A 53,415-nucleotide genomic window follows, 5' to 3' on the forward strand; every position below is an offset into this window, starting at 1 on the left:
CCGGGTTCCGCTGGAGGCCTCCAACGGCCTCTCCTTCGCCGCGCCGCTGCTCGGCGCGGTCGAGGGGGCGCTGGGCCACTGGACGGCGTACGCGGAGGTCAAGGCGCGGGCGGCGGTGCTGCGGCCGGAGGCGCCCGGGCCCAGCCGGGAGGCGCTGGCGGGGGTGCTCGCGCACGCCTCCGGGCAGACGGACGCCGCCCGGCTGCTGCTCGAACGGTGCGCGAGCACCGCGGACCTCGGGGCGGACATCACTCCGGAGCGGATACGGCGCACCCTGCGCGACACCGCGCTCTCCGTGCGGATGCTGGCGGAGGCGGTCAACCGGCTGACGGCGAACGGCGGGACGACCGGATTCGGCGAGAGCCAGCCGTTGCAGCGGCACTGGCGGGACGTCAACGCGTCGGCCACGCACATCGCGTTGCAGTTCGACGCGGCGGCGCTGTCCTACGCGGAGGGCCGGCTGTGGACCACGCAGACCAGCAGCCCGGAAGCGGCGCGGTAGCGGCCGTACAGCACGGGAGGAGCCGGCCGGGCCCCGCGAGCGGGTCCGGCCGGCCCGGCCGTCAGGGAGCCCGTGGTTCCGCCGTCCCCGTCCGGAGCGAGGACGACCCGCGCCGATCGGAACGTCAGCGGCACCCCGGCCCGGGGGAACCACGCCTTGTAGACCGCCTCCTTGACGCTGAACAGCAGCGTGTCCCAGGGCAGCCCCGCGACCGGTGGCAGCGCCGCCAGGTGCGCCGCCTCCTCGTCCGAGGCGATGGCCGCCGCCACGGCGGGCGACAGGGGGACGGCGCGTTCCGCGTCGATCCCGAGAGCGTCGTACCTGGGTGCGTCGTACGCGGGAGCGCCGTACATGGATGCGCCGTACCCGGGGGCGTCGTGGCTGGGCGCATCGATCCCGGGCGCGTCACGGCCCTCGCTTCCGGGTACGCCGAGTCCGCCGGACGGTGCGGCGACGGCCGCCCGGTAGCCGGCGCTGTGCGTGATGCTGCCCGTGAACCCGGCCGGCCACAGCGGCTCGCCCCGCCGCCCGCTCCGCAGAGGCGCGTCGGCGGTGGGCGCCCCCGCGGCGGCGAGCGCCCTGCGGGCACACCAGCGGGCGGTGGTGAACTCCCGGCGCCGCCGGTCCACCACCGCCTCGCCGAGCCGGTTCTCCTCCTCCGGGTACGGGCGCAGCCCAGCCGGGTCGCCGAAGCACTCGGCGGCGTGCGCCCCGTCCGGCAGCAGCCCGTCGAACAGTCCCGGTGACGGGACGCCCGCCGGTGCCACCGGCCCTTCCGGCAGGGGCCGTTCAGGCATGGGAGCGGGGCAGGACACCGCCGTTGTACGTGACCATCTCGCCGAAGACCGACACCACGTCCAGCTCGCGGCCGAGGGGTTCCCCGGCCAGTTCGGAGTAGGCACGGTGCAGGTTCGCGACCAGCCGCTCCGGGTCGCGCAGCCCGCCGAACTCTCCGGGACCGGCTTCACGGGCGAGCTGGAGCGGGGTGAGCCCGGCGGCCCTGCCGTCCGCCGCGATCTCCTGGAGGCGGAGGAAGTACGCCTCGGTGGCGTCGAGTTCCTCGGGTCCCGCCACCGGTCCGTGGCCGCCCACGACGGTCAGCGGCTCCAGCTCGCGCATGAGGCGCAGGGTGCCGAGGCTGCCCGCGACGGATCCCATCAGCACGAACGGGGTGCACCCGGGCAGGACGATGTCACCGGCGAACAGTACGCGCTCGTCCGGGAGCCAGACGAGCGTGTCGTTGGTGGTGTGCGCGGGACCGGGATGGATCAGCTCGATCCGGCGCTCTTGCTGATGCAACGTCAGTTCATGACGATACGTCAGCTCCGGTAGCAGCAGCTCGATATGACCCCAGTCGACATCGGGCCAGAGGCCCGTCAGCCCCAGCCCGGCGGCCTCCATCTCGCTCCGGGTGCGTTCGTGGGCGACGACGACGGTGTCCGGGCCCGCGAGTGCGGAGTTCCCGAAGGTGTGGTCCCCGTGGAAGTGGGTGTTGACGATCATCCGGGGGGACTCCGGGGTGAGTCCGCGCAGGGCCGCGCCCAGGGCCCGGGCCCGCGCCAGGGTGGCCGCGGTGTCGACGAGGACGGGGCGTCCGCCGCGTCCCGGCTCCAGCAGGATCCCGGCGTTGCTGACGCACCATCCGCCTTCGGGCTGGATGTAGGCGAAGGTACCGTCGGCCACCTCCTCCAGCCGGCCGTGGGTCCCGGGCGGCGCCCCGGTGACGGCGGCGGTCACCGGCCGTCCTCCGCGCCGCCGAGGAACTCGTCCAGACTGCGCAGGGTGCCCCTGCTGTTGGCTCCGATGATGTCGCGTGCGCGCTCCAGGGCCTGCGCGGTGGTGGTGCCCGCGCCGAATACGGCGTCGAGGGCCTCGGGGTCCACGGCCACGGAGTGCTGGGCGGTGACTCTGGTCCCTCCGGGCACCTCGGTGACGATCCAGGCGCCGGAGTGGGCCAGCAGCCCGCGCGGCGGGGTCGTCTGCTTGTAGACGATCCGCTCACCGGCGAAGCACAGCCGCACCGACTGGGTGCTGTGGGTGCTGCCGTCGGCCGCCGATGTCTGCATGTCCATCGTCTGCACATCGGCACCGGCCGCGGTGTCCTCGGCCGGGACGGTCTCCAGATCGAGCCCCGCGACGTGCGGCAGCCGGCCGGGCCACAGATCGGCCCGGTACAGGAAGTCGTAGACCTCGGCCGCCGGGGCGGTCACGATCGCCTTGTCGCTGAACGTCAGGATCAGCGAGTCCGGTGCCTCCTCGCGCTCCGCCCAGGTGCGGACCGCGCCGATCTCCGCGTCGCTGTTGGCGTCGAGCGCCGCCGCGATCCGGTCGGCCTCGCCCGGTCCGCCCGTGGTGTTCCAGCGGTGGCCGAGCACCAGCGTGCCGGGCGTGCCGTCCTCGAAGCGCCAGTGCCCCGCCATCTCGGTCAGCGGCGGCGCCGGACTCTCCTGGGCGAAGTCGATGCGCAGCCCCGCCGGGTCGAGCACCCGGCGCGAGGTCCAGCTGCGCACCTCGTGTCCGACCAGCGCCCAGAGCCGGATGCGCTGGACGCCGTCGGCCCGTTCCAGCTCCTGGGACCAGATGCAGGGGGCGAAGAGCAGCGGCCAGCGGCCCACGTCCTCGATGAGCGCGTAGGCGCGCCCGGCGGGTGCGGCCAGCTCCGTGATGTGCTCGGCGGAGCCGGCCGGGCTGTCCGTGAGCCTCTCGTGCGTCGTGGTGTCCACGCGTTGCCTCTCCAGATTCCGGGTGTGTGCCGGGATGTACGGGTGTGCGGGTGCGGGTGCGGGTGTGCGGGTGCGGGTGTGCGGGTGCGGGTGTGCGGGTGCGGGTGTGCGCCGGGGTCGCGGATGTGCGGGTGCGGGTGCCGGTGGGCCCGGGTGGTGTGGTGCCGGTGGGCCTCAGTAGTTGCCCAGTCCGCCGCAGACGTTGATGGCCTGCGCGGTGACCGCCGCGGCGGCGTCCGAAGCGAGGTAGGCGACCATGCCGGCGACCTCCTCGGGGTCGGTGTAGCGGCCGAGCGGGATCTTGGCGTTGAAGCGTTCGAGGACCGCTTCCTCGGTGGTGTCCCAGATACGGGCGTAGTGCGCGCGCACGTTGCCCGCCATGGGTGTCTCCACATAGCCGGGGCACACGGCGTTGACGGTGATGCCGCTCTTGGCGAGTTCCAGGCCGAGCGCCTTCGTGAACCCGACCACGCCGTGCTTCGACGCCGAGTAGGGGGCTCCGAAGACGACTCCCTGCTTGCCGCCGGTGGAGGCGATGCTGATGATCCGGGCGCGCGGCAGCTCCCGCATCCGTCCGGTCGTCAGGACCTGCTTGGTGACGAGGAAGACGCTGTTCAGATTGGTGTTGATCACGTCGAACCAGAGCTCTTCGGGGATCTCGGCCGTGACCCCTCCCCCGCTCCTCCCGGCGTTGTTGACCAGCACCTCCACCGGCCCGGACCGGTCGACGGCCGACTGCACGAACGCGCGCACGTCCTCGGCGGAGGTGACGTCGCACGCGTGCCCCTCCACCGTGAGTCCGCTCTCCCGGAGCTCCTTGACGGTCTGCGCGAGCGCTTCCCCGTCACGGGCGCAGAGATGGAGCGGGTGCCCCAGCGCGCCCAGGGTCTCGGCGACGGACCGTCCGATGCCCCGGGTCGCCCCGGTGACGATCGCGGTGCCGCGTGTGGTCCGCTGTTCCTGGTCCATGGTGGGGTTACGTCCTCTCACGCGGCCTGTGCGGCGGGCTGGTTGACGAGGTCGAGGAACTCCCGGGGGGTCTCGATCCCGGTGACCTCGTCGTCGGAGAGCGTGACGCCGTAGCGCTGCTGGACGGTCGCGGCCGTCTCCAGGAGCGCCAGGGAGTCGTAGCCGAGGTCGGTGAAGGCCACGTCCAGGCTCTCGGCGGTCAGGGTGGCGTCCTCGTCGGAGCCCGCGCACTCGGTGAGCACACCGGCCAGGTCGTGCAGGGTGATGACTGCCATGGGACAACTCCTCGTGTGGGGCGGGGTCTTCGGCCGGCCGGGAGGCCGGGCCGGGTGGGGTGGATGTCGTGGGGTGCCGCCGTGCGGCGGTCAGGAGACCCCGGGGGCACGTACGACCACGGCGGCGTTGAAGCCTCCCTGGCCGCGTGCCAGCACCAGGGCGGTGCGGGGCCGTGTCTCGCGGGGCGTGTCCCGGACCAGGTCGAGCCGGTGTTCCGCCACCGGACGGTCGACGCCCGCCGTGGGCGGGACGACGCCGTCGCGCAGGGCGAGCAGCGCCGCCGCCACGTCGAGCGGCGCGCCCCCGCCGTACAGCCGGCCCGTGAGGGTCTTGGGGGCGGTGACGGGAACGCCGTAGGGCCCGAACAGGGCGCCCAGGGCGGCGGCTTCCTCGTCGTCGCCCGCCCGGGTCCCGGCCGCGTCGGCGAAGACCACGTCCACGTCGTCGACGGTGTGCCCGCTGTCGGAGAGGGCGAGCCGCGCGGCGCGTTCGAGGCCGGGCGGTCGTCCGGAGCCGGGGCGCGGGGAGAAGGTGGCGGCGTATCCGGCGATCTCGCCGTACACCCGCGCGCCTCGCGCCTCTGCCGCCGTGGCGTCCTCCATCACGAGGATCGCCCCTCCCTCGCCGGGCACATGTCCGGCGGCGCGGGTGTCGAAGGGCAGATAGGCCGTGGCCGGGTCGGTGCCGCGGGAGAGCCGGCCGCTCGCCTGGTGGGACGTCAGGCCCCAGGGGTCGAGCGAGGAGTCCATGCCGCCGGTCAGGGAGAGCTTCACGCCCTGGCCCAGGGTGCGGCGGGAGTGGCCGATGGCGTCGAGGCCGCCCGCCTGTTCGGAGACGAGGACGCCGCTCGGTCCCCGCAGCTTGTGGCGGATGGAGAGCTGGCCGGTGTTGACCGCGTAGAACCAGGCGAACGACTCGTAGACGCTGACCTGTTGGGGCCCTTGGGTCCAGAGCTTGCGGATCTCCCGGTGGGTGAATCCGAAGCCGCCGGTGGCGTTGGAGGTCACCACTCCGAGGGAGTAGTCGCCGTAGGTGTCCTGCCCGGCGAGTTCGGCGGGGTCGGCTCCGGCGTCGGCCAGGGCCTCGGCGCCCGCGACCAGGGCGAGCCGGGTGACCCGGTCGGTCTGGGGGAGCAGCCGGCCCGGGATGTGCTCGGCCGCGTCGAAGCCGGCGATCCGGCCGACGAGCCGGGACGGGTAGCGGGAGGCGTCGTAGTCGGTGACCGGTCCGATGCCGCTCTCGCCCCGCAGTGTGGCCTGCCACCAGGGTTCGGTGCCGAGGCCGTTGGGGGCCGCGACGCCGATGCCGGTGACGACGGCGACGGGCCGTCCGGTGGTCCCGCCGGTCGCGGGGGCGGCCGAGGGCGCGGTGTGCGTGGTCACGCTGCCTCCCCCCGGGTGATCACCATGGCGGACTGGAAGCCGCCGAAGCCGCTGCCCACGCTCAGGACGCTGTCCACGGTGTGCTCGCGGGCCTCGTTGGGCACGTAGTCGAGATCGCACTCCGGGTCCGGTTCGTGCAGGTTGGCGGTCGGTGGTACGGCGCCGTTCTCCATCGCCAGCGCGCAGGCGGCTATCTCGATCGAGCCGATGGCGCCGAGCGAGTGCCCGACCATCGACTTGATGGAGCTGACCGGCACCCGGTAGGCGTGGTCCCCCAGCGTCTCCTTGAAGGCGGCGGTCTCGTGCCGGTCGTTCTGCTTGGTGCCCGAACCGTGCGCGTTGACGTAGTCGACCCGGTCGGGCGCCAGGCGTGCCTGGTCCAGCGAGTGCCGGATCGCGTCGGCCATCTCGGTGCCGTCCGGGCGCAGTCCGGTCATGTGGTACGCGTTGCAGCGGGTCGCGTAGCCGCCGATCACCCCGTAGACGTGGGCTCCCCGCGCCCTGGCGTGCTCCAGCTCCTCCAGGACGAACATCGCGGCCCCCTCCGCCAGCACGAATCCGTTGCGGGTGCGGTCGAAGGGGCGTGAGGCGTGCTCGGGGTCGTCGTTGCGCGGGGTGGTGGCCTTGATGGCGTCGAAGCAGGCGACGGCGATCGGCGAGATCGGTGTGTCCGCCCCACCCGCGATCATGACGTCGGCGGTGCCCTCGGCGATGAGGTCACGGGCGTAACCCACGGAGTCGAGCCCGGAGGTGCATCCGGTGGAGACGACCGTGGCGGGCCCCTCGGCGCCCACGGCCCAGGCCACCTCGGCGGCCAGGGAGCTGGGCACGAAGGCGTCGAAGAGGTGGGGCGAGACGTAGTCGCTGTCCACCTCCCACAGCCGGCCGCTGTCACTGAGGACGAGGTACTCGCGTTCCAGGCTGGTCGTGCCTCCCACCGCGCTGCCGATGCTGACACCGGTGCGGTGGGGGTCGAGCTTCACGAATTCCAGGCCGCTGTCGGCCAGGCACTCCCTGGCGCTGACGACGGCGAACTGCGCTGCCCGGTCCAGCCGCCGGGCCTCCCGCGGGCTGAGCCCGTACCGCTGTGGATCGAAGTCGACTTCGGCGGCGACCTGGGAGCGGAAGCGGGAGGGGTCGAAGAAGGAGATCGTACGGGTGGCGGTGCGGCCCGAGACCAGGAGGTCCCAGAACGCCTTCTTCCCCACCCCACCCGGCGCGATGACGCCGATTCCGGTGATTGCGACACTTCGGTTCACTGTCCTGCCCCTCGTTCGGCTGCTTCCGACTGTCGGTGCCGCTCCTCGACCACCGCTCGAATACGGCTGGCGCCCCCGGAACGGCCGGTCCACCGCCGTTCCAGGCCGTGTCGAGACGGCGGGGCGAGGCTCGGCCCGCCCGCCGGAACGGCCGGCGAACGGGCGAGGAGGAGCTGTGGAGTTACGTCGACGGGTACTGCTGCTGCCCGGTCAGGGCGCCCAGCGCGAACGCATGGCCGCGGGTCTTCACGGCGTGCGGGAGGAGTTCACCGAACCCATGGAGGCCTTCTTCGCGCGCATGGACGCCCTCTCCGGCTCGGACCCGTCGCGGCGCTCCGCCGGCGGGCGGGACGGGGCGCGGCTGCGTACGGCGTGGCTGCGTCCGGCGCCGAGCCCTGACATGGACGACTCCACCGTGACCCAGCCGCTGCTGCTGGCCGTCGGGCACGCGCTGGGGCGGGCCCTGGGCGCCGCGGGCGCCGGGCCCGACGTGCTGCTCGGGCACAGCGTGGGCGAGCTGGCGGCGGCCGTGCTCGCCGGGGTCTTCGACGCGGCGGACATCGCGGTGCTCGCGGGGGCCAGGTCCCGGCTGCTGACGGACACGGGACGGGGCGGGATGCTCGTGGTGGCCGGCGCGGCGGAGGACCTGCCCGCGTCCCTGGGCCCCGGTGTGGCGGTGGCCGCGCTGAACGGTCCGCGCCAGACCGTGCTGGCCGGCCCCGCACCGGCGCTGGCGGCCACGGCGGAGCTGCTGCGGGGGCGCGGCACGACGGTACGCGCCCTGCGTTCGGGCCACGCCTTCCACAGCCCGGCCATGGCGGGCCGCGCGCTGCGCTACGGGGAGGCACTGGCGGCGCTCGGCCCGCGGGCACCCCGGGCGGGGGTCACGGTGGTCTCGACCCGTACGGCGGCCCCGGTCACCGTGCGGCAGGCGCGGGACCCGCACTTCTGGGGTGGCCAGCTGGCCACCCCGGTGCGCTACTGGCCCGCGCTGCGGTGGCTGTTGGACACCTGGGGGCGCAGGCCGGGTCTGTTGCTGCTCGACGGCTCCGCCGACCGGAGCCTGAGCGCTCCCGCCCGGCACCATCCCGCGGTGCGGGACGGTGCCAGCGAGATCGTTCCCCTGCTGGCCCGGGGCCGGGACTGCGGTGGCCCGGAGGACGAGCGGGTCTTCACCGCGGCGCTGAACCGGCTCGCGGAGTCCGGAAGTCAGACCGTGGTCAGCTGACCACGGACGTACTGGATGAGGGCGGCGGGGGTCTTGAGCTCGTCGAGGTCGTCGTCGGGAATGGTGACCCCGTAGTCGTCCTGGATGCGCAGGACGATCTCGTACACGGTCAGCGAGTCGAAGCCCAGGTCGGTGAAGTCGGTGTCCAGCGTGGAGTCCTTGATCTCCTCGCTGGTTGCTCCGCCGAAGCAAGCGCTCACGACGTCGCGGAACTCGGTGCTGGTGAAGTCGGCCATGCGGTCACTGTGGGTGCCCGCACTCGACAGGGGGTGGAGACCCGCTCGACGGGGGCCTGACAGCGTGACTCCGCCGCCGCTCGATTCCGCCTCCAGCCGGGGCCTCCAGCATCGGTCCATGACCATCGACGAGACCTCAGGCCCCAAGCTTCCCTCGCCCGAACTCCATGTGGAGGTGACCCAGTTCTACGCCCGTCAGATGCACCGGATGGACGGCGGTGACTTCGGCGGATTCGCCGCCTCGTTCGTCCAGGACTCGGTGTTCCGGCCCGCCGGCGGCGGTGAACTGCGCGGCCCCGAGGCGATCGAGCGGGCCGCCCGGGGCGCGGCGGGCCGGTTCGGCGGGGCGCAGCCCCGGCACTGGTTCGACATGATGACCGTCGAGGAGGCGGACGACGGCACGGTGTCCACCAGCTACTACGCGACGGTGACGGTCGCCTCCGCCGACGGTTCCGTGCTGGTGGAGCCCACCTGCTTCGTCCGGGACACCCTCGTCCGGGTGGACGGTGCGCTGCGCAGCCGTTCCCGGGACATCGAGCGCGACGACCTGACGGTCCGTGCCCTGACGGAGGGCTGAGCACCGTGTGGTCGGTGGTGCTGCCGGTCAAGCCGTTCGCCTCGGGCAAGAGCCGGCTGGCGCCGGAACTCGGCCCGTGGCGGCGGGAACTGGCGCACGCCTTCTTCCTGGACACCCTGCGCGCGGTCCGGGCCGCTCCCGGCATCCGCTGGGTCGTGGTGGTGACGGCCGACCCGCTCGCCGCCTCGCAGGCCCGCACGATGGGCGCGTTCGTCCAGCAGGACACCCCCGGTGCCGGGCTGAACGGGGCGGTACGGGCGGGAGCCGCCCTGTCCTCGGTGCTCAACCCGGGCGGGCCGGTGGCGGCGCTCACCGCGGATCTGCCGGGGCTGCGTCCCCGGGAACTGGAGCGGACACTGGCACAGGCCCACCGTCACCGGCGGGCCTTCGTCCCGGACCACACCGGTGCGGGGACGACGGTCCTGACGGCTCGTGTCCCGGGCGCGCTCTCCCCCTGCTTCGGTTCCGGCTCCGCGGGGCTGCACGCGGCGAGCGGGGCGGTGTCCGTGGAGTCCGGCGCGGGTGAGGGCCTCCGGCTCGACGTGGACACCCCTGAGGACCTGGCTCTGGCGGTGCGGCACGGGGTGGGCCCGTTCACCACGGCGGTCCTGCGGATGCGGCGGGCGATGGCACCCGCTGCCGGCCGGGGTCAGGAAGTGCCCGCGAGCTCTTCCTCGTAGCCCTGGATGACGTGCACGAAGGTGGCGCGCTCCTCGGGGCTGAGCCCGTCGAGGACCTTGTGCCAGGCCTTGGCGCTGCTGGCCAGCCAGGCGTCGACCGCCTCGCGTGTGGCGGGGTCCTCGGAGAGGGAGACGATGCTCCGGCGGCCGTCGCCCGGGTCCTGCCTGCGCTGTACGACGCCTTCGCGCTGGAGGTCGCTGACCATCAGGCTGACGGTGGTCGGCGCCACCTCCAGGCGGGCGGCCAGGTCCTTGACCGGGGTGGGGCCGTCGAAGAGCAGGCAGGACAGCAGTGACAGATGCCGGGGCGCCAGCCGCAGCCGGCGGAGCTGTTCGGGCACCGGTGTCCGCTTGGCGCGTGAGACGAGCCGGGGCATGGTGAGCAGCATCGCGCGGACCGCGTCCTCGGTGGTCAGACGGCCGTCCTCGTCCGCCGGCCGCCCGTCCTGGCCCTTCGCCATCTTCCCGACCTCCGCCATGGTTACGTCCAGGTCGGCCACAGTATCCGACCGTGTGTGCCGCACAGCTTCCCAGGGCGGGTGCGGGCCCTGAGGGGTGGTGCGCGGGCGCGGTCACACGGCGGGGGGCACCGTCACGCCCAGGGCGGGGAGCAGATGGGTCTCCTCGTAGCGGAAGTGCTCCTCCAGGCTCGCGACGGTCCGCTCCAGTTCCGCCCTCAGCCAGGTCACGTCCTCGCCGTCGTCGGCCTCGACCAGCTTGCCGAGGCGTTCGAGCCCGGCGGCCACCTGCCGGTGTTCCTCGCGCAGCCGCTCGATGACGGGGGCGATCTCGGGGTAGCGCTGCTCGAAGACGGGGAAGGCGCCGTCCTCCATGGTGTGGTGGTGGTGCAGTCCCAGGCAGTACTCCAGGCAGCGCTCGCGCAGCTGCCGCACCAGCGAGGCGCTCTCCCCCGCGTCGCGCACGGCCGCGGGCCCGTCCGCCGCGTCGAGGGCCGCGCGCAGCGCCGTGAGCTGGGCGCGCAGTTCCCTGTGCCCGATGAGCAGCTGCCTGCCCGCGGCCTGACTGTCGATGTCCTGGGGAACGGGCATGAGGCCGCCTCCGGCGAGCGAAAGGTTTGTGTTCAAAGCAAACTCATTCTGAGCCTACCGAGGCCCCCGTCCTCCGTCAACGGCCTCCGCGCCGGGAAACCGCTGCCGCGCGCCCGGCGTGAACAGGAGGGTGCGGCAGCGGGTCCGGGGAGCCGGCCGTGGATCAGGCGGCCAGCCGCACCAGGGTCTCCTGGAAGGAGAGCGTGTTCCCGGAGGGCCGGTTGTGGGGCAGCCTGGCGAGGACGGCGGCCATGCCGCAGGTGTTGGTCACGCCTGAGAGGAGCAGACCCGCGCCGACGGCTCCGGACAGCCAGTGGGCGGGCTCCCAGGCGAAGCCCGCAAGGAAGCCGGTGACGACGAGGGAACCGGCGGCGAGGCGGACCTGCCGGTCCATGGGCCAGGTGGCGCGGGCTCCGGCCGGACGCTCGACGGCGTATCCGGCCGCCACCCAGGCGCCGGTGCCGCCGTCCAGCGTGGCCGCGTCGACACCCTGGGCCGCCAGCCGGGCGCAGCCCTTGGCCGAGCGGGCACCGGAGGCGCACACCACCAGCAGGGGCGTCCGGGCCGCGGCGGACTTCAGCGCGCCGACGGCCTCGTCCAGGCGGTCCAGAGGGACGTTGTGGGCGCCGGGCAGGTGACCGGCGGCGTACTCGCCGGGGCTGCGCACGTCGACGACGGTGAGCTCACCGAGGCGGGCGGCGGCCCGGGCGGGGGCCAGAATGGCAGGGGTGGTCACGGAACAATGCCTTTCGGTGGGTGGTTCCCTCCACGGTAAGATACCCATGGGGGTATATGGAGGAGGATGTGTGGAACTCGACATGAGCGCCGATGAGCTGAAGTCGGCGCTGAACCGGCTGCGGCGGGCCCAGGGTCAGCTCGCAGGGGTCATCAGGATGATCGAGGAGGGCCGGGACTGCGAGGACGTGGTCACGCAGCTGGCCGCCGTCTCCCGTGCCCTGGACCGGGCCGGGTTCTCGATCATCGCGACCGGGCTGCAGCAGTGCATGACCAGCGAGGACCCGCAGGTGCGGGACTCGGTGCAGATGCGGGCCCGGCTGGAGAAGCTCTTCCTGTCGCTGGCCTGAAGCCCCGCGGGGTCTGCTGCCGGCGTCCGTGACACGGGCGCCGGCAGCAGGCCCTTCGGCGTTTCACAGCAGGGCGCCGATCCCCATGGCCCCCGCGACGGTCAGCAGCAGGCCGCCGAAGACGCGTTGCAGCGTGGCCGGTGAGACCTTCGCGCTCAGCCGCTTCCCGTCCCAGGCGCCCAGGACGGCGGTCGCGATGAACGGCAGGATCATGGTCCAGTCCAGGGTGGTCGCGGTAGCGGCCCGGGCGGCGAGAGCCACCAGCGCGTTGGCGACGATGACCAGCAGGCTGGTGCCCACGGCCGCGCCCATCGGCACGGCGAGGACGGCCACCAGGGCCGGGACGGCCAGGAATCCTCCGCCGACACCGAGGAACCCGGTCACCGCGCCCAGGCCGGCCCCGGCACCCGCGGCGCGGGGCCCCGACACCGTCCCGTTCTCCGGCGGCGTACGGCGGCGCACCATGCGCACGCCCGCCAGGGCGGCGAGCGCCGCGAAGGCCAGGGTCAGCACGGCGGCGGGGATGTGCGCGGACAGGACCCCGGCACCGGCGGCGGGCAGGAGTCCGGCAGCGGCGAACAGCAGCCCGGCCCGCCATCGCACCTCCCCGGCGCGGGCGTACGCCAGCAGCGCGGTGACCGAGGTGACGATCACGATGACCAGGCTCGCGGTGGTCGCCTCGGCCGGGCTGAAGCCGAGCAGGTAGATCAGGGCGGGGACGGTGAGGATGCTGCCGCCCGCCCCCAGCGCGCCGAGCGCCAGGCCGACCAGCGCCCCGGCGAGCAGGGCGAGAATGAACGCGGTCATATGACGGCGCCCGCCCGCCCGTACGCGTCCGTGACGGGCAGGCCCTGGGCGGCCCACTCGTCCATGCCGCCGATGACGTCGACCGACGCCACGCTCCGCCCGGCCAGCAGGAGTGCGGCGTCCCGGGAGCGCCGGCCGGACCGGCAGATCAGCACCAGGCCGCGTCCGGCCGCGTCGCCGGGCGGCTCCGCGCCGGCCGCGAACCGCGACAGCGGCATGTGCAGCGCACCGGGCGCGTGGCCGGCCCGGTATTCGTCCGCCTCGCGGACGTCGAGCAGCACGGCCGTACCTTCCTGGATCATGTGGTGGGCCTGTACGGGGGAGATGCGGCCGGGGCCGCCTCGGGGCAAGAGCATCGCTGTTCCTCAGGGGCTTCCGGTCTGCCGGAGCCGTCGGCGGGCCGGTAGGGGCCGGGCAGGGCTGTTGGGCCCGGCGGGCCGGTAGGGGCCCGGCGGGCCGACGGGGGTCGGGCAGCCGTCGGGGGCCGGGCAGGCCGGCAGGGGCCGGGCGGGCCGACGGGGGCCGGACAGGCCGGCAGGGGTCGGGCAGGCCGGCAGGGGTCGGGCAGGCCGGCAGGGGGCCGGGCCGGCCGACGGGGGCCGGACAGGCCGGCAGGGGTCGGGCAGGCCGTCGGGGGCCGGGCGGGGGTCGGGTCAGTTCCGGACGGGCGTCACGAGCGTGAGGCCGGCCTCGGCGGCGGCCGTGTAGCCGTCGTCGACGGCGACCACGTCGCGGCCCGCGGCATCCAGCACCGACGCGGCGATCGCCGCGCGCATCCCTCCCGCGCAATGCACCCACACCGTCCCGGCGGGCACCTCGTCCAGGCGCTGGTGGACCTGGTGGACGGGGATGTGCGCACTGCCCTCGATCCAGCCACCCGCCCGCTCGGCGTCGCGGCGTACGTCCAGGACCACCGGGTCCTCGCCCCGCTCGCGCGCCGCGGCCAGGCCGGCGAACGTCGCCCGCGGGAAGGACGCCGGCCGCTCCTGCCCGGTGACCCAGTGGGCCGGGGAGCCGACGGCGGCTGCGGCCGGGCGGTCGATGCCCACCCGGGCCAGCTCACGCTGAGCGCGGGAGATCTCCTCGGCGCTCCCCGCGAGCAGTGTCACCGGCCTGCCCCACGGAATCATCCACGCCAGATAGGTCGCGAGCTGCCCCTCGACCTCGAAGTTGAGCGAACCGGCCACGTGCCCCTCGGCGAAGGCCACCCGGTTGCGCAGGTCGACGACCCATTCGCCCGCCGCCAGGCGCCGCGCGATCTCACCCGCGTCGGCTCGCCGGGGCGCGGTCAGGTCCACGGGCGCGGGACCCGCGGCGTTGGCCGGACCCATGTGCGCGTAGTAGGCGGGAACGTCGTCCAGGCCGGCCAGCAGTTCCTCGACGAAGGTGTCCACGTCCTGGGCCAGCGCCGGGTTGGACGCCTTCTCCGACCCGATGGTGCTGTGCTTCCCGCCCGCCCGGGCGGAGGAGCAGAAGCTGCCGAACCCGTGCGTGGGCATGACCGCCACGTCGTCGTCCAGCTCCTCGGCGAGACGGTGCGCGGAAGCATGCTGGGCCCGCGCCAGCCGCTCGGTCAGCCGCGGCTCCACCAGGTCGGGGCGGCCCACACCGCCGATCAGCAGTGACCCGCCGGTGAAGGCGGCCACCGCACGCCCGTCCTCCTCCAGGACGTAGGAGGTGTGGTGCGGGGTGTGTCCCGGAGTGGCCACGGCGCGCAGCGTCAGTCCCTCGTCGATGTTCTCCACATCCCCGTCGGCCACGGGAACCCGCTCGTACGCCACCGACGCCCCGGCGGGCACGAGGTAGCGGGCGCCGGTCAGCCGGGCCAGCTCCAGACCGCCGGTGACGTAGTCGTTGTGCACGTGCGTCTCGGCGACCGCCGCGATCCGCACCCCGCGCCGCGCGGCGGCGGCAATCACCCGGTCGATGTCCCGCGGCGGATCCACCACGACCGCGGCCCGGGCGCCCCCGGCCAGATAACTGCGGTTGCCCAGACCTTCGGTCTCCAGGATTTCGGCAAAGAACACTGCACTCGCTCCCTCGTCACATATTTACCCCCCGGGGTATCTGCGTCCCACCGTAACAGAGATACCCCAGGGGGTATCGACGGGAGTGTGCGACGCCCATCACGCGAGCGGTCCGGCCATGGAGGGTCAGGGCAGGAACGGACGGCGCCCGGCCCGGAAGCAGTGCTTCCGGGCCGGGCGACAGGCTGTTCCGCTCCTATCCGGCCGCTCGCAGCGCCTCGCCCAGGATCGCCGCTCCCTCCTCGGCCTCCTCGACGGTGAGCGAGAGCGGCGGCGCGATCCGCAGGACGCTGGTGTTGTGGCCGCCGCCCTTCCCGATGAGCAGCCCGCCCTCGCGGGCCGCTTCGAGTACGGCCGCCGCCGCGTCCGGGTCGGCCTCGTCGGTGCCGGGCCTCACCAGCTCGATGCCGATCATCAGCCCCCGGCCGCGCACCTCCCGTACGGCGGCCGAGGCCGCGCCGACCGCCCGGAGACGCTCGATGAGCAGCCCTCCGACGCGCCGGGCGTTGCCCTGGAGGTCGTGCTCCAGCAGATACGAGAGGTTGGCGAGCCCGGCGGCCATGGTGACCGGCGATCCGCCGAACGTCGAGATGGAGTTGGCGTCCAGGCAGTTCATGACCTCGGCGCGGGCGACGACGCCACCGATGGACATGCCGTTGCCGATGCCCTTGGCGAAGGTGAGGATGTCCGGCGGCCCGCTCGCGGCGTGCGCCTGCCAGCCCCAGAAGTGGTCGCCGGTGCGGCCCCAGCCGGTCTGCACCTCGTCCGAGATCCACAGGATGCCGTGCCGGTCCAGGACCTCGCGGAACGCCGCGTACAGCCCGTCGGGCGGCGCGGTGAACCCGCCGACGCCCTGCACCGGTTCGGCGATCAGCGCCGCGGCGCCCCTGGTGTGGCCGAGCAGGTCCTCCAGATCGGCCACGCACGCCTTGATGAACCGCTCGTCGCTCAGCTCCGCGTACGGACCCCGGCCGCGGACCCCGCCATGGACGTACAGCGTCTGGAGCGGCGACAGGCTCGTGGTCGACCAGCTCCTGTTGCCCGTGATCGACACCGCCGAGAACGACCGGCCGTGGTAGCTGTTGCGCATCGCCAGGATCTGGTTGGACCCCCGGTGGGCGGTGGCGAGCAGCAGGGCGGTGTCGTTGGCCTCGGTGCCCGACGTGGTGAAGAAGACCCGGGCGTCCGGGATACCGGAGAGGGAGGCGACCCGTTCGGCGAGTTCCACCATCGGGCGGTTGAGGTAGAGGGTCGAGGAGTGGATGAGCCGGCCCGCCTGCTCGGCCACGGCCTTGGTGACCTCGGGCAGGGCGTGGGCGGTCATCGTGGTGAGGATGCCGCCGAAGAAGTCGAGGTAGCGGTTGCCGTCCGCGTCCCAGACGTGGCGGCCCTCGCCGTGGGTCAGCTCCAGGGGCCGGCGGTAGTAGAGCGCCAGCCACTCGGGGCTGACGGCGAGGTGCCGTTCGTGCAGTCCGGTCACGGCTCCACCAGCCCGTCGTAGGCGTCCGGCCGCCGGTCCCGGTAGAACGCCCACTGCTTCCGGACTTCCTCGATCAGGCCGAAGTCGAGGTCGCGTACGAGGAGTTCCTCCTCCTTGTCGCTCGCGACCTCGCCCACGAACTGGCCGCGCGGGTCGACGAAGTAGCTCGTGCCGTAGAAGTCGTTGTCGCCGTACTCCTCCTGGCCGACACGGTTGATGGCGGCGACGAAGTACTCGTTGGCGACGGCGGAAGCGGGCTGTTCCAGCTGCCACAGATAGCTGGAGAGCCCCCGCGAGGTGGCCGACGGGTTGTACACCAACTGGGCTCCGTTGAGTCCGAGTTGGCGCCAGCCCTCGGGGAAGTGCCGGTCGTAGCAGATATAGACGCCGACCTTGCCGACCGCGGTGTCGAAGACGGGCCAGCCCGCGTTGCCCGGCTTGAAGTAGTACTTCTCCCAGAAGCCCTTGACCTGCGGGATGTGGTGCTTGCGGTACTTCCCGAGGTACGAGCCGTCGGCGTCGATCACGGCGGCGGTGTTGTAGTAGAAGCCGGACTGTTCGAGCTCGAAGACGGGCACCACGACGACCATGCCGGTCTCGCGGGCCAGGTCCCGCATGCGCCGGACCGTCGGCCCGTCCGGCACGGGTTCGGCCCATCGGTAGTGCTCGGGTTCCTGCACCTGGCAGAAGTAGGGGGCGTTGAACACCTCCTGGAACCCGATGATCTTCGCGCCCTGCCGGGCTGCCTCGCGAGCGTGTTCCTCATGCTTGGCGATCATGGATTCGGTGTCGCCGGTCCAGGTCGCCTGGACAAGTGCGGCGCGTACGACGTGGGACATGAGCTGCTCCTTCGACGCGACGTCAGAGAGCCTTCTACGCGTTCTCTACGCCCGTAGACACGGTGCATAGGAGGAGAACGTAAGCCCCGTCACACAACGGGGCAAGACCATCGCCGTGAACCGGCGGAGTCGATCATGTTTCGTACCCGAGCGGTCCATACCGTCATCGGGGCCCCTCCGACGGCCCCCGGACGGCGGTTACGGCGCCACGATGCCCGCCACCCGCAGAGCGTGGACGACGTCCCACTCCCGCGCCGCCGAGATCTCGCGCGCGGCGGCGAGCAGCTGCGGGACGAGGGTGCGCGGTCCGCCCTCGGCGACGCGTGCGGCGTCCTGCGGGGTCCGTGCGCGGACGAAGGCGCCCAGCAGCGCCCGCGCCTCGGGTTCCAGGCCCGCCCGGTCGAGCGCGGCCACGGCGTCGGCGATCTCGCCGGCGGGCCGGGCCGCCCCCTGCCTCAGCAGCAGCCCGCAGTCGCCGTCACGGCCCGCCGCCGCCAGCACACCGACCGCCGCGGCGAGTCCGGCGGGCGGCAGGGAGGACACCTCCCACAGCAGGGTGGTCCAGTCGGCGTCCAGGCCCGCTCGGTGGAGGGCCACGGCGAGCACCGGCAGATGCCCGGCGGGCCGGCCGGCCGCCTCGCAGAGCACGGCGTGCGCCTCACCGCTGCGACCCTCGGCGCGCAGGCGTACGAGCAGGGCCACGGCGTCATCGGCGGCCCGGAGCACGGCGGGGTCGGGTTCCGCGGCGCGCGGGGCCCGTGCGCCGCCCTCCTCGGAGGGCGCCCCGCTGAAGCGCGCTCCGCGCGGGGAGGCGGTGGCCGGCGAGGGGGCCGGGAGGACGGGCACGGCGGACGGGAGCGGGTTCGGCTCCGCCTCGTCCTCGATCTCCAGACCGGCGAAACGCGCCCCGCGCATCTTCCTGCGTTTGGGGGCGGGGGCAGGGGCTGCGTCCTCCGGGGCGCGGCGCGGGCCCGGGACCACGGCCGGCGCACCGGGCTCCCCCTCGGCACGGAACCAGTCGTCCGGCACCGTACGCTCGACCGCCGCCAGCCGGTTGCGGAGCTCGGCGCACCGCGCGGTGGCACGGGCGTGGTCATCGCGCGCCCAGGCCAGGGCGTCGGTCTCCTCGTCCGGGGCACCGGCCCCGTCCGCACCGGCGGCCCTCATCCGCCGGGCGGCGTACGCCTGCTCCTGGAGCATCACACCGAGCCGGTCGGCAAGGGCCTGCCGGCCGCCCGGGCGCCTGTCGTGCGCGGCGGCCGACGCGGCGCACAGCTCGGCCGCGCGCACGGACTCCCGCGCGGCGTACGCACCGCCGCGTGCGGCGGCGAGGTCCTGGAGCAGGGACTCCACCACGTCCCAGGGCGGCACCTCGGTGCCGTCGAAGCAGGCGCGCATGCCCTCGGGATCGCGCGCGCGGAAGACTCCGTACCAGCCCTGCCCGGGGTCGAGCAGGGCAGCCAGGTCTCGTAGGTACTGTGCGAACGCCCTTACTTCCACCGCATGCTGTTGCACTGTCACCGTCGCTCTCACCGGCCGCCCGACTGGTTCTTCCGGTCCGCAGGCATTCGACCGCAGGCGTGTTACGGGAGGGCTACGCACGCTTTTCCGGCTCGGTGCGTCCGGAGTGCGCCGCACGGGGCGCGCGCCGGTCAGAGAGTGACGGCGATTCCCGTGTGGGGCCGCTTGCCGAGCCGTACGACCATGGCGGGCCAGTCCACGAGCCAGAACTTCCACGTGTACTTGCGGGCCAGCACCTTGCGCACCGCCGAGGTCCCCGCCGCGTCGAGCAGCCGGGCCGTGCCCTCGGCGCTCGGCGCGCCCTCGGCGATCCTGCCGCGGACGTCGCAGACGGTCACGAGGACCCGGCTGTCGTTGCGCAGCCGCTTGACCTTCCACGAGTCGGATCGCGTCCAGACGTAGAGGACACCGTCGTCCGCCGCCGCCCAGACGGGCGTGGCGACGGGTGTGCCGTCCTTCCGGTACGTGGTCAGACTGACGTACTCACTGCGCGCGAAGTCCTGGAGAGTCACGGGCGCGACCCTACTCCGCCCTACGCGATTAGCGGCAGGGCCCCCGCCTCCGCCACGGGCAGCGGGACGCAGCGCGTGAGCAGTTCGTCCATCGACAGTCCGAGGGCTCCGGCGAGCGCCGCGACCGTGAAGAACGCGGGCGTGGGCGCCCGGCCCGTCTCGATCTTCCGGAGCGTCTCGGCCGAGATGCCCGCGCTCGCGGCGACCGCGACCATGCTGCGTCCGCCGCGCGCCTCGCGCAGCACTTCGCCGAGCCGCTCGCCGCGGCGGCGCTCTTCGGGGGTGAGGGGGTTACGAACCATGCCGTCATTCTAATACCGGTCGGACCGGTATAGTAATTGGCATGGTTCATCTCAAGACAGACTCATCCATCGAGGCGATGCGCGAGGCCGGCCGGGTCGTCGCGCAGGTGCTCACCGCGGCGCGGAAGGCCGCGACGGCCGGCGTGACCCTGCGCGAACTCGACGAGGCGGCGCGCGAGGTCCTGCGCGAGGCGGGCGCGACCTCGCCCTTCCTCAACTACAAGCCGCACTTCGCCCCCACCCCGTTCCCCGCGGTCATCTGCACCTCGGTCAACGACGCGATCGTGCACGGGATCCCGACCGGCTACCGGCTCCGTGAAGGGGACCTGGTGAGCATCGACGCGGGCGCGAAGCTGAACGGCTGGGTGGGTGACTCCGCGATCAGCTTCACCGTCGGCCCGGCCGCGCCCGAGGACACCCGGCTCGTCGACACGGCGTTCGCCGCGCTGGACGCGGGCATCGCGGCGGCGGTCGTGGGCAACCGGATCGGCGACATCTCCCATGCGATCGGCACGGTGTGCCGGGGCGCGGGCTTCGGGATCATGGAGGACTACGGCGGCCACGGCGTGGGCAGGTCGATGCACGAGGACCCGTCCGTGCCGAACGAGGGGAAGCGCGGCCGGGGCATGCCGCTGCGGCACGGCATGGTGCTGGCCATCGAGCCGATGCTGACCGGCGGCGGCCAGGACACCTACCGCCACGACCAGGACGGCTGGACCCTGCGTACGACCGACGGCAGCCGCGCGGCGCACGCGGAGCACACGGTGGCCATCACCGACGACGGGCCCCGCATCCTGACGGCACTCTGAGCGGCCCCGTCCGCTCACGGTCCGCCGTCCTCGGCGCCGCTGGTCCGCCGCTGGTCCGCCACTAGTCCGCCGCTAGTCCGCCGCGACGAACTTCCGGGCGAGGGCCTCGCCCTCCGTCACCGCCGCCGCGTGGTCCTCGATCGGCGAGACGGCGGAGTCGCGGAACAGGATGTACGTGACGCCGGACGCCGTGCCGCCGCTCTTCGGGTCGGGGTCGATCCCGAGGGCCTTCGCCGTGGCGTACGAGGCCTCCCCGATGATCCCGGTGGGGCCGGTGTCCCCGACGACGGCGTACTGGACCTTGCCCCCGTGGATCACGGCGGCCACGCCTCCGCCCCTGATCCCGGACGTGGTGTGGTTCCAGAGCGGGCCGGGACCCGGCACGACGACGTACGGCAACGTGCTGGAGTCCAGCGGCTTGCCGGCCGACGTCTGGAAGGCCGTGGAGGGCAGGAACGAGGGGTCCGTCTTCTTGTTGCAGACGGTGGTGGTCCTGCCGTCGCAGTCGATGTCCATGTCCGCCTCCCAGAACACGGCCCCCTTCGTGCCGCAGACCGGGATCTTCGCCGGGCGGCCCTGGTCCGTCCGGTACAGCCCCTTGGAGATCCGGTCGCAGGTCTTGACCTCGGCCAGCAGCTCGGCGGCGGTGACCGTCCCTTCCCCAGGGACTCCGCCTTCCGGGGTGTCCGCCGTGGCGGGAAGCGCCGCGGCGGCGAGCACTGCGGCGCCGGAGGCCGCGGAGAGGGCGAGCATTCGCGTACGCACCGTGGGAGTTGCCCTTTCACTCGACACGGAGAGCCCGTGCGGGCCCTCCCTGGCCGACGGGGCCCGGTCCGGCCCCGGCCGCCGAACGGCCCGGGGCCGGCAGGACGCGTCGCGCCGTACCGGCCCCGGGGCTTCCGCACGCGGCGAGCCGTCAGCGACGGCCGCTCGGATTCACCACCATGGCCGAGCCCCCGCCGCGCCGCACCTTTTCGGCGGCCGCCAGCCAGCGGCCGTCGGGCAGGCGCTGGATGCCGGTGGCCGCCCCGATCTCGGGGTTCGCCTTGAACACATGTCCGAGCGCCTCCAGCTCCGCGCGCACCGGGCTGTCCCAGAGCCCCGGCTCGATCTCGGTGGTGGCCGAGTTGCGCTGGCTGGCGCGTGGCGCGGCAATCGCCTCGACCAGCGGGAGCCCCCGGTCGAGGTGGCCGGTCAGGGTCTGCAGCACGGTGGTGATGATCGTGGCACCGCCCGGCGAGCCCAGGGCCAGGACGGGCTTTCCGTGGTCCAGCACGATGGTCGGCGAGATCGACGAGCGCGGGCGCTTCGCCGGTCCGGGCAGGTTCGGGTCGTGGACCGCCGGGTTCGCCGGGGCGAAGGAGAAGTCGGTGAGCTCGTTGTTGAGCAGGAAGCCCCGGCCGGGCACGGTGATGCCGCTGCCGCCGGTCGACTCGATCGTCAGGGTGTAGGCGACGACGTTGCCCCACTTGTCGGCGGTCGTCAGATGCGTCGTGTTCTCGCCCTCGAACGTCGTCGGGGCGGCCTTGCCCCCGGTGGCGCAGCGGGCGGGGTCGCGCGGGTCACCCGGTGCGAGCGGGCTCGTGAGAACGGCGTCGTCCTTGATGAGGCACTCGCGGGAGTCGGCGAAGCGCTGGCTGAGCAGCTCCTTCGCCGGTACGTCCTCGAAAGCGGGGTCGCCGACCCAGCGGCCCCGGTCGGCGAACGCGATCCTGCTCGCCTCGATGAGACGGTGCAGATACCCCGCCTCGCCCGCCTTCGAAAGGTCCGTGGACTCGAGGATGTTCAGGGCCTCGCCCACGCTCGTCCCACCGGACGAGGACGGCGCGATGCCGTAGACGCCGAGGCCACGGTAGTCGACCTTCGTCGGGGCCTGGCTCAGCGCGCGGTACGCCTTCAGGTCCTTCGCCGTCAGATCCCCGGGACGCACCACACGGGTGGCCGCCGGGTCCACGGGAGGCGTGCGCACGGTCTCCACGATGTCCCGGGCGAGTTCGCCCCAGTACAGCTCGTCGATGCCCTCGCGGCCGAGCGTCCGGTACGTACGGGCCAGGTCGGGGTTCTTGAAGACCGAACCCGTGACCGGCAACTCCCCGCCGGGCAGGAAGAGTTCGGCGCTGGCGGGGAAGTCCGCGAAGCGCGCCTGGTTGGCCGCGGTCTGGGAGCGGAAGGTCTCGTCCACGACGAATCCGTCACGCGCCAGCCGCTCGGCGGGGGCCAGCAGCCGGCCGAGCGGCTTGCTGCCCCAGGCGTCGAGCGCCTTCCGCCAGGTGGCGGGTGTGCCGGGTGTCCCGACCCCCAGGCCGCTGGTCACCGCGTCGTTGAAGGGGATCGGCTTGCCGTTCTCCAGGAAGAGCGAGGAGTCGGCGCTGCGCGGGGCGGTCTCGCGGCCGTCGATGGTCCGGACGGTGCGGGTCCTCGCGTCGTAGTGCACGAAGTACCCGCCACCGCCGATCCCGGCCGAATAGGGCTCGGTCACACCGAGTGCGGCGGCGGTGGCCACGGCCGCGTCCACGGCGTTGCCTCCCTGACGGAGCACCTCGATGCCGGCCGCCGACGCGTCCGCGTCGACGCTGGACACCGCTCCCCCGTAGCCCACCGCCACCGGGGATTTGGGGGTCTGCGCAGGTGGCGAGGGTGAGGCTGGGGCCGCTGCACCGAGCGAGCCGATGACGGCGATCACGCTCAGGAACGACACATTCCGGCCGACGGAACGACGCATCCGTACCTCCAGTGAAGGATCGTCCGCGCAGGGTAACGCCGCATCACACGGATCGTCAGGACCGCCTCGGCCGTGTGTCCGAACGGACCGCTGATATGCCCGCTCATGAAGCCCTGGCCAGCCCCTGGACCCGGAATATGGGCGCTTTCCATCCCTGACGGACATCGACGGCCCGTCACCTTCATGGTCTGTCCCTCAGGTGCGAGTCCAGCGCTGGTTGCTGCCGCCCGAGCAGGAGTAGAGCTGGATGAGCGTGCCATTGGCGGTGTCGCCGCCGACGGCGTCGAGGCACAGGCCGGACTGGACACCGACGATGGAACCGTCGGAGTTCAGGCGCCATTTCTGGTTGTCGCCGCCCCAGCAGCTGTAGATCTGGACTTTGGTGCCGTTGCCGGTGCCGGCGGCGTCCAGGCACTTGTTGCCGTAGACCTTGAGTTCACCGGTACTCGTAGGGGTCCACTGCTGGTTGGGGGCGCTGTGGCAGTCCCAGAGCTGGACCTGGGTGCCGTCCGTGGTGCTGCTGTCGGGTACGTCGAGACAGCGGCCGGAACCGGAGCCCTTGATCTGCCCGGAACCCTCAGGGGGTGTGGTCGAGCCGCCGCCGTTGAGTGCATTGAGGACGGCGGTGTAGGCGGCCTTCTTGCTGCCGTCACCGTTGAACAGCAGCGGCGTGTCCTGCGATCGCCAGGAGTCGGTGTCGCGCACACCCCAGACGGTGATGCCGAGGCAGCGCGGGACGGCGAGGCAGTCGTTGGTCACGCTGGTGTAGGTCGAGGCCGAGGCGCCCTGGATGTCGAGTTCCGTGACGGCTACATCGACGCCGAGTGCGGCGAAGTTCTGCAGCGTGGTTCGGAAGTTGCTGTTGTAGGGGCTGCCGCTGTTGAAGTGGGCCTGGAAGCCGACGCAGTCGATCGGCACGCCGCGCTGCTTGAAGTCCCGGACCATGGAGTACATGGCCTGCGTCTTGGCCCAGGTCCAGTTCTCCACGTTGTAGTCGTTGTAGCAGAGCTTGGCCGCAGGATCGGCGGCGCGCGCGGCACGGAAGGCGACCTCGATCCAGTCGTTGCCGCTCCGTTGCAGGTTGGAGTCTCGCCGGGCGCCCGAATCTCCGTCGGCGAAGGCCTCGTTGACGACATCCCACTGGACGATCTTGCCCTTGTAGTGGGCCATCACGCCGTTGATGTGGTCGGTCATCGCCTGGCGCAGATCGTTGCCGCTGAGGTTCTGCATCCAGCCGGGCTGCTGGGAGTGCCAGGCCAGGGTGTGGCCACGTACCTGCTTGCCGTTCTGCACCGCCCAGTTGTAGACGCGATCGGCGGAGCTGAAATTGAACTGGCCCCGCTGTGGTTCGGTGGCGTCGATCTTCATCTCGTTCTCGGCCGTCACCATGTTGAACTCGCGGTTCGCGATCGTGGTGTACGCGGAATCACCCAGCTTGCCGGAGGCTATTGCGGTGCCGAAGTAGCGGCCGCTCTGCGTCGCCGCGGCGCCGAGCGTGTTCTCGGCGGCCTGTGCGGTCGGCGGCACGACCAGTGCGGCAACCACACCGAGGCTGCCGACGACCAGCGCTGACACTAGATTGCGGATCTTTCGCCTGACAGCCGCTCCGGGGAGGGCGTATGAACTCATCTCTGTGCCTCCAAAGTTGAGATCGGGAGGGGGCCGAAGTGAGGGAATGCGTCCGCCCGTCCCATGGGACGGACGGACGGGACGAGCCACCTCGGACAATTGTGTTGTCCAGGTCACCCCAAGCGTCCGAAATTTCGAACTGCGGTCGGCTTCTCAGACGTAAGGATCCGCAGCTTGACAGTGGATCGTCAATACGCCTGCCTGAGTTTCTTTCACTGCTCCGAAATTTTCGGGATCGGGAAAGGATGCCTAGGGGGCGCCGGGTTCCGTAGGGGGTGGGCATTCCGGGGCCCCATCAGGGCATCCCGGGTCCGGCGGGTCGCTCGGGACGAGCGCGGCAGCTCGCCACAACGGAAGGGCGGGGACCTTTGTGAGCAGATCGGCGCGAGGTCTTGACCGAACGGCCTCGCATTCCTAACTTGTGACGTCACGACATCCGGAAACTTTCGGAAACTTTCGAAGGTTGCACTTCTGCGAGCGACCCCCAGCACATGGGGCCGCCCCGACCTCCCACTGCCAGAAGGAGCTCCCCTGTGTGGTTTTACCCCCCGTCCAGGCTTGGCCCGAAGCGGTTACTCGCCGTGCTTGCTCCTTTGCTCCTCGTGGCCACGTTCCTCGGAGCTCAGCCGGCCGGCGCGGCGACCGTGGACCCCGGCGCCTCGTACGTGCTGGTCAACCGCGGCAGCGGCAAAGCGCTGGACGTCTACAACATGGCGACCAATGATGGCGCCCGCATCACCCAGTGGACCAGGAACGATCAGAAGCAGCAGCAGTGGCAGTTCGTCGCATCCGGGGACGGCTACTACCGCATCAAGTCACAGCACTCCGGCAAGGTACTCGACGTCCACAATTGGTCCACCGCGAACGGCGGTGCGATCGTCCAGTGGACCGACCTGCTCAGCGCCAATCAGCAGTGGCGGCTCGCCGACAGCCCGGACGGCTACGTACGGTTCATTTCGCGCCACAGCAACAAGGCCCTTGAGGTACAAGGCGCGTCCACCGCGGACAACGCGAACATCGTCCAGTACGACGACTGGGGCGGCACGAACCAGCAGTGGCAGCTCGTCAAGGTAGGCACCGAGACCCCCGGCCCGTGCGATCTTCCGTCGACATACCGGTGGACCTCGACGGGCGCGCTGGCGCAGCCCAAGTCGGGATGGGTCTCGCTCAAGGACTTCACCGTCGCCCCCTACAACGGCAGGCAACTCGTCTACGCGACGACGCACGACACGGGGACGAGTTGGGGCTCGATGAACTTCGGGCTGTTCACCAACTGGTCGGAGATGGCCTCAGCCAGCCAGAACACGATGTCGGCCGCCACCGTCGCGCCCTCGCTCTTCTACTTCGCGCCCAAGAACATCTGGGTGCTCACCTACCAGTGGGGCGGATCCGCCTTCTCCTACCGGACGTCGAGCGATCCCACCAACCCGAACGGCTGGTCGTCCCCGCAGGTCCTGTTCTCCGGAAGCATCTCCGACTCCGGAACAGGGCCCATCGACCAGACGGTCATCGGCGACGGGACGAACATGTACCTGTTCTTCGCCGGTGACAACGGCAAGATCTACCGGGCAAGCATGCCGATCGGGAACTTTCCGGGCAGCTTCGGCGCGACCTCGACCGTCGTCATGAGCGATACGACGAACAACCTGTTCGAGGCCCCGCAGGTCTACAAACTGCAGGGCCAGAACCGCTACCTCATGATCGTCGAGGCGATCGGCTCGCAGGGCCGCTTCTTCCGCTCGTTCACAGCAACGAGCCTCAACGGCTCATGGACGCCCCAGGCCGCGACCGAGAGCAACCCCTTCGCAGGCAAGACCAACAGCGGCGCCACCTGGACCGACGACATCAGCCACGGCGAACTGCTCCGCACCGGCCCCGATCAGACGATGACCGTCGACCCCTGCAATCTGCAATTGCTCTACCAGGGACGCAGCCCCAGCTCCGGCGGTGATTACGGTCTTCTGCCCTACCGCCCAGGTCTGCTGACACTGCAGCGCTGACGGCACCGAGGTGCGCACGGACCTCTGGGCGAGGAAGGCAGGCGACGCTCAAGAGGGACCGGTGCGAAGAACATGTCCATAGCCGGGGCCCGCATCCCTCGGGGTGCGGGCCCCGGCTACCGGTGACGGCAGTGGCGCCGCACCCACGTGCCTGGCCGCCGAGGTCGGACCGCGGTGCGGGAGGCACCGCGCCACCGAAGCGCCGTGGTCGAGGTGCATCCGGCGGCTCCGCGGCGCTGTGGTGGCCCCTGCTGCCGGAGTGTCCGAGCGGGATATCCGGCAGCAGGAGCACTGGTGGTGAGCAGGCTCGGTCAGCCGATGGCGATCTCGTCGACCAGGAAGACGGTCGAGAGGTAGGTGTCTTCGCTGCCTGCGAACTCCAGCTTCACCGTCTGGCCCTTGTAGGCAGACAGGTCGACGGTTCTCTGGACGTATCCCGCGCTCGCGTTCGCGTTGGAGTAGGTAGCCAGGGTGCTGTTGTTGACCTTGACCTTGAGGGTGTCGTAGGCGGTGGAGCCGGACTCCTGGGTGGTGATCTTCAGCCAGAACGTGAGCTTCGGGGTGCCGGCGGAGGGCACCGTGATGTTCGACTGGGAGAGCGACTCGATGGCGTTGGTGCCGTAGCCCATCATCCAGGCGTACCAGGATCCGCTGCGGGCGGGCTGCCCTCCGCGCCCCGCACCTCGCACCGGGCCGCGAGCTGAACCGCGCAGGGGCCGCCACCTCCTGCTCGGGTGCGCTCTCGATGTGACCGGTCAGCCCACAGGGGCGGGGCCCCACGGTGACCGAGTGGCGCAGCAGGACCCACCGGGTGAGCGCGGAGCCCGGCCCATCGGCGTACAGCATGACAACTCCCCTGCGTGTCAGGACGTCAGCCGGTCGCGCGGGAGTAGTTCCCGGTCCGGCGGGCTCGCCGCACGGGGGCCGGCCAGGACGTCGTAGGTGTGGAGTCGCACGCCACCCCCACGGCGCCCGGGCCGGCCGTGTGTCGCCCCGGTGACCGGCGTCGCCGGCCCTCCTTCGGCCGCGAGACGCCCGGCGCGCAGCTGACCTTCTCCCCCACCGGGTACGGGACGGATCGCGTCCCGGTCCCACGGTGCGGCAAGTGATCACCGGCTGCTGCCGGACGGACCCGGCCGATGGCTAGCGCACGCCCGGCAGCAACGGTCCTGGTTCGGCGGTGGCGACGCCCGTCCCCTCCGTCTTCGGGTTGCGCCGCTGCCGTCTGGCCACCCAGGTGGCGAACCAGGAGAGCAGCATGCACATGCCGATGTAGATGGGCGAGATCACCATGACCACGGGGATGAACGGCAGGTCGTAGTCGAGGTTCGACGCGATCAGCTTGCCCGCGTGGAGGAACTCCTCGTAGGTGATCAGATATCCCAGCGAGGTGTCCTTGAGCGCCACCACCAGCTGGCTGATGATGGTGGGCAGCATCGCGCGCACCGCCTGAGGGGCCAGGACATGGGTGGTGACCTGCGTCTTGCGCATGCCCAGCGCGTACGCCGCCTCCCGCTGGCCCCGCTCCACGGAGTTGATTCCCGTACGGAAGACCTCGGCGAGCACGGAGCCGTTGTAGAGGGTCAGGCCGGCCACCAGCGCGGGCAGCGGCTGGACCTTGAGCGCGACGAAGATGAAGAAGATCATCACCAGCACGGGCATGGCCCGGAAGAACTCGACCAGCAGGGTCGAGACCCAGCGCACCGCCCTGTGGTCGGAGAGCCGCCCCACGGCGAGCACGGCCCCGAGCAGGAGGGAGAGCACCGCCGCGTAGGCGAAGGCTTTGAGAGTGTTGCCGAGTCCTCGCAGCAGCAGTTCCTGGATGCCCACGTAGGTGAAGGGCGTCCACTTGGCGCTGGTGAACTGGCCCGTGTCGAAGAGCAGATAGATGATCCAGCCGAGCAGCGCGAGGATAGCGACCGTCGAGACGACGCCGTAGGTGAAGTGCCGTTTGCGGGTGACCGGGCCGGGGATGTCGTAGAGCGCGGTCGCGGAGGTGGTGGAGTGGGTCATCGGGCGACTCCCCAGCGCTTCTCCATCACGTTGAAGAGGGCGCTGATGGCGAGGGTGATGATCAGGTATCCGACAGCGATCCAGACGAAGGACCAGATGATGCTGTAGCCGAGTTCGTTGAGCGTCTTGTAGGTGCCGAGCAGCTCCGTGACGCTGAAGGCTCCGGCGATCGCGGAGTTCTTCGCGAGCGCGATCAGGGTCGATCCCACGGGCGGGATCACCGACCGGAAGGCCTGTGGCAGCACCACGCTGCCGAGCGTCTGGTTGAAGGACATCCCCAGGCTGCGGGCCGCCTCGCCCTGCCCGGTGGGCACGGTGTTGATCCCGGACCGCAGGGCCTCGCAGATGAAGGCCGAGGTGTAGCAGCCGAGGGCGAGCACCGCGAAGACCTGGAAGGGAAGGACCAGGCCGAAGCGCGGCAGGCCGAGCAGCACGGCGAAGAAGAGCAGCGTCAGCGGGGTGTTGCGGAGCACCGCCACCCAGACGGTGCCGATCACCCGCAGCGATCCGACCGGCGCGACCCGGAAGGACGCCATGACGAACCCGAGCACCAGCGCCAGGATCGAGGCGTAGACGGTGAGTTCGACGGTGCCGAGGAAGCCCTCGCCGTAGAGCGACCAGTTCTCTGTCAGTACATCCATGATGGCCCTGCCCCTCAGGTCGCCGGGTAGCGGTCGATGGGCGGCGGTGTCGGCGCGGGCACCCCGGACAGCCCGAGGGTCGCCTCGAACGCCTTCTTCCAGTTGCCGTTCTTCTCGTTGGCCTCCAGCGCGTCGTTGAGCGCGAAGCGAAGCGCGTTGTCACTGCGCGGGACGCCGATGCCGTACGGCTCCTCGGAGAAGGGCTTGCCGACCACCTTCATCTCGTCCGGCGCCTTGGCCGCGAAGCCCAGCAGGATGGCGTCGTCGGTGGTGACGGCGTCGACCTGGAAGGTGAGCAGGTTGTCGACACAGATCGAGTACGTGTCGTAGGCGACGAGGTCCGCCTCGGGGAAGTCCGCGGCGATGCGCTGGTAGGGGGTGGATCCCGCGGCCGAGCAGACGGTCTTGCCGGCGAGGTCCTGCGGGCCCTTGATGTCGTTCTCGTCGGTGCGCACCAGCAGGCCCTGGCCGGCCATGTAGTAGGGCCCGGCGAAGCCGACGAGCTTCTTGCGCATGTCGTTGATCGTGTAGGTGCCGACGTAGTAGTCGATCTGCCCGTTCTGGAGCGCCGTCTCGCGGTTGGCGGAGGCGATGGTCCGGAAGCGGATCGTGTCCGGCTCGAAGCCGAGCGAGGCCGCCATCATGCGGGCGATCTCGATGTCGAAGCCCGAGTAGATCCCGGTGGCCGGGTCCTTCTCACCGAGGTAGGGCTGGTCCTCCTTGGCGCCGACGACGAGGTAGCCGCGCTTCTTGGCCTTCGTCCAGGTCCTGGACTCCGGCAGTTCGAAGCCGGTGTCGACGGTGTACTGGGGCAGCGCCCCGGCCTTCGGCCCCTTGACCGGCGGGCTGCCCTCCCTGCCGCAGCCGGCGGCGAGCGCCATGATCAGGAGGCAGGCCAGCACGGCCGCGATGTTTCTCGTACGCAACACGGTGCCCCCCGTCAGTGCTTGAGGATCTTGGACAGGAAGTCCTTGGCGCGGTCGCTCTCCGGGGCGGTGAAGAAGTCCTCCGGGGTGCGGTCCTCGACGATGCGGCCGTCGGCCATGAAGACCACGCGGTTGGCGGCGGACCGGGCGAATCCCATCTCGTGGGTGACGACGACCATGGTCATGCCCTCGCGTGCGAGCTGCTGCATGACCTCCAGGACCTCGTTGATCATCTCCGGGTCGAGCGCGGAGGTGGGCTCGTCGAACAGGAGCGCCTTGGGGTCCATGGCGAGGGCGCGGGCGATCGCGACGCGCTGCTGCTGACCGCCGGAGAGCTGGGCGGGCAGCTTGTCGGCCTGCGAGGCGAGCCCGACCCGTTCCAGCAGCTCCCGGGAGCGCCGGTCGGCCTCGTCCTTCTTGCGCTTGCGGACCTTGAGCTGGGCGAGCGAGACGTTCGCCAGGACGGTCTTGTGGGCGAAGAGGTTGAACGACTGGAAGACCATGCCCACTTCGGCCCGGAGCTCGGCAAGTCCCTTCCCCTCCTCGGGGAGGGGCTTCCCGTCGATGGCGATGTGACCGGACTCGATCGTCTCGAGTCTGTTGATGGTCCGGCAGAGCGTCGACTTACCCGATCCGGAGGGGCCGATGACCACGACCACCTCCCCGCGGCCGACGGTGAGATTGATGTTCTGCAGTACGTGCAACTTCCCGAAGTACTTGTTGACGTCCCGCAGCTCGATCAAAGGATCGACGGCCATACGCTGCCCTACCCACTTATCGCTTGTGTCGAGGTCAGCGCAAACTATCCAGGACGAACACGCACTTCGGAGCTGACACGCACCAACAGCGCATAAGGATGTTTATCGCGTTTTGGCCTCGGGCCCGCTCTCCGCCGACTCCGCGTACATCTCGGAGAGCTCGGGGCTCCCGGACATCGCCCAGTCCAGGCCCGCGGCGACCACGTCGATCTCTCGCCCGGACGCCAGCCGCACGACGGGCTGCCCGCTCGCCAGGATGTCCCAGACCGCGCCGGGGACCGTGCGCACGAGTACGGTGCCGAGGTAGAGGCCCGCGTCGTTGCCCACCCAGGGCAGTTCCTCGGGATCGTCGCGCCAGACCGGCGTCAGCTGGTCGAGGGCGGCCAACGAGGCTGGACTGTCGTCGAGTTCGAGACCACGCTGCCCTGCTCGGGCGCGCAGCAACTCGCATTCCGCGAACAGCTCGGCGACCCCCTCGGGGTCGGTCCGGACGGCGGCCGCGAGGGACCCCGGACGCGTACCGCCCTGTCGCTGCCGCCAGTTGTCCAGGAAGGGGATGTTCATGATCGATTCCCTTGGAAGGCCGAAGCGCCGGGCTTCGGGCCGGGCTGGACACCGGTGGAGCCGCTCCTGGTCGGCGAGTGAGCCACGTATGGCTCCGGTTGGCCTGCGTTCGCCATGTTCATCTCCCACTCGACTCCCATTCACACCACGGCACCACGGGGAACAACTCGTCCTGAAGCACCGCCATCAGGATCACCATGACACAAAACCGGCCCCGGTTCCCGGCACCTCCGGGGGCGCACACGACCTGCTCACACGACTACCGAACGGTAGCTCGGGTCGCCCGGCGGCCGGCGGCCGGCAGCCCGGACGGTACGGCGGACCGGGCCCAGGCCCAGCGGCGGGATCGGCGTGCCCATCTCCACCCTCGGTCTCAACTCCCCTGCGGCAACGGACCGGGGGGCACGGCGGAGTCCGCACGGGCGGGAACGCGGCCCGCGGCGCGCGACATCGCGCGGCACGTCCGGGACCTCGCCGGAGGCCGGAGCAGACCCGGTGTCTAGGGTACGGACATGACCTCGCAGAACTCGCAGAACTATCTCTCCGGACTCTTCTCACTGGAAGGCCGCGTCGCCGTGGTGACCGGCGGCAGCTCAGGCATCGGCCGGGCCATCACGGAGGCCCTCGCCCGCGCGGGCGCGAGCGTCGTGGTCGTGGCGCGCCGGGAGGCGGAGCTGAGGGAGACCGTCGACGAGCTCACCGCCGAAGGCTGCCGGGCGGCCTGGGTGAGCGCCGACCTCGGGACTGCCGAGGGCGTGCGGCTGGCGGGGGACGAGGCCGCGGCCGCGTTCGGCGAGCCGGACATCCTGGTCAACTCCGCGGGCATCAACCTGCGGCCGCCGATGAGCGAGCTGGACGAGGAGACCTGGGACACCACGATGGCGGTGAACCTCAAGGCGCCCCATCTGCTGGGCCGCCGGTTCGGCCCCGGCATGGCCGAGCGCGGCTTCGGCCGGATCATCCACATCACGTCCCAGCAGGCGCACCGGGCCTTCGTGCAGAGCGGGGCGTACGGAGTCTCCAAGGGCGCGCTGGAGTCGCTGGCGCGCTCGCAGGCCGAGGCCTGGTCCCCGTACGGCGTCACTTGCAACACCCTGGTGCCCGGCTTCGTGATGACGCCGCTGAACCAGCGGCTGTCGTCGGACCCCGAGCGGGTGGCGGCCCTGGCGGCCCGCACGATGGTGGGCCGCAACGGGCTGGCCGAGGACTTCGCGGGCGCCGCGGTGTTCCTGGCGAGCACGTCCTCGGCGTACGTCACCGGGCAGTCGGTCTTCGTCGACGGCGGGTTCTCGGTGCACTGACGCCCGCCGGGTGACGCCTGATGCCGCCCCGGCGAGGGGCGGCATCGGCGGTTCATGGACCCCGCCATGTCACCTTCCGGCGTCCGGGTCCGGTTCCTCCGCCTCGTCCGCCACCGCTGCCGCGACGGCTGACGACGCCGCGTCCTTGTCGATGCCCAGCCCCGCGAGGAGACCCGCGCCTCCCTCGAACTCCAGCACGGCCAGCAGGATGTGGCCGCTGCCGACGAAGTCATGACCGAGGCGCAGCGCCTCCCTGAAGGTGAGCTCCAGGACCTTGCGGGCCCCGGCGTCGTACGGGATGAGCTCGGGGACCTCGCCGGCCGGGGCCGGGAGCGCGAGAGACGCCGCCTCCCGTGCCGCGTCCAGCGAGACCCCCAGCCCCGCGACGGTCCGGGCGCCGAGCGAATCCGGCTCGGCGAGGAGGCCCAGGACGAGGTGTTCCACTCCCACCTCGTCGTTGCGGGCGGCATGGGCCTCGTTGCTCGCGCCCATGACGGCGTTCCTGGCCTCCGTGTCGAACTGACCGAACCCCTGACTCGGGTCCAGGTCCGACGCCTCGCCGGGCTTCTTGGGCACGAACCTCTTCTGGGCGGCCTGCCGGGTGACTCCCATGCTGCGGCCGATATCCGTCCAGGACGCGCCTGAGCGGCGCGCCTGGTCCACGAAGTGACCGATGAGATGGTCGGCGATCTCGCCCAGGTGATCCGCGGCGACCACCGCCCCGGAGAGCTGCTCCAGGGCGTCGGCGTGGGTCTTCTTGATCGCCTCGATGAGGTCGTCGAGGCGGATCGGAGGGTTGGGGCGCAACGGCTTCGTCATGAGGCAACCCTAGGTTGACACCCCCTGACCGTCAACCCGAAGTTGACACTTGAAGTGCCCTTGCCCTTGACGCCCGGGGGCTGTTGGCTGTGAGTGGCCGACCAGGAGACCGGGACGGCCTCGACGACACGGAAGAGCGACAGAGGGGTGTGCGATGGCCGGGGACCGCGACGGCATGGTCGTCTACTGGCGGCCCGGCTGCCCGTACTGCATGAAGCTCCGGCTGCGGCTCCGCTTCTCCGGGCTCACCTACAGCGAGGTGAACATCTGGCGCGACCAGGACGCCGCCGCCTACGTACGCTCGGTCGCCGACGGCAACGAGACCGTGCCGACGGTCTCCGTCGCGGGGCACGCCATGGTCAACCCCTCCAAGCGCGAGGTCGTGCGGGCCGTGACCGCACACGCCCCGCACCTGCTGCCCGCGAAGGACACGGCGAGGAGGAGCTGACCACGCGGCGGGCCGGAGAGGCTCCCCCGCGCCCCGGCTCCGCCCCGCCCGCGCGCCGCTCCCGTCAGACCTCCAGGTCCACGACCACGGGGGCGTGGTCCGACGCGCCCTTGCCCTTGCGCTCCTCGCGGTCGACGTAGCTGTCCTTGACCGCCGCCTGGAAGGGGGCGTTCCCGTAGACCAGGTCGATGCGCATGCCCTTGTTCTTCGGGAAGCGCAGCTGGCGGTAGTCCCAGTAGGTGTACGGGTGGGCGTACTTCAGGGGGCGGGGCACCACGTCGAGGAGCCCCTCCTCGCGCAGCGCGGCGAGGGCGGCCCGCTCGGCGGGAGTGACATGGGTGGAGTCCACGAACTCCGCGGGGTCCCAGACGTCCTCGTCGGTCGGCGCGATGTTGAAGTCGCCGAGGACCGCGAACGGCAGCGCCCCGGCCGCGTCCGCCGCCACGGACTTCCTCAGGGCCTCCAGCCAGCGCAGCTTGTAGCCGTAGTGGCCGTGGTCGACCTCGCGGCCGTTGGGGACGTAGACCGACCAGACCCGGGCGGGCCCGCAGGTGGCCGAGATCGCTCTCGGCTCCTGCACCCCCTCGTACTCCGGGCCGTCGGGCAGGCCCGTCACGACGTCCGTGAGGCCGACGCGGGAGAGCAGCGCGACGCCGTTCCACCGGCCCGTGGCGTTGACCGCGGACTCGTAGCCCAGCTCGCGCAGCGCCTCGGCGGGGAACTGCTCGAGCGTGCACTTGGTCTCCTGGATGCACAGCACGTCGGTGCCGCTGCTCTCCAGCCAGGCCAGCAGCCTCGGGAGCCGGGCCGTGATCGAATTGACGTTCCACGTGGCGATACGCATGCAGCAAACCTAACCGCTCCCACCGACAACGGGCTCAGAGACGGGTCGCGTCGCCCGGGGTCAGCCGGCTGTGGTCCGCTCCGCCGAGCGCGCCGATCTGCATGTCGTAGATCGGGCGGGCGAGGTCGGTGAGCAGGGCGTCGTGAATGTCGATCGCGCGGCGCGGCTTCACCTCGCGTACGTAGTCGATGACCTCGGAGATCTTGCTCCAGGGAGCCATCACGGGCAGCATCAGCGTGTCCACCGGGTGATCGGGCACCGTGAGCGCGTCGCCCGGGTGGAACACGGAACCGTCCACCAGGAAGCCGATGTTGGTGATCCGCGGGATGTCCGGGTGGATCACGGCGTGGAGTTCACCGTGCACCTGGACGTCGAACCCTGCGGCGGTGAACGTGTCGCCGTGGCCGACCGTGTGGACTCGCCCCGGGAACGCGGCGGACAGCTGCTCGGCCACGCTGCGCAGGGTCCACAACTGCGCGGCGGGGTTGGACTCCAGGCCCGCGCGCAGCCGCGCCTCGTCGAAGTGGTCCGGGTGCTCGTGCGTCACCAGGAACGCGTCAGCACCGGCGGTGGCGTCGTCCTCGGAGAACCCTCCGGGGTCGACGACGAGCGACCGCCCGTCCCGCTCCAGACGGACGCACGAGTGGGTCTTCTTGGTCAGCGTAAGAGAAGAAGCGTTCATGCTCCTATCCTGCTACGCGGGCGGAGTGGTTTCCTCCTGGATCACGGACCGCGCGATCTCGAACGCCGCGCCGGCCGCCGGCATGCCGCAGTAGACGGCGGTCTGGAGCAGCACCTCCTTGATCTCGACCGGCGTGAGTCCGTTGCGCAGGGCCGCCCTGATGTGCTGGGCGAGGCCCCCCAGGTGCCCGGAGGCGACGACCGCGGTGAGCGTGACGCAACTGCGCGACCTGCGGTCGAGTCCCTCGCGGGTCCAGATCTCGCCCCAGGCGTAACGGGTCAGGAGCTCCTGGTAGTCGTCGCTGAACCCGTCGGACGCGGCCGTCTCCGCGTCCACATGGGCATCGCCCAGCACCTCGCGCCGGACCTTCATCCCCCGCTCGTGGAGATCGCTGCGGGCCGGGGCGGAGGCATCGGGCGCCTCGATCGCGGGAGCGATCTCGGCCACGGGGACGACCGGGGCGAAGGGGGTGGCGAAACCCGGGGAGGGCGGTACGGGGATCGACGCCTGGGTGTCCTGCCAGGAGGTCGAGAAGTGCATGAGCAGCAGGTCGGTGACGGCGGCCGGCTGCTCGACCGGCGCCAGGTGGCTGGCGCCCGGCACGAGGGCGAGCCGGGCGTCCGGAATGCCCGCGACGAGGGTCCTGGCCTCGGCGGGCCCGGTGACCTTGTCCTCGGCACCGACCAGGACGAGGGTCGGCACGCCGATGCGGGGCAGTTCCGTACGGATGTCGAAGGCGGCCAGTGCCTCGCAGGCGGCGATGTAGCAGCCGGGGTCGGTGGTGCGGACCATCTGCACGGCCCACTCGACGATGGCGGGCTGGGCCGCGGCGAAGCCGGGGGTGAACCAGCGTTCCGGGGAGGTGCGCGCGATCGGCTCCAGCCCGTTGCTGCGGACGATCACCCCGCGCTGCCGGAACTCGTCGGCGCTCCCGAAGCGCGGCGAGGCGGCGACCAGGGCGAGGGCGGCGACCCGGTGCGGGTGGCGCAGCGCGAGATCGGCGCCGACGGCCCCGCCGACGGCGCAGCCCGCGTATCCGAAGCGCTGCACTCCGAGGCTGTCCAGCGTGGCGAGGACACGGTCGGCGATCTCGGTGACCGAGGCGGCGGGGTGCGCGGGAGCCCCGCCGTGCCCCGGCAGGTCGTACCGGAAGACCCTCCAGTGCTGGGAGAGCTCGGGTATCTGGCGGTCCCACATGTGCCATGTGGTACCCAGGGACGGCCCGATCACCAGGACCGGAGCGTCTTCTGGCCCGTCAAAGCGGTATTGCATGGTGTTCGGTGGTGTCTCACTCACGCCCCAGACCCTCTCACGTCTCACCTCCAGAGCTACCGCCAGGGCCAGAAAGTCTGGGGTGACGCCGGCATGGACGCCATGTGGAGCGCCTCGACGGTCAAGGTCATCGGTGCGGGTATCGATGACCCCGACTTCGCCGACAAACTCAGCCGTCTGATCGGCGACCACGACGTCGAGACCACCTCGACCTCGCACTCCGAGTCCGGCAAGTCGACCTCGGTGTCAATGCGGCAGGAACGGATCCTGCCCGCCGACGCGATCCGCGCCCTGCCCAAGGGCACCGCGCTCTGCTTCGCCACCGGCATGCGCGCCGCCATGCTCGACCTGCGCCCCTGGTACCGGGAGCCCGGAGCGGAAGAACTGTCCGCAGCCTCCGCCCGCGCGTCAAAGGCGATCACCGACCGCGCCGTCGCGAAACACGCGCCGACACAGTCCGGCTTCGGGCAAGCCGCCTGAGCCGTATCCGCTTGGCTCGGCGCCGGTCCGCTCCTGGGAGGAGGACTGCGCGCGCCTGGTAACTAAAAGCTGGCCGCCCGCCTCGGGCCAGATGGCACCCCCTCCCGGGCACGTCGCCCGCTTCCGGTAAGCCCCTGAGCAAACGCCTCGCCCTAACCGTCTGCGGGACGGGCTGGACGAGCGCGGATTCACACTCCTGGAGATGACCTGCACATTTACGAACCCACCGACCTCGATGACATGTCCCCGCGCCATGCAGTGGATGCCGTAGCTGCGGACATACGCGACCACCCCATCACCGTGGACGGCACCGGCCTGTTCAACGCCACGCGGCACATTGGCCTGCTGTGCCACCTCACCTCGCGCATGACCGCCGACGCCGAGTACCAGCTCGCCCCGAACATCGCCGGCCTCCCACCCGCCGAGATCCTCGGTAGGACCGCCGGCCACCTCGGACGGGCCATCGCCCACTACACGCAGGCCCTCACCCCACTCATCACCCTCACCACCACGGTGCAGCACAAGCTCGACTCGCTCGACCACCACAGCCGCCTGCTGGCCCACTTCGACGACGCCGGACGGGCCCTGACCGCGGCTCGCACCGCGCTGGAGGCACCGCAGCCTCCCGCTGCTCCCAGCGCACCCGCTCCGGCACCCTCCGCACCGCTCGCACGCGCTGCCCGGCGCCGCGCATGACAACACCGCCCGTCGAGGGCCTTCTGTTTGAGGTCCCCGCTCCGCCGACGTCGGTCGAACGGTTGCTGCTGCTCGCGGACCAGTACACCCGCCACAACGACATGCTCGACCTTCATCTCCATACCAGCACGTATTGCGAGCCTGACGCCCACATCGCCTCGACACGGCGACTCGCATCAGCAACCCGCACCGCCCTTCAGGCGCTCACCAACGAGCGGCTCTATGAGAGTCCCGAGGTGGCCGACGCGACGGTCCGCCTCCAACAGCTCGCCTTCCTGAGCACCGCCTGCACAGACCAGCCTCTGTCGATGGCTCGGGCGTTGACGGCACTGGCCCCAGAGGCTGCCGTGGAAAGCGCCGTACGCATAGCCGGAGAGATCCGACGCCGACGCGGAAGCGCCACCGACGTTCCAGACCTGCAACTGAACGCCACACAGGACCTCGCCCTGCGGGCGATCGCACGCGGACACGTCGTGGCCACCACATCCCAGGGCCGGCACTACGTCCATTCCCGGGACGCACGCGTGCTGATCGGCACGCTGCGGTCGCTGGAGGCCAACGACCTCGTCGAACGCGTCCCGCAGTCCGCATCCCCTGCCTTTGTCGGGGGGCCGCTGCAGGACCGAGTCCGTCTCACCTCAGCTGGAACCACCGCCCTGGCCTCCACCATCGGCCTGCCTCCAGTCGCCGCGAGCCCGTCGGCAACGGTTTCGCCGCCCGCCCCGGCCAGCGCGCGGACGGCGGCCCGAAGCCGCTGACCGACCCTCCAGCGCCGACCCTTTTCAAGGTCGCGCGGATCCGCAACTCACCGGAGCCCATCATCCCCCTGCGCCACATCGATCTGCCGCTCCAGATCGACCTTCTCCGCGAGCTCGGAGCCGACTTCACCGCCCTGCACACCAAAGTCACCGCGCTCGCCCCCGAGCCGGGCAGTGACCTGCTGCGGCAGGTCGGCCCGCAGATCCTCGCCATCCACGACCTCGTGAGCCGGTCCCTGGTCCGGCTGTCCGTCCTGGACGGCAGTCAGTACACCGCCGTGCCCGGCAGCCGGGTCTCATTGGAGACGCTCAGCGGCATCACCGCGTCCGCTTCGATCGCCGCCTCCCAGCTGGCACGAGCCATCGGCGACAACCCGCTCGACGGCGCACTCTTCGCCGACGGCCCGCCTGCCGACGAGGAGTTCGTGCGCCAGACGCGGCACACCGAGGCCGCACCGGTCCTGACCGCAAGCCTGGCCAGCGCCGCCCAGCACCTCGAACTGAGCGCAACTTGCTGCCAGTACACGGCATCAGCCATCATCCGCGACCTGACAGAGCACCCCGAGCACCGGCCCGACCTGCCGGAGCTGTCGCCCGCCCAGTACGCGGTGCTCGAACGAATCGCCCGAGGCGGCACCCGGCGATACGCACCGCTCAAGAGCCCCGTCCGCATCACCGACAGCGACGGCCGGCCCGTCCACCCCAAGCCCTTCGGCGTGCTGGAGAAGGAGCGCCTGATCCGTGTGGCGCGGACTTCCAGGTACATCAGCCAGGACGTCGTGGTCACGGCCGCCGGACAGCTCGCACTGGACTTCCAGAAGCCGCACCGCTCCCAGGCACCGTCACCGGTCAAACCGCCGCCGGCACCCCGCAACACGGGCGGCAGGAAGCCGTGAACACGTTCGCCCCGAACGATCTGGTCCTCGTCTCGCCGCGGTACCGGGCCGGCAGCGGAACGAACAAGATCAACGACGTCATCGGTCCCCTGGTCCACCTGTTCACGTGGCCCTACGAGCACAATCCGCAGACCGGCCGCATCGACATCGACAGCCCCTGCCGCAGCGTGTTCCTCGACTTCGACCCCAACCGTCAGGACGGCGTGTAGTGGACCATCGCCCACCACGAGCCCAACTGGCAGATCGAGTTCAGCCGGCAGACGCCGACCGAGGCCATCGCGTCCGTTACCCAGGCCCTGCCCCAGCTGCTCGGTGACCGCCGGCATGCCGCCCGCATCTCCCTCGCGGCCGAGTCCGTCTCCCACCTTGCCAAGACCAGCGGCTGGGAGGCGTCCTCCATTTCGTCGGGGGTGGCGTGGGCCTCTTCCGACGGCCACTGCACCGTCGAGCACCGCTCGGACCCCCTGCATCCCTGGCGGATCGAGCACTCCGTGTACGACGGCTTCGACACGCACTGGAGCGCCACCTTCACCCCGGAGGTGCCCGAGCCCCTGGTCGCCCAGTTCTTCACCCACCTCGCGACCACCACCCCGGTGGAACGTCTCTTCCGCGATGTCCCGTACTTCGTGCAGAAGCTGGACGAAGTGCTCATCACCCCGATCCATGGGGCTGCTGTGAATCCGCATGTCGCCCACGACGGTGCCCAGCTCGGCCATGCCGTACGCCATCGCTGATCTCTCGCCATGGACAAGAGGTCGCATCCGCGTGTCTGCCCGACCCCGCTGACGGGCCGGCCCGCACCGGCCCCTCCATCTTTCTCCCATTGCAGAAGGTTTGCCCATCAGTCCGCTTCCCTCCCCCACCAGCACGCGCCGTGTGTCTCTGCCCGACGGCGCTGAACTGACCGCCTACCTCGACGGGCCGGCCGACGCGCCCGTCACCCTCGTTCTGGTCCACGGGCTGTCCGTCACCGCGGACCTGTGGCGCCTGCACACCCCACCCCTTGCCGCCCACGGCGTCCGGGTCGTGCGCTACGACCAGCGCGCACACGGACAGTCCACCCGGGGAACAGCCCCGATCAGGCTCGAAAAACTCGCCGATGACCTTTCCTTCCTCATCGACAACTGCGCCCCGCACGGTCCGCTGGTCCTCGCCGGCCACTCCATGGGCGGAATGATCCTGCAGACCCTGACGACGATGCGTCCCGACCTGCTCCCCCGGATACAGGGCCTCCTGCTGATCTCCACGCCCGACGGACCGGTCACCACCCGCCCCGTGCCCGGGCTGCGGACCCGGCTCCTCAGCTGGGGCCGCGACCTCCTCGCACACACCTGCACCCACGCCCCCGCGGTGGTGGACGCGATACGGCGCCGCCTGCCACGCTCCAGCCCCTGGGCCCTGTCCACCACCGCACCCCCAAGCGGTGGCACCAGCATGCCAGTCGCCTGTCGGCGCGGCCTGCACCACACCGCCACCCGTGACATCGCCGCGTTCTGGCAAGCACTCGCCATCCGCGGATCCCGTCCCGTCGACGGGCTGCGCACCGTGGGTCCGCGCCTGACCCTCCTTGCAGGTTCCGCTGACGTCCACGTGCCCGCCGACCACACCCGGGCCCTCGCCCTCCGCCTGCCCCAGGCACGGTTCGTGCTGACCGACCAGGCCACCCACACGCTTCCCATCCGCCACCCCCACGCCGTCGTGGAAAGCCTGACCCACCTCCTGTTCACCGCCCGAAACCACTGACCCCCGTGGAAAGGAACATCCTGCTCGCCGCTCAGAAACTCGGCGCTCTCCTCGCCCAACCCGCATGCCGACTCGGTGTTTTCGTCCCCGCCGGCCTGCATCCGCAGACCGCTGAGCAGCTCCACCTCGACTGCCTCGCGGACGCCGGAGCCGACCTGTTGGAGATCGGCTTTCCTCATCACGCGCCCTTCCTCGACGGTCCCGTCATCCAGTCCGCCTACCGCCGCGCCCTTCGACACGGGCACGTGCTGGATCGCACCGTCCGTGCGGTTGAGCACGCCGCTCGCCTGCGGCCGACCGTCGTCATGGCCTACTGGGATTCCGTCAGTCGCCACGGCCCCGAGCACGTGGCCGACCTGTTCGCCGACGCTGGCGCCGCCGGGGTAATGGTCGTCGATCTGCCTGCGCACATGGCCGCACGCTGGCATCAGGCCGCGAGCCGCGCGGGCCTGGTCACGCCGAGCCTCGTCCCGCGCCGCACCCCCGGCTCAGGTCTGCCGGCGGCGGTAGCCGGGGCGTCGGGATGGCTCTACGCGCCCGCCAGTACCGCCCTCACCGGCCACCAGGGCGCGGTGGACCTCTGCGCGCTCGCCGACTTCATCCAGCGTCTTCGGCAGGCCGTTTCGGTCCCCGTCGTCTCGGGAGTGGGGATCTCCACCCCGGCTCTCGCGGCACGCATTGCTCCGCTGGTGAACGCGGTCATCATCGGCACTCCTGTCGTCCGCGCTCTGCTGACGAAGCCCGGCCAGGCCCCTGCCGTGGCCGCGTCGTTCGCTCAGGCGCTGCGCCCGACCTTCAGGGAGCACCGTGTCTGATTTCGATACGCCGGCCGAGCCCCTCTCGCGCCTGAGCGCAGAAGCCCTTGCGTTGCGCCACGCACTGGGCGCCGCTGGCAAGGACCGCGACGCCCGCGCCCTGGCCACCTGGATCACCGATGCGCAGACTCTCGCCCGCAGCGCGCTGGACATCCTTCTCGACCTCACGCCGGCCCGGTCGCACACCACGGCCGAAGGACTGCTGTTCCTCGACCGCCTCGCGCAGATCGCCAAGGCCGCCCAGGACGCCGGCGCCGAACTGACCGCGGCCCTGGCCCACGCCGTGGAGAACCAGCGCCGATGCGTCGCCGCCTCGTCGGGACGGGTTGTTGTCATCGGGCCTTCGCCCCAGCAGCTCATTGCCTCGGCCGCCAACCTGCTCGGCCGCATCCCCGCCCTCTGCCACGCGATACACCACGAGCGGCTGGTGCCGACTCACCACGCGCACCGGCCGCGTTGAGGGCGCGCCCTCCGTTTCCAACCCCCAGGACAGACCATTTCAGATCAACCCCGATTCCGCGCCCTTTCTCTCGGCGCAGGTCTGTACCGAGTTCAGCACGTTGCACGCGGCTTACTAAGCCTCCAGCAAACGCAACAACACAGCCTGGCCGCCGAAGCCATGCCCCCGGTCAGCGATCAGAGCGGCTTCGGACGTACGACCCAGCCACAGCCCGACCCCTGCCTGCCCTCCGCTCCACCACCACCGAGGAGAACGACCTGACATCCCCGCCCCAGCCCCTCCACGTCGAAGCCGACATTCGCCAGCAAGTGACCCTCCTCGCCCGCGCCCTGGGACTCACCCCCAGCGAGACCATCGCTCACCTGCTCCGCCTCTACGCCCAGCCCACGCCCGAGACACCAGCCCGCCCGGACATGCTCACCCCCGTCTACGCCATCTATCAGCGCAGACGCATCGAGGGGCACTTCGATCGTTCCACCGGCGCTCTGAGCATCCCTGCAGGCCCCGGGGCGGGGCAGTACAAGACTCCCAGCGGCGCTGCTCGCGCCGTCATCACGGCGCTACGCCCGCAGGTCTCGCCTATCCGTACCGGATGGACTTTCTGGCGCCTTGCCGAGACCGGCGCCCACCTCGAAGTCCTCCGCGGCTCCGCCACTCACACACGCACCACAACGAGCCCGCCCGCACCGCCGCCCGCCAGTAGAGCCACGCCGCGCACCCGCTGACCCCCCGCCGATCCACCCCGGGGAGCAGGTCCGCCGTCACCGGCGGCCCGTCCGGACTGGCCTCAGATGCCGCAGTCGCCGGCCCTCGCGCGAGCTGCCCCGGCACCCCAGCTGTCCCTTCGCCCCGCGGATCACTACGCCCTCACCCCTGGAATTCTATGAGCACCCCCACCCTGAGAATCCTTTCGCTCGGCGCCGGAGTCCAGTCCAGCACCTTGCTCGCCCTGTCCGCCGAGGGCGTCCTCCCCAAGGTCGATTACGCGATTTTCGCCGACACGGGATGGGAGCCGAAAGCCGTTTACGCCCATCTGGACCGCCTGGAAGAAGAGGTGGCAAAGCCCGCCAGTATTCCAGTCCTTCGCGTCGCATCCGGAAATATTCGAAGCGATGCGTTGAATCCCGATCACCGGTTCGCCTCGATGCCTCTCCATATCCTCAACAAAGACGGCCGGCCCGGGATGACCCGCAGGCAGTGCACCGGCGAATATAAGATAAAACCAATAAAGCAGAAGGTGCGTGAACTTCTCGGGCACCCCTACCCATCACGCATCCCCAGGGGGATGTTCGTCGAGCAGTGGGTCGGTATCTCGACCGATGAGTTCCACCGGGCCAAGGACGCCGATGTCCAGTACATGCGCAACCGCCACCCCCTTCTGGACCTCGGCTGGAGCAGAGCGGACTGCGTCCGTTACCTGAGCTCACTCGGGCTGGCCGAGACGCCGAAATCGAGTTGCCTCGGATTCCCTATTGAATCTTCGTGTTGCAGCGGTACGAGTTGCGAGCGAAGAGGGACGTGTGAGCAAGTTCTGGCAAGTGCACTGGGTGACGAGGCGGCACGCCGCCGAGGCGAGCGATCACCCTGTGTTGAAGGAGTGGGCCGACCTCGATGTACGGGAGGAGGCCGCCCGGATCGACCCCGGGGACGTGTTCTTCACGGACCCGAACTACCAGGTGGACCTGCGGCTGACGCTGTACACGACGCGTTCGGCGTTCGCGCATCTGGCCAGGGAGACGCGGCGGAACTACGCCGGGGACTGCTGTCTGTTCTTCAACTTCCTGTGGCAGCGGGGCAAGAACTGGTGCGATGCCGAGGTCGAGGACCTCCTCGATTTCGAGGACTGGCGGCGCTGGTCGCCGCGGAATCCCCGGCGGATCGGCGGCTCGAAGTGGGACCGCGAGCTGTCCGCGCTGGCCCGGCTCTACAAGTGGGCGGCGGCGAAGAGGTACGTGGCGGTCAACCCGGTTGTGATGCGGGAGGTGCTGGGCCGCCACGGCGAGATGGTCAGCGTTCCGGCCCAGCGGGCGAAGGACGCGAGGTCGAGCAACGTGAAGTGGCTGACTCCGCGGGCCTACCGGTTGTGGAGGGACGTGGGTCTGCGCGGCTACACCGCGGACGGGCGTCGGGATCCGTCGTTTCGGGGCCGGAACGACGACCGCAATGCCGCCTACTCCGACCTGCTGTTTTCCTCGGGGATGCGCTTGTCGGAGGGCGGTTCGCTGCTTACTTTCGAGGTGCCGGCCCTGGAGGAGAGCGTGAAGCGCTTCTTCGACGGGCGGCTGGCGAAGGCGGCCACGAAGAGCCGGCGCGAGCGGACGTTCTACGTCGCGGTCGAGGATCTGCGGTCGGTCGCCGCCTATGAGCGGACGACGCGGCGGGCGGTGATCCGGCGGGCTCAGGCCAGGGGCGTCTACGAGGCGAGGGACGACATCTGGGTCCTGGAGAAGCGGTCCGGTCGCCAGCGGTCGATCCTGCACTTGTGGGACGAGAACGGGCAGTCGGTCCAGCGGCCTCTGTCGTCGCTGGACGTCGAAGAGCGTCAGCGCCTGTTCGTCGAGGGGGACGGCGGTCTGGAGCCGTTGTGGCTGTGGTTGTCGCAGGACGGGCGCCCGTTTCAGCCGCATTCGTGGGAGGCGGTTTATCGGGCGGCTTCCGAGCGCTGCCACAAGGTGCTGGAGGGCAAGGTTGCCGAGCCGCCCTACTTCACACCCCATATGGCCAGGCATTCTTTCGCGTTGAAGATGCTGGTCGCGCTGATGCACGCGCTGGACAAACGGTTCGGCCTCACGCCGGAGGAGCGGCGGGACTTCCGCCTGCTTTACGGGGATGCCTGGCGGATGGTCAAGGACCTCCTCGATCACGCGAGCGAGGAGACCACCCGCAAGATCTACCTCGCCCCTGTCTCGGACCTGCAGATCAGGTCCCTGCTGCTGGACGAGGCCGACCCGGGCACCAACGAGCTCCTGGCCCGGATCGCGAAGATGTCGGAGCGCGTCATAGACAGCGAGGCAGTGGTATGAGCACGCGAGGACGACCCGCTGCTTTGCCCGGGGACGACGGGCACCGGCGCAAGCTGCCGCTGGAGCCGGGTGACCTGCTGGTCTGGCACGTGGCCGAGGACGGGGCGAACAAAGCCAGTTACGACTTCGGCCAGCTGGCAGTCGGTCCGCGGATGCAGCGCGAACTGGCGGAGGCATTCGCCCTTCAGTGCGGTCCCACCGGCACCTGGAAGACGCTGCCCTCCAGCCGGGAGCCCTGGCTGATCTTGCTCTACTTCAGCCGCTTCCTGGCCGAGCAGGCGCACGTTCCGCAATCTCTGGGCGAGTTGACCGCGGACATCTGGGCGGGCTGGCGGCTGAGCCGCACGCCGAACTCCACGGGCAGCCGGCAGGTCCGCAAGGTCGCCCGGCTGCTGAAGCAGCATCCGCTGGTGCCCGAGGAGACCCGGAAGCTGATGAGCAAGCGGATGCCGAAGGAGAAGGCGCCGAAGGAGACCGCCTACAGCGACGCCGAGTTCGACCGCATCAAGCTGCTGGCCACTCAGCGGTTCCGACCAGCTCTGCATCGCATCCGTGCCAACCGGCAGCACCTCCTTGACTGGCGGGCGGGCCAGTTCGAAAGAGGTACAGACGGCTGGCTCGTCGGTGAGGCACTGGACCATTTGGTCCGCACCGGCGAGACGCCGTTCTTCATCCGCCCGGACGGCCGCTACCGTCCCGACCCGCGTTACACCGAAGCCCTGGGCGGCAACCGGGCCGAGGACACGTGGATGCGGCTGTTTATGACCACCGATGAGGGTTGCGCACTGATGATCCTGATCATCGCGGCCTACGGGTGGAACGCGACACCGGTCGTCGAGATGAAGGTGCCCGATGCGAGCCCCGACGCGGGCAACGAGGGGCAGATCATCTACCGGGTCGAGTTGGAGAAGCGGCGCCGCCGGCCGGCGGACCGCTATGAGACGAGGAACCTGGCCGACTGGGGAGCGACCTCTCCCGGACGGCTGATCACGCACGCGATCGAGTCCACCGCCCCGGCACGGGAGATGCTGAAGAACGTGGGGGCACCCACCGACCGGCTGATCGTCTGGCGGCTCGCTCAGCGGCGGGCCGCCTACGGCGAGGGGACGGCCGGCCTGTTCGACGGCCACTTCCACGCCAACGTCTGGCGCAACTGGCGCCAGGAGCTGGGCGGCGAGGTCTCGTTGAACCTGCGGCGCCTGCGCAAGACCGTGGTGATCGCGCATCAGCGGCAGCCCACGCAGCACAGTCAGGACACCCACGACGGTGCTTATGTCCTGCCGGACCCGCGCACGCACGCGGCGGCCCAACCGGTGATCACCGACGGGATCGAGGAGGCGATCGAGGCGGCCAGGTCGTCGTTCAAGGCCCAGATCAGCCGGGCGGACACGAACGTGGACCAGGACACCCCGACCACCAGCTGCAGCGACTACACCCACAGCCCGTTCGGGGAACAGGGGGTGCCTTGCCGGGCGTCGTTCCTGCTCTGCACGGCCTGCCCTAACGCCGTGATCACACCGCGTCACCTGCCGCGGCTGGCCTATCTGCTGCACGTGCTGGAGGAGTTGAGGGCGGCGCTTTCGCCGGAGGTGTGGGACCAGGACTGGCGCGAGCCCTTCGCGCGGCTGCGGGACCTGCGCAAGGCCCCCGACTTCACCGACACGGAATGGAACGACGCCCTGGAGAAGGCAAGTGCCCACGAACGAAGGGTCATTGACCAGCTGATGATGAAGGGATTCGACGCATGACCCTGGCCTTGAACCCCCGCTTCGCGGCCCCGGCGGCCGACGCCTTCGTGTTCGATCCCGACCGGGCGGTCGAGGGCCGTCGCGACTTCGTGCCCCGCTACGGCGACGACGGCTGGTCGTTGCTTGCGCTGACCCAGAACCCCTCGCAGACGGATGACATCATCCGCTGGCGATGGTTCCCCGAGGTCTTCAAGGAGCCGTTCCGTTACGCATCCTGGACTTTGATCAACTACCCGCTGCCCGACAGGGACGTTGCCCTGCGCGGCGCCGCCATGCGCTCCAAGCTCAGCGTCGGCCGGATCACGAGGACGGTCAGCGACTGGTCGATGTTCGCCCAGTGGCTCGACGAGCGCGGGATCAAGCAGCTCTCGCTGGTGACGGCCGGGGATTTGTCGGATTACAGCCACCATCTCGACAAGGTGCGGGGGCTGGCTCGCAACACGGCCGCCAGTCATCTGATCGCGCTCTCCCGGCTGCACTACTACGGACGGTTGTATCTGCCCGACACCGACCGGCTCGTCACGCCGCCGTGGGTCACGGAGGGCATGGACGACTACTTGCCGGCGGCCTCGCCGCTGGGCGAGAACGTCACCGATCCGATCGCCCCGGCGACGATGGGGCCGTTGCTGGTCTGGGCCCTGCGGTTCGTCGAGGAGTACGCCGACGACATCCTGGCGGCCTTCGAGGAACACCGACGGCTGGTCGAGATCGCGGAAGGGCTGAAGGGCCCGTTCAAGAAGGGATCGGGCCTGCGGCTGGTCACCTACCTCGAACAGCTGGAGGCCGAGGGCAGACCCGTCCCGGCGTTGATCGGAGACACGAAGATCTCGACGCCGGGGGTGTTCCTGGCCGGGCTGACGGGGACTCCGGCCGTGAAGGTCCACCAGGTCATGAACTATCCGCGCTGGAAGGCATACAAGGTCCAAAACCCCGGCCGGTGCCTGCTGGATACCCCCATCACCGCGAAACTGGGCGGGGAGCCCTGGCACGGTCCGTTCGACTTCCACGACGTCCCCGGGATCCTGAAACACCTGGTCACCGCCTGTTTCATCGTCCTGGGCTATCTCACCGGGATGCGAACCGGGGAGATCCTGGCGCTGGAGAACGGGTGCTGCCCGGATCCACAGGGGCCGCCGGAGGCGGCCCGGCGGCACCTCATCTATGCCCGGCAGTTCAAGGTCGCCCGCGACGACGACGGCAATCACCAATCCGCCGGAGTCGTACGCGAAGCTCCCTGGGTGGCAGTCCCGCAGGTCGTCACGGCAGCGCGGGTGCTGGAACAACTCGGCGGGCACGAACTGCTGTTCGCAATTGAGGTCCACGAACCGCTCCAGCCCGAGCGCCGCAGCGGCAGGTCGCTGGCGATCGCCACGATGAGCAACCGCATCGAGTCGTTCATCGGGTGGGTCAACACCCATGCCCAGAGCCGGGGACGACAGGCTGAGGCAATCCCGGCCGACCCGCATGGACGGGTCGGCACGGGCCGCTTCCGCCGCACTCTGGCCTGGCACATCGCCCGCCGACCCGGCGGACTGGTGGCACTGGCAGTTCAGTACGGGCACATGCGCACGCTGATCAGCGAGGGCTACGGATCGCGCTCGCGCGGCGGCATCCACGACCTTCTCGACTTCGAAACCGCCCGCAACGTCGCCGAGCAACTCAGCGAGGTCCACGAGGCCATCCAGGACGGCGCAGGCGTCTCGGGCCCCGCCGCAAGGCGTCTGATCAACGCCGCCGCCCAGGAACACCACCGCTTCAGCGGTCTCATCACCTCCAATCGTCAGGCCAAAGACCTACTGGCCGACCCGACCCTGAACGTCTTCGAGAACAAGGAGGCATTCCTGTTCTGCAACTACGACCGGACCAAAGCGCTCTGCCATCCCGGCCGCAACGCGAAGAGCGAGGCCCCCAGCCTGGACCGCTGCAAGGTCAACTGCGCGAACATCGCCCGCACCGACACACACGCACATCAACTCCGAGAAGCAGCCGACGACTTGGGCCGCCAGGCCGCCTCTGGCCTGGTTCCCGAACCACTGGCCGACCGGCTGCTGGAACGGGCCCAGGTCCTGACCGAGCTCGCTAACCAGCACGACCACGACCGCGTCCTGGCGGCAGCGGGGGCCGAGTCGTGAGCAACGACAACGAGAGGAAGAACATCAGGGCCGCGATGGACCGGCTGCTGGCCGGCACCCCGCTGCGGTCCGACGGAGCGCTGACCGTCCTCGCGCTGGCCGCCGAGGCAGACGTGAAACGCCACGTCCTCACCCACCGGCATACCGACCTCAAGGACGAGTTCTACGCGAAGGTCCGAGCTCAGGGACGGGTCCCCGACAGCGAACGCAAGCTGCGGGCCGAACTGAAGAAGACCAAGGAGCGACTGGCCGAGCTGATCGAGGAGAACAAGCGACAGCAGGCCGAGATCGAGACATTCGCCCGCGTGGTGAACGTCCTCACCATTGAGAACCACCAGCTCCGCGACCAGTCGGGGCATAAACGAGCCTCAGTGGTGGCCTTGCGCCCGGCCCCCGAGCCCGGCTCGTAGTCGCACCGCCTCGTCTCGTCCTGACCGCTGCGCGGTCAGGACGAGACCACAGGACCTGTCGAGCACGAGCTCAATCAGAGGGCACCGCCGTCTGATCGACGAGCACTCCTCGTCCGAGGCGTTGCGTTGACCACGTGAACCCGCACCGATGGGAGGGCGCAAGCGTCCTGCGAGCAACCGCGCGGTCCGGCCAGGGACTGAGAGTCCGGTGTTTATACCTTGCTCGCGACCACCATGTAGTTCTCGGCCTCAAGATCGAACGTGCTCAGTTCCGTTTGGAGTCCGACCCGGTGCAGCTCGACTTCGAGTTCCTCGTACCGGTAGGGCCAGCAGGACAGCAGTTCCGAGCGGACAAGAACCGGCCCGGTCGCATCAACTTGGGCGATCGCAATCTCGATGTGGTGCTCGTCCTCCCAATGCGGCGCAATCTCCCAGCGGTAGACCACGACGGCATCGCGACCGTTCCGGCGGACGAGTCGGTCCCAGATGTCCAGCCGGGAACCTCTGGCCCTCACGAGTTCCCAAGTGCGGGATGTGAGTACCAAACGCCCGCCGGGGCGCAGAAGCCGTGACATCGACTCCAGAGCAGCACCCCTGCCTGTCGCGCCCGCGGCATGGTGAAGCGAGTTGCCAACGCAGAACACCATGTCGAACGTGTTGTCCTGGAAATGGTCGGGCAACTCTTCCCAGTTCGCCCGTACGGCCCGCACGGATGTCCCGAACTCCTCAGACAACTCTGCAGTCCGACGAACCATCGCCTCGCTGGCGTCAGTTGCGACAACCTGAATGCCACGACCGGCGAGGCCAACCGCCAACTGTCCGGTTCCGCACGAACAGTCGAGGACGTGAGCGTTTGACGGCAGGAGACGGAGGACGTCATCGAACGACGCAGCGAACTCGGCTGGAGGCAACTTTGCATCCGAGATGAGCCATTCGTACACCTCGGCAAGCACGTCATATTCCGTCACAACCACTACCTCCGTCACGCGGCAGACTCACGGCGGGACGTCAGTCCATCAGCGGAGCAAGCCGGGCACCAATGGTTTTCGCAAGGATGGGCCACCGCTCGGGCACCACGGGCATCTCGCGCTCAAGCTCGTCACGCGGCCAAGGGCCGCCGAGATAGGTGTGCGCCTCTGGCGACGCCAGCAGCTCGATGAACGCCGCACGGTCCCGGGCCTCGGGCTCACGGAGCGCCAGCCACCTAATCAGCAGGCTCAGCAGCGATCAAGAATCGCAGACCCGATCAAGCCACCGGTCCGGGCCCCACCCTCATCAGCGGGGCCGGGCCCCACAACCACACCTGCCAGGGACGGGATGTCTCCCGTTCTCGTTCACAGCATCGACTTCGGCCGTGGCGGGCCGCATCCCGAAGTGCCGATCTACTTTCGGGATTCGTGAATAGAGCCACCCTCTCCGCTATTACGCAGAGTCACCTCAACAACCAACACCAGGAGTCAAATGAGAGATCGCTACAACACAGCCAGACTTGACAGGGAACTCGGATGCCCGTTCCACGGAAATGCACAGTGGAGGCACATCAGGGATACGTCACCGTCCGAGTGGGCGGATGTGGTCGAATTCGATGCAGCCATCCGTCGGGGAAACGCCCGTGCCAACGCATCGGGAAACCGCCTGCTCGGCGAGGCATTCCTGCATCGCTCCCGCGTCCCCTTGAGCGAAGCCCCGATCGATCACGTCACCGCCGCCGAAAAGGCCGCCCTCCAGATCGGGGCGGACGAGGCGGAGGAACTGGAAAACGGCGTCGAGGACGGCTGCTCGCCCTGGGCGTGCCGCGGAGACGCGGACGCAATGGGGCAGACCGATTTCGGGCTGGCCACGTGATACTCGACCTGTTCGCGGGTCCGGGCGGCTGGAGCCGGGCACTGGGAGTGCTCGGGGTTCGTGACATTGGCCTGGAGTGGGATGCCTGGGCCTGCAAGACACGTTCGGCTGCTGGGCAGTTGACGGTGCGGACCGACGTGGCGATGTATCCGACCTGGCCCTTCATCGGCCGGACCCGCGGGCTGATCGCATCCCCGCCATGCCAGGCGTGGAGCATGGCCGGCAAACGCCTGGGCCTGCTCGACCAGCCGCTCGTGCACGACGCTGTGGAGAATCTCGCCGCAGGACGCGACACCCGCGAGCGCCTCCTCACTGCCTGCCGCGACGAACGCTCCCTACACGCGGCGGAACCGATGCGCTACCTCCACGCCCTGAACGCGGTCGGCGAGCCCGAGTGGGTGGTCATGGAGGAGGTACCCGATGTCCTTCCGCTGTGGAAGCAGTACGCGGCTGTGCTGCGGCGCTGGGGCTTCTCCGTGTGGACGGGCATCCTCAACGCCGCCGACTACGGAGTACCCCAGACGCGAAGGCGCGCCATCCTGCTCGCCTCACGGGTCCGTACAGCTCAGCCCCCCGCACCGACACACGCCCAGGTCGGCGAGCCCGACTCGCTGTTCGGGCCGGGCCGCACCCGCTGGGTCAGCATGGCCGAAGCGCTCGGCTGGGGTGCCACCGACCGGCCCGTGCCCACCGTCTGCGCCGGCGGCGGACCCGGCGGTGGCCCGGAGCCGTTCCCCTCCGGCTCCCGCAAAACCCTGTCCGACGCCCGTGAGCGCGGCACGTGGATGCCCCGGCCGGGCGGGGTGGTCCTGCAGTCCCGCCTCGAAGGCGCGGGATGGGCGGCCCGGCACGGCACCCGCGACAACCTGGCCGCCGACGCTCCGGCGCCCACGTTCACCGCCGAGTCGCACCGCTGGTCCTGGTCCCTGCGCAGCAACAACCAGGCCAACGCCACCATCCGGCCATTGTCCGAGCCGGCGGGCACGCTGTTCTTCGGACACCGCTCCAACGAATGCACCTGGATCGCCGAGCTCCCTGTCTCTTCGCAGGACGAAGCGGGGCCGGTGCCCGCACCGAAGCCGATCCGCATCACCGCCCGCGAGGCCGGCATCCTGCAGACCTTCCCCGCCAGCTACCCCTGGGCCGGAAACAAGAGCCAGCAGTTCTCCCAGATCGGCAACGCGGTACCCCCGTTGCTCGCGGCCCACCTGCTCGCCCCCCATCTGGATGTCCATCTCAGCCCCAACGACTTCACCCTGGCCGCGTAATGCCCCACACGTCCCACCCCGACGAGGACGACCTCGAAGCGATCCCACGGCCGCACCCGGTCTTCCACGTCGAGCAGGCCCTCCTTGGTGCTCTCCTGCTCGAACCCCAACACCTACGCGAGGTGACCGGTATCGGCCCTGATGCGTTCTCCACCGCCGCGCATCGCGCTCTGTTCGCCGCGATCCGCGCCCTGCCGCCCCCGGACCCGGTCGAGCACGCGAAGAACGCGAAGTGGCTCGACACCGTGCTCACCACCGC

At 70.6% G+C, this 53,415-nt stretch carries 57 protein-coding genes and 4 pseudogenes (1 of these 61 running past the window's edge); 27 read left to right on the forward strand and 34 right to left on the reverse strand.

Going from position 1 to position 53,415, the window contains the following annotated elements; all coding sequences use genetic code 11:
• Positions 1–502: the 3' end of a hydrolase gene (locus tag ACWCQM_RS21780; RefSeq protein WP_450916822.1), read on the forward strand. 632 nt of this gene lie to the left of the window's left edge; 502 of the gene's 1,134 nt are visible here — the last part of the coding sequence; its start codon lies beyond the left edge, outside the window; the stop codon is at positions 500–502.
• On the opposite strand, the gene ACWCQM_RS21785 is transcribed toward ACWCQM_RS21780, so the two are convergent.
• From ACWCQM_RS21785 to ACWCQM_RS21815, 7 genes are all read right to left on the reverse strand, one after another.
• Positions 445–1,299, reverse strand: coding sequence for a 4'-phosphopantetheinyl transferase family protein (locus ACWCQM_RS21785; RefSeq protein ID WP_450916823.1), 855 nt, complete (start codon positions 1,297–1,299; stop codon positions 445–447). The genes ACWCQM_RS21780 and ACWCQM_RS21785 overlap by 58 nt on opposite strands.
• On the reverse strand, positions 1,292–2,239 hold the full coding sequence (locus ACWCQM_RS21790; protein WP_450916824.1) for an MBL fold metallo-hydrolase: 948 nt from the start codon (positions 2,237–2,239) through the stop codon (positions 1,292–1,294). Before ACWCQM_RS21790 ends, ACWCQM_RS21785 begins: the two co-directional genes overlap by 8 nt.
• Positions 2,236–3,225, reverse strand: coding sequence for an aromatase/cyclase (locus ACWCQM_RS21795; RefSeq protein WP_450916825.1), 990 nt, complete (start codon positions 3,223–3,225; stop codon positions 2,236–2,238). Before ACWCQM_RS21795 ends, ACWCQM_RS21790 begins: the two co-directional genes overlap by 4 nt.
• Before the next feature lie 174 nt (positions 3,226–3,399).
• Positions 3,400–4,194, reverse strand: a complete 795-nt coding sequence (locus ACWCQM_RS21800) for an SDR family NAD(P)-dependent oxidoreductase (protein WP_450916826.1) — start codon at positions 4,192–4,194, stop codon at positions 3,400–3,402.
• A 17-nt stretch (positions 4,195–4,211) separates the two neighbouring features.
• Complete coding sequence (locus ACWCQM_RS21805) at positions 4,212–4,469, reverse strand: acyl carrier protein (RefSeq protein WP_450916827.1); 258 nt, start codon at positions 4,467–4,469, stop codon at positions 4,212–4,214.
• A 90-nt stretch (positions 4,470–4,559) separates the two neighbouring features.
• On the reverse strand, positions 4,560–5,852 hold the full coding sequence (locus tag ACWCQM_RS21810; protein ID WP_450916828.1) for a ketosynthase chain-length factor: 1,293 nt from the start codon (positions 5,850–5,852) through the stop codon (positions 4,560–4,562).
• A complete protein-coding gene (locus tag ACWCQM_RS21815; protein WP_450916829.1) occupies positions 5,849–7,111 on the reverse strand; it encodes a beta-ketoacyl-[acyl-carrier-protein] synthase family protein in 1,263 nt (420 codons plus the stop codon). The genes ACWCQM_RS21810 and ACWCQM_RS21815 overlap by 4 nt, the downstream gene beginning before the upstream one ends.
• 175 nt (positions 7,112–7,286) lie before the next feature.
• Here ACWCQM_RS21815 and ACWCQM_RS21820 point away from each other — a divergent pair, with 175 nt between their 5' ends.
• The gene (locus ACWCQM_RS21820) at positions 7,287–8,339 is read left to right on the forward strand and encodes an acyltransferase domain-containing protein (protein WP_450916830.1); all 1,053 of its coding nucleotides are present in this window, start codon (positions 7,287–7,289) and stop codon (positions 8,337–8,339) included.
• On the opposite strand, the gene ACWCQM_RS21825 is transcribed toward ACWCQM_RS21820, so the two are convergent.
• Entirely contained in the window at positions 8,321–8,575 is a 255-nt protein-coding gene (locus ACWCQM_RS21825) for an acyl carrier protein (RefSeq protein WP_450916831.1), read from the reverse strand. The genes ACWCQM_RS21820 and ACWCQM_RS21825 overlap by 19 nt on opposite strands.
• A 118-nt stretch (positions 8,576–8,693) precedes the next feature.
• Between ACWCQM_RS21825 and ACWCQM_RS21830 the strand changes: the two genes are divergently transcribed.
• Both ACWCQM_RS21830 and cofC read left to right on the forward strand, forming a co-directional pair.
• Positions 8,694–9,152 carry a nuclear transport factor 2 family protein gene (locus tag ACWCQM_RS21830; RefSeq protein WP_450916832.1) on the forward strand — a complete coding sequence of 153 codons (459 nt, stop codon included), beginning with the start codon at positions 8,694–8,696 and terminating at the stop codon, positions 9,150–9,152.
• Between the two features lie 14 nt (positions 9,153–9,166).
• Complete coding sequence (gene cofC / locus ACWCQM_RS21835) at positions 9,167–9,832, forward strand: 2-phospho-L-lactate guanylyltransferase (protein ID WP_450916833.1); 666 nt, start codon at positions 9,167–9,169, stop codon at positions 9,830–9,832.
• Here the strand turns inward: cofC and ACWCQM_RS21840 are convergent.
• The 3 genes from ACWCQM_RS21840 to ACWCQM_RS21850 all read right to left on the reverse strand — a co-directional run bounded on the left by ACWCQM_RS21840 (position 9,802) and on the right by ACWCQM_RS21850 (position 11,617).
• Positions 9,802–10,332 carry a MarR family winged helix-turn-helix transcriptional regulator gene (locus tag ACWCQM_RS21840; protein WP_450916834.1) on the reverse strand — a complete coding sequence of 177 codons (531 nt, stop codon included), beginning with the start codon at positions 10,330–10,332 and terminating at the stop codon, positions 9,802–9,804. The genes cofC and ACWCQM_RS21840 overlap by 31 nt on opposite strands.
• A 72-nt stretch (positions 10,333–10,404) precedes the next feature.
• Positions 10,405–10,917 (reverse strand): hemerythrin domain-containing protein, encoded by a 513-nt coding sequence (locus tag ACWCQM_RS21845; protein WP_450916835.1) that lies wholly within the window; start codon positions 10,915–10,917, stop codon positions 10,405–10,407.
• A 127-nt stretch (positions 10,918–11,044) separates the two neighbouring features.
• Positions 11,045–11,617 (reverse strand): rhodanese-like domain-containing protein, encoded by a 573-nt coding sequence (locus tag ACWCQM_RS21850; RefSeq protein ID WP_450916836.1) that lies wholly within the window; start codon positions 11,615–11,617, stop codon positions 11,045–11,047.
• Positions 11,618–11,687: 70 nt separating this feature from the next.
• Between ACWCQM_RS21850 and ACWCQM_RS21855 the strand changes: the two genes are divergently transcribed.
• On the forward strand, positions 11,688–11,966 hold the full coding sequence (locus ACWCQM_RS21855) for a metal-sensitive transcriptional regulator (RefSeq protein WP_267078118.1): 279 nt from the start codon (positions 11,688–11,690) through the stop codon (positions 11,964–11,966).
• Between the two features lie 63 nt (positions 11,967–12,029).
• Here ACWCQM_RS21855 and ACWCQM_RS21860 read toward each other — a convergent pair whose 3' ends face one another.
• The 8 genes from ACWCQM_RS21860 to ACWCQM_RS21895 form a co-directional block, all read right to left on the reverse strand.
• A complete protein-coding gene (locus tag ACWCQM_RS21860; protein ID WP_450916837.1) occupies positions 12,030–12,773 on the reverse strand; it encodes a sulfite exporter TauE/SafE family protein in 744 nt (247 codons plus the stop codon).
• Positions 12,770–13,129 carry a rhodanese-like domain-containing protein gene (locus tag ACWCQM_RS21865; protein ID WP_450916838.1) on the reverse strand — a complete coding sequence of 120 codons (360 nt, stop codon included), beginning with the start codon at positions 13,127–13,129 and terminating at the stop codon, positions 12,770–12,772. Before ACWCQM_RS21865 ends, ACWCQM_RS21860 begins: the two co-directional genes overlap by 4 nt.
• Positions 13,130–13,426: 297 nt before the next feature.
• The gene (locus ACWCQM_RS21870) at positions 13,427–14,800 is read right to left on the reverse strand and encodes a rhodanese-like domain-containing protein (RefSeq protein WP_450916839.1); all 1,374 of its coding nucleotides are present in this window, start codon (positions 14,798–14,800) and stop codon (positions 13,427–13,429) included.
• A 196-nt stretch (positions 14,801–14,996) separates the two neighbouring features.
• Positions 14,997–16,280 carry an aspartate aminotransferase family protein gene (locus ACWCQM_RS21875; protein ID WP_450916840.1) on the reverse strand — a complete coding sequence of 428 codons (1,284 nt, stop codon included), beginning with the start codon at positions 16,278–16,280 and terminating at the stop codon, positions 14,997–14,999.
• Positions 16,277–17,119 carry a nitrilase-related carbon-nitrogen hydrolase gene (locus tag ACWCQM_RS21880; protein WP_267078113.1) on the reverse strand — a complete coding sequence of 281 codons (843 nt, stop codon included), beginning with the start codon at positions 17,117–17,119 and terminating at the stop codon, positions 16,277–16,279. Before ACWCQM_RS21880 ends, ACWCQM_RS21875 begins: the two co-directional genes overlap by 4 nt.
• A 198-nt stretch (positions 17,120–17,317) precedes the next feature.
• On the reverse strand, positions 17,318–18,640 hold the full coding sequence (locus tag ACWCQM_RS21885; protein ID WP_450916841.1) for a hypothetical protein: 1,323 nt from the start codon (positions 18,638–18,640) through the stop codon (positions 17,318–17,320).
• A 131-nt stretch (positions 18,641–18,771) separates the two neighbouring features.
• A complete protein-coding gene (locus tag ACWCQM_RS21890; RefSeq protein ID WP_450916842.1) occupies positions 18,772–19,152 on the reverse strand; it encodes a PPOX class F420-dependent oxidoreductase in 381 nt (126 codons plus the stop codon).
• A 20-nt stretch (positions 19,153–19,172) separates the two neighbouring features.
• Complete coding sequence (locus tag ACWCQM_RS21895) at positions 19,173–19,454, reverse strand: helix-turn-helix domain-containing protein (protein ID WP_267078107.1); 282 nt, start codon at positions 19,452–19,454, stop codon at positions 19,173–19,175.
• Positions 19,455–19,495: 41 nt separating this feature from the next.
• Here ACWCQM_RS21895 and map point away from each other — a divergent pair, with 41 nt between their 5' ends.
• On the forward strand, positions 19,496–20,263 hold the full coding sequence (gene map / locus ACWCQM_RS21900; RefSeq protein WP_450916843.1) for a type I methionyl aminopeptidase: 768 nt from the start codon (positions 19,496–19,498) through the stop codon (positions 20,261–20,263).
• A gap of 72 nt (positions 20,264–20,335) precedes the next feature.
• Here map and ACWCQM_RS21905 read toward each other — a convergent pair whose 3' ends face one another.
• From ACWCQM_RS21905 to ACWCQM_RS21915, 3 genes are all read right to left on the reverse strand, one after another.
• On the reverse strand, positions 20,336–21,028 hold the full coding sequence (locus ACWCQM_RS21905; RefSeq protein ID WP_450916844.1) for a glycoside hydrolase family 75 protein: 693 nt from the start codon (positions 21,026–21,028) through the stop codon (positions 20,336–20,338).
• Between the two features lie 151 nt (positions 21,029–21,179).
• A complete protein-coding gene (gene ggt / locus ACWCQM_RS21910; protein WP_450916845.1) occupies positions 21,180–22,985 on the reverse strand; it encodes a gamma-glutamyltransferase in 1,806 nt (601 codons plus the stop codon).
• A gap of 195 nt (positions 22,986–23,180) precedes the next feature.
• Positions 23,181–24,614 (reverse strand): endo-1,4-beta-xylanase, encoded by a 1,434-nt coding sequence (locus tag ACWCQM_RS21915; RefSeq protein WP_450916846.1) that lies wholly within the window; start codon positions 24,612–24,614, stop codon positions 23,181–23,183.
• A gap of 533 nt (positions 24,615–25,147) precedes the next feature.
• Between ACWCQM_RS21915 and ACWCQM_RS21920 the strand changes: the two genes are divergently transcribed.
• Positions 25,148–26,614 (forward strand): non-reducing end alpha-L-arabinofuranosidase family hydrolase, encoded by a 1,467-nt coding sequence (locus ACWCQM_RS21920; protein ID WP_450916847.1) that lies wholly within the window; start codon positions 25,148–25,150, stop codon positions 26,612–26,614.
• 311 nt (positions 26,615–26,925) lie between these two features.
• On the opposite strand, the gene ACWCQM_RS21925 is transcribed toward ACWCQM_RS21920, so the two are convergent.
• The 6 genes from ACWCQM_RS21925 to ACWCQM_RS21950 all read right to left on the reverse strand — a co-directional run bounded on the left by ACWCQM_RS21925 (position 26,926) and on the right by ACWCQM_RS21950 (position 31,516).
• Positions 26,926–27,246 (reverse strand): hypothetical protein, encoded by a 321-nt coding sequence (locus ACWCQM_RS21925; protein WP_450916848.1) that lies wholly within the window; start codon positions 27,244–27,246, stop codon positions 26,926–26,928.
• Between the two features lie 511 nt (positions 27,247–27,757).
• Entirely contained in the window at positions 27,758–28,627 is an 870-nt protein-coding gene (locus ACWCQM_RS21930) for an amino acid ABC transporter permease (protein WP_450916849.1), read from the reverse strand.
• The gene (locus tag ACWCQM_RS21935) at positions 28,624–29,268 is read right to left on the reverse strand and encodes an amino acid ABC transporter permease (RefSeq protein ID WP_267078100.1); all 645 of its coding nucleotides are present in this window, start codon (positions 29,266–29,268) and stop codon (positions 28,624–28,626) included. The genes ACWCQM_RS21930 and ACWCQM_RS21935 overlap by 4 nt, the downstream gene beginning before the upstream one ends.
• A gap of 14 nt (positions 29,269–29,282) precedes the next feature.
• Positions 29,283–30,197 (reverse strand): glutamate ABC transporter substrate-binding protein, encoded by a 915-nt coding sequence (locus ACWCQM_RS21940; RefSeq protein WP_450916850.1) that lies wholly within the window; start codon positions 30,195–30,197, stop codon positions 29,283–29,285.
• 11 nt (positions 30,198–30,208) lie between these two features.
• Complete coding sequence (locus ACWCQM_RS21945; RefSeq protein WP_073748644.1) at positions 30,209–30,952, reverse strand: amino acid ABC transporter ATP-binding protein; 744 nt, start codon at positions 30,950–30,952, stop codon at positions 30,209–30,211.
• Between the two features lie 102 nt (positions 30,953–31,054).
• A complete protein-coding gene (locus ACWCQM_RS21950; RefSeq protein ID WP_450916851.1) occupies positions 31,055–31,516 on the reverse strand; it encodes a DUF6278 family protein in 462 nt (153 codons plus the stop codon).
• Positions 31,517–32,028: 512 nt separating this feature from the next.
• Between ACWCQM_RS21950 and ACWCQM_RS21955 the strand changes: the two genes are divergently transcribed.
• The gene (locus ACWCQM_RS21955) at positions 32,029–32,817 is read left to right on the forward strand and encodes an SDR family NAD(P)-dependent oxidoreductase (protein ID WP_450916852.1); all 789 of its coding nucleotides are present in this window, start codon (positions 32,029–32,031) and stop codon (positions 32,815–32,817) included.
• A gap of 69 nt (positions 32,818–32,886) precedes the next feature.
• Here ACWCQM_RS21955 and ACWCQM_RS21960 read toward each other — a convergent pair whose 3' ends face one another.
• On the reverse strand, positions 32,887–33,636 hold the full coding sequence (locus tag ACWCQM_RS21960) for a Clp protease N-terminal domain-containing protein (RefSeq protein WP_450916853.1): 750 nt from the start codon (positions 33,634–33,636) through the stop codon (positions 32,887–32,889).
• Positions 33,637–33,790: 154 nt separating this feature from the next.
• Between ACWCQM_RS21960 and ACWCQM_RS21965 the strand changes: the two genes are divergently transcribed.
• Positions 33,791–34,084 (forward strand): mycoredoxin, encoded by a 294-nt coding sequence (locus ACWCQM_RS21965; protein WP_450916854.1) that lies wholly within the window; start codon positions 33,791–33,793, stop codon positions 34,082–34,084.
• 64 nt (positions 34,085–34,148) lie between these two features.
• On the opposite strand, the gene ACWCQM_RS21970 is transcribed toward ACWCQM_RS21965, so the two are convergent.
• Genes ACWCQM_RS21970 through pcaDC form a run of 3 tightly spaced genes read right to left on the reverse strand, consistent with a single transcriptional unit; the run spans position 34,149 to position 36,882 of the window.
• Complete coding sequence (locus tag ACWCQM_RS21970; protein WP_450916855.1) at positions 34,149–34,928, reverse strand: exodeoxyribonuclease III; 780 nt, start codon at positions 34,926–34,928, stop codon at positions 34,149–34,151.
• Between the two features lie 34 nt (positions 34,929–34,962).
• Positions 34,963–35,610, reverse strand: coding sequence for an MBL fold metallo-hydrolase (locus ACWCQM_RS21975; protein WP_073748638.1), 648 nt, complete (start codon positions 35,608–35,610; stop codon positions 34,963–34,965).
• 12 nt (positions 35,611–35,622) lie between these two features.
• Positions 35,623–36,882, reverse strand: coding sequence for a bifunctional 3-oxoadipate enol-lactonase/4-carboxymuconolactone decarboxylase PcaDC (pcaDC, locus tag ACWCQM_RS21980; RefSeq protein ID WP_450916856.1), 1,260 nt, complete (start codon positions 36,880–36,882; stop codon positions 35,623–35,625).
• Positions 36,883–36,930: 48 nt separating this feature from the next.
• Here pcaDC and ACWCQM_RS21985 point away from each other — a divergent pair.
• The 3 genes and pseudogenes from ACWCQM_RS21985 to ACWCQM_RS21995 form a co-directional block, all read left to right on the forward strand.
• Positions 36,931–37,362 (forward strand): annotated as a pseudogene (locus tag ACWCQM_RS21985) (TraM recognition domain-containing protein); the annotation flags it as partial.
• A 240-nt stretch (positions 37,363–37,602) separates the two neighbouring features.
• The gene (locus ACWCQM_RS21990; RefSeq protein WP_450916857.1) at positions 37,603–38,058 is read left to right on the forward strand and encodes a hypothetical protein; all 456 of its coding nucleotides are present in this window, start codon (positions 37,603–37,605) and stop codon (positions 38,056–38,058) included.
• Positions 38,055–38,816 (forward strand): hypothetical protein, encoded by a 762-nt coding sequence (locus tag ACWCQM_RS21995; RefSeq protein ID WP_450916858.1) that lies wholly within the window; start codon positions 38,055–38,057, stop codon positions 38,814–38,816. The genes ACWCQM_RS21990 and ACWCQM_RS21995 overlap by 4 nt, the downstream gene beginning before the upstream one ends.
• Before the next feature lie 47 nt (positions 38,817–38,863).
• On the opposite strand, the gene ACWCQM_RS22000 is transcribed toward ACWCQM_RS21995, so the two are convergent.
• Positions 38,864–39,034 carry a hypothetical protein gene (locus ACWCQM_RS22000; protein ID WP_450916859.1) on the reverse strand — a complete coding sequence of 57 codons (171 nt, stop codon included), beginning with the start codon at positions 39,032–39,034 and terminating at the stop codon, positions 38,864–38,866.
• 6 nt (positions 39,035–39,040) lie between these two features.
• On the opposite strand from ACWCQM_RS22000, the gene ACWCQM_RS22005 reads away from it, so the two are divergent.
• The 12 genes and pseudogenes from ACWCQM_RS22005 to ACWCQM_RS22060 all read left to right on the forward strand — a co-directional run bounded on the left by ACWCQM_RS22005 (position 39,041) and on the right by ACWCQM_RS22060 (position 50,043).
• The gene (locus ACWCQM_RS22005) at positions 39,041–39,712 is read left to right on the forward strand and encodes a hypothetical protein (protein WP_450916860.1); all 672 of its coding nucleotides are present in this window, start codon (positions 39,041–39,043) and stop codon (positions 39,710–39,712) included.
• Complete coding sequence (locus tag ACWCQM_RS22010; RefSeq protein ID WP_450916861.1) at positions 39,709–39,921, forward strand: hypothetical protein; 213 nt, start codon at positions 39,709–39,711, stop codon at positions 39,919–39,921. Before ACWCQM_RS22005 ends, ACWCQM_RS22010 begins: the two co-directional genes overlap by 4 nt.
• 6 nt (positions 39,922–39,927) lie before the next feature.
• Positions 39,928–39,999, forward strand: a pseudogene (locus tag ACWCQM_RS22015) (DUF317 domain-containing protein); the annotation flags it as partial.
• 123 nt (positions 40,000–40,122) lie between these two features.
• Complete coding sequence (locus tag ACWCQM_RS22020; protein WP_450916862.1) at positions 40,123–40,446, forward strand: DUF317 domain-containing protein; 324 nt, start codon at positions 40,123–40,125, stop codon at positions 40,444–40,446.
• A 142-nt stretch (positions 40,447–40,588) separates the two neighbouring features.
• The gene (locus ACWCQM_RS22025) at positions 40,589–41,455 is read left to right on the forward strand and encodes an alpha/beta fold hydrolase (RefSeq protein ID WP_450916863.1); all 867 of its coding nucleotides are present in this window, start codon (positions 40,589–40,591) and stop codon (positions 41,453–41,455) included.
• Between the two features lie 5 nt (positions 41,456–41,460).
• Positions 41,461–42,270: a tryptophan synthase subunit alpha gene (gene trpA / locus ACWCQM_RS22030; protein WP_450916864.1), complete on the forward strand. Its 810-nt coding sequence runs from the start codon at positions 41,461–41,463 to the stop codon at positions 42,268–42,270.
• Positions 42,263–42,730: a hypothetical protein gene (locus ACWCQM_RS22035; protein WP_450916865.1), complete on the forward strand. Its 468-nt coding sequence runs from the start codon at positions 42,263–42,265 to the stop codon at positions 42,728–42,730. Before trpA ends, ACWCQM_RS22035 begins: the two co-directional genes overlap by 8 nt.
• A gap of 940 nt (positions 42,731–43,670) precedes the next feature.
• Positions 43,671–44,213, forward strand: a pseudogene (locus ACWCQM_RS22040) (hypothetical protein); the annotation flags it as partial.
• 37 nt (positions 44,214–44,250) lie between these two features.
• The gene (locus ACWCQM_RS22045; protein WP_334560829.1) at positions 44,251–45,753 is read left to right on the forward strand and encodes an integrase; all 1,503 of its coding nucleotides are present in this window, start codon (positions 44,251–44,253) and stop codon (positions 45,751–45,753) included.
• A complete protein-coding gene (locus ACWCQM_RS22050; RefSeq protein WP_450916866.1) occupies positions 45,750–47,501 on the forward strand; it encodes a hypothetical protein in 1,752 nt (583 codons plus the stop codon). The genes ACWCQM_RS22045 and ACWCQM_RS22050 overlap by 4 nt, the downstream gene beginning before the upstream one ends.
• On the forward strand, positions 47,498–49,633 hold the full coding sequence (locus ACWCQM_RS22055; protein WP_450916867.1) for an integrase: 2,136 nt from the start codon (positions 47,498–47,500) through the stop codon (positions 49,631–49,633). Before ACWCQM_RS22050 ends, ACWCQM_RS22055 begins: the two co-directional genes overlap by 4 nt.
• Positions 49,630–50,043, forward strand: coding sequence for a hypothetical protein (locus ACWCQM_RS22060; RefSeq protein WP_240661063.1), 414 nt, complete (start codon positions 49,630–49,632; stop codon positions 50,041–50,043). The genes ACWCQM_RS22055 and ACWCQM_RS22060 overlap by 4 nt, the downstream gene beginning before the upstream one ends.
• 212 nt (positions 50,044–50,255) lie before the next feature.
• Here ACWCQM_RS22060 and ACWCQM_RS22065 read toward each other — a convergent pair whose 3' ends face one another.
• A complete protein-coding gene (locus ACWCQM_RS22065; protein ID WP_450916875.1) occupies positions 50,256–51,011 on the reverse strand; it encodes a class I SAM-dependent methyltransferase in 756 nt (251 codons plus the stop codon).
• A 532-nt stretch (positions 51,012–51,543) separates the two neighbouring features.
• On the opposite strand from ACWCQM_RS22065, the pseudogene ACWCQM_RS22070 reads away from it, so the two are divergent.
• From ACWCQM_RS22070 to ACWCQM_RS22080, 3 genes and pseudogenes are all read left to right on the forward strand, one after another.
• Positions 51,544–51,888 (forward strand): annotated as a pseudogene (locus tag ACWCQM_RS22070) (hypothetical protein); the annotation flags it as partial.
• Positions 51,885–53,156 (forward strand): DNA cytosine methyltransferase, encoded by a 1,272-nt coding sequence (locus tag ACWCQM_RS22075; RefSeq protein WP_450916868.1) that lies wholly within the window; start codon positions 51,885–51,887, stop codon positions 53,154–53,156. The pseudogene ACWCQM_RS22070 and the gene ACWCQM_RS22075, both read left to right, overlap by 4 nt.
• The coding region (locus ACWCQM_RS22080; RefSeq protein WP_450916869.1) for a DnaB-like helicase N-terminal domain-containing protein at positions 53,156–53,415 on the forward strand (260 nt) is incomplete at its 3' end. The genes ACWCQM_RS22075 and ACWCQM_RS22080, both read left to right, overlap by 1 nt.

It is taken from the genome of Streptomyces sp. NPDC002125 (genome assembly GCF_053593715.1).

What these genes read in the sequence shown, in the direction of transcription:
- ACWCQM_RS21785 (WP_450916823.1), bottom strand. Translation starts at nt 1,299, where the DNA reads ATGCCTGAACGGCCCCTGCCGGAAGGGCCGGTGGCACCGGCGGGCGTC.
- ACWCQM_RS21800 (WP_450916826.1), bottom strand. Translation starts at nt 4,194, where the DNA reads ATGGACCAGGAACAGCGGACCACACGCGGCACCGCGATCGTCACCGGG.
- ACWCQM_RS21805 (WP_450916827.1), bottom strand. Translation starts at nt 4,469, where the DNA reads ATGGCAGTCATCACCCTGCACGACCTGGCCGGTGTGCTCACCGAGTGC.
- ACWCQM_RS21825 (WP_450916831.1), bottom strand. Translation starts at nt 8,575, where the DNA reads ATGGCCGACTTCACCAGCACCGAGTTCCGCGACGTCGTGAGCGCTTGC.
- ACWCQM_RS21830 (WP_450916832.1), top strand. Translation starts at nt 8,694, where the DNA reads ATGACCATCGACGAGACCTCAGGCCCCAAGCTTCCCTCGCCCGAACTC.
- ACWCQM_RS21860 (WP_450916837.1), bottom strand. Translation starts at nt 12,773, where the DNA reads ATGACCGCGTTCATTCTCGCCCTGCTCGCCGGGGCGCTGGTCGGCCTG.
- ACWCQM_RS21865 (WP_450916838.1), bottom strand. Translation starts at nt 13,129, where the DNA reads ATGCTCTTGCCCCGAGGCGGCCCCGGCCGCATCTCCCCCGTACAGGCC.
- ACWCQM_RS21880 (WP_267078113.1), bottom strand. Translation starts at nt 17,119, where the DNA reads ATGTCCCACGTCGTACGCGCCGCACTTGTCCAGGCGACCTGGACCGGC.
- ACWCQM_RS21895 (WP_267078107.1), bottom strand. Translation starts at nt 19,454, where the DNA reads ATGGTTCGTAACCCCCTCACCCCCGAAGAGCGCCGCCGCGGCGAGCGG.
- map (WP_450916843.1), top strand. Translation starts at nt 19,496, where the DNA reads ATGGTTCATCTCAAGACAGACTCATCCATCGAGGCGATGCGCGAGGCC.
- ggt (WP_450916845.1), bottom strand. Translation starts at nt 22,985, where the DNA reads ATGCGTCGTTCCGTCGGCCGGAATGTGTCGTTCCTGAGCGTGATCGCC.
- ACWCQM_RS21915 (WP_450916846.1), bottom strand. Translation starts at nt 24,614, where the DNA reads ATGAGTTCATACGCCCTCCCCGGAGCGGCTGTCAGGCGAAAGATCCGC.
- ACWCQM_RS21925 (WP_450916848.1), bottom strand. Translation starts at nt 27,246, where the DNA reads ATGATGGGCTACGGCACCAACGCCATCGAGTCGCTCTCCCAGTCGAAC.
- ACWCQM_RS21930 (WP_450916849.1), bottom strand. Translation starts at nt 28,627, where the DNA reads ATGACCCACTCCACCACCTCCGCGACCGCGCTCTACGACATCCCCGGC.
- ACWCQM_RS21935 (WP_267078100.1), bottom strand. Translation starts at nt 29,268, where the DNA reads ATGGATGTACTGACAGAGAACTGGTCGCTCTACGGCGAGGGCTTCCTC.
- ACWCQM_RS21945 (WP_073748644.1), bottom strand. Translation starts at nt 30,952, where the DNA reads ATGGCCGTCGATCCTTTGATCGAGCTGCGGGACGTCAACAAGTACTTC.
- ACWCQM_RS21950 (WP_450916851.1), bottom strand. Translation starts at nt 31,516, where the DNA reads ATGAACATCCCCTTCCTGGACAACTGGCGGCAGCGACAGGGCGGTACG.
- ACWCQM_RS21955 (WP_450916852.1), top strand. Translation starts at nt 32,029, where the DNA reads ATGACCTCGCAGAACTCGCAGAACTATCTCTCCGGACTCTTCTCACTG.
- ACWCQM_RS21960 (WP_450916853.1), bottom strand. Translation starts at nt 33,636, where the DNA reads ATGACGAAGCCGTTGCGCCCCAACCCTCCGATCCGCCTCGACGACCTC.
- ACWCQM_RS21965 (WP_450916854.1), top strand. Translation starts at nt 33,791, where the DNA reads ATGGCCGGGGACCGCGACGGCATGGTCGTCTACTGGCGGCCCGGCTGC.
- ACWCQM_RS21970 (WP_450916855.1), bottom strand. Translation starts at nt 34,928, where the DNA reads ATGCGTATCGCCACGTGGAACGTCAATTCGATCACGGCCCGGCTCCCG.
- ACWCQM_RS21975 (WP_073748638.1), bottom strand. Translation starts at nt 35,610, where the DNA reads ATGAACGCTTCTTCTCTTACGCTGACCAAGAAGACCCACTCGTGCGTC.
- pcaDC (WP_450916856.1), bottom strand. Translation starts at nt 36,882, where the DNA reads ATGCAATACCGCTTTGACGGGCCAGAAGACGCTCCGGTCCTGGTGATC.
- ACWCQM_RS21990 (WP_450916857.1), top strand. Translation starts at nt 37,603, where the DNA reads ATGTCCCCGCGCCATGCAGTGGATGCCGTAGCTGCGGACATACGCGAC.
- ACWCQM_RS21995 (WP_450916858.1), top strand. Translation starts at nt 38,055, where the DNA reads ATGACAACACCGCCCGTCGAGGGCCTTCTGTTTGAGGTCCCCGCTCCG.
- ACWCQM_RS22050 (WP_450916866.1), top strand. Translation starts at nt 45,750, where the DNA reads ATGAGCACGCGAGGACGACCCGCTGCTTTGCCCGGGGACGACGGGCAC.
- ACWCQM_RS22055 (WP_450916867.1), top strand. Translation starts at nt 47,498, where the DNA reads ATGACCCTGGCCTTGAACCCCCGCTTCGCGGCCCCGGCGGCCGACGCC.